Genomic DNA, 57671 nt, shown 5'->3' with positions numbered 1-57671 from the left:
GCCACCAGGTGCTCGGCCGCGCGCAGGGCCAGCTCGAGCCAGCCCTTCTCGTCGAAGATCAGTGCGCCGGTCACCAGCGAGGAGATCATCCACCCGTTCCAGGCGGCGACCACCAGCGTGTCGGAGCCCGGCCGGAAGCGCGTCGAGCGTTCCTCGAGCAGCAGCCGGCTGACCTCGTCGAGCTTGGCGAAGTCCGGCCTGCCGCGCAGCTGGAGCGTCGACAGCCCGTCCTCGAAGGTTCCTCCCCTGGTGACGTGGAAGACCTCGGCCGCCCACTCGCCCAGCTCGGCGCCGAGCACGTCGTCGAGCAGGTCGGGGTTCCACAGGTAGAAGATGCCCTCGTGGACCGCGCCGCGGATGTCGCACGAGTCGGCGTCGAGCCCGCTGATGAAGCCCCCGTGGTCGGTGACCATCTCCCGCTCGAGCCATTCGACGATGCCGTAGGCCGTGCGCTCGAACAGTGCCCTGAGCCCCGAGTCGTGGTCTGCCGTGCGGCGCCAGCCGCGCACGTAGGCGCCCAGCAGCAGGGCGTTGTCGTAGAGCATCTTCTCGAAGTGCGGGATCACCCAGCCCGGGTCGACGGCGTAGCGGTGGAACCCGCCACCCACCTGGTCGTGGATGCCGCCGCGCGCCATCGCCTCCAGCGTGCGCTGCGCCAGCTCCAGCGTGCGCGGGTCCCCCTTGACCAGGAGCGCGTCGATCAGGGTGGGCGCCGGGAACTTCGGCTGGGACCCGAACCCGCCGTGGATGAGGTCGAAGGAGGCCTCCACGTCGTCGACGGCCTTGCGGAGGTCCGGCGCGGCCTCCGGCGCCGGGATCTCGTGCCCCGTCAGCGACTCGACGATGTAGCGGGCAGACCCCAGCACCTTGTCGCGGCGGGAGTGCCAGGCGTCCGCCATCGCCTCGAGCACCTGGCGGAACGACGGCTGGCCGCCCTGGGCCTCGGGCGGGAAGTAGGTTCCGGTGAAGAAGGGCTCGCCCGCCGGGGTGAGGAAGGCCGTCATCGGCCAGCCGCCGGCGCCCCCGTTCATCGCCTGCGTGGCCACCATGTAGAGCGCGTCCACGTCCGGGTGCTGCTGGCGGTCCACCTTGATGGCCACGAAGTGGTCGTTGATGAGGCGCGCGATCTCCGGGTTCTCGAAGGACTCGTGGCTCATCACATGGCACCAGTGGCACGACGCGTACCCCACCGACAGGAGGATGGGCCGGTCCAGCTCGACGGCGGAGGCCAGCGCCTCGGGTGACCATTCCCACCAGTCGACGGCCTGGTGGGCGTGCTGGAGCAGGTAGTCGCTGGCGGACTGGGAGAGGCGGTTGACCATGCGCCCAGCCTAACGGCCGCCTGGCGGCCGGGCCGACGGGGTACCCGCCCCCGGTATGCACGGCTCCTTGGGCGGGTCGGTCACACTGGGAGCATGAGCGTCGAACCGGCCCAGAAGCCCAGTCTCTCCCGCGCCCTCGTCGTCGTCGGAGGCCTCCTGGCCGCGATGTGGGCCATCGAGGTGGTCGACGTGCTGACCCTCAACAGCCTGGACTACTGGGGCATCGAGCCGCGCCAGACGGGGGACCTTCCGAACATCCTGGTGGCGCCGTTCCTGCACTTCGGATGGGGGCACCTCATCGGCAACTCGCTCCCGTTCCTGGTCCTGGGCGTGCTCACCTACCTCGCGGGGGTGGTGCGGTGGGCGGTGACGAGCGTCACCACCGTGCTGAGTTCCGGGCTCGCCGCCTGGCTGCTGTCGCCCATCGGCACCATCACCGCCGGCGCGTCGGGCGTGATCTTCGGCTGGCTGGCCTACCTGCTGGTCCGCGGCATCTTCACCGGCAAGCCTGGGCAGATCGCCATCGCGGTGGTGGTGTTCCTGCTCTACGGCTCCGTCCTCTGGGGCGTGTTCCCGACGGCGCCCGGCGTCAGCTGGCAGGCGCACCTCGGCGGCGCCGTCGGCGGCGTGTTCGCCGCCTGGTACCTCCACAAGCGCTCGCGTCGCGCGGCTAGATGAAGAACTCCGGCACGGTGGGGATCTGCCGGAGGCCGGCGAACAGGTCGTTCTCGGGGATCATGGTGGGCACCTTGGAGATCACCAGCTGGTAGTCCTCCGTCGGCCACCCCGCCTGCTGGATGGCCAGCGGCACCGCGAACCACGGCCCGTCGGGGTCGATCTGGGTGGCGTGGGCGCGCAGCGCCTCGTCGCGGACGGGGAAGTACTTCGAGCACTCGATGAATGTGGTCAGCCGCCCGAACGAGTACGGGTCCTCGTCGCGCGCCGGCACCTGGTAGTCCAGGCCGTGCTCGTGCATGGCCAGCTCGAGCATCTCGTAGCGGCGCCGGTGGAAGCTCATGTGGTAGTACAGCTTGGCCGCCTGCCACGGCTCCCCGTGCTCCGGCCACGCCGCCGGATCCGCGGCTGCGCGGAAGGCCTCCACGGTGATGCGGTTGCACATGATGTGATCCGCGTGCGGGTAGCCGCCCCGCTCGTCGTAGGTGGTCACGACGTGGGGCCGGAACTCCCGGATCACCTTGACCAGGCGCCCCGCCGCGACCTCGGGGTCCACCAGCCCGAAGCATCCCTCGGGCAGCGGCGGCGGGGGGTCGCCCTCAGGGAAGCCCGAGTCGACGAACCCCAGCCACACCTGCCGGATGCCGAGGATCTCGCGGGCCCGCTCCATCTCGCGGCGCCGGATCCGGAAGATGTCGGCCTCCACCTCCGGGTCCCCGGCCAGCTTGGGGTTGAGGACGGAGCCCCGCTCGCCGCCGGTGCAGGTGGCCACCATCACCTCGACCCCCTCGTCGACGTACTTCGCCGTCGTGGCGGCGCCCTTGCTGGACTCGTCGTCCGGGTGCGCGTGGACGTGGAGCAACCGCAGTTGTGTGGGCTCAGGCGCGGGCATGCCCCGTATTCTGGCAGGCCGTCCCGGGGCCGACGGCGGGGGCAGGGCACAATGGACCCGTGACCAGCCAGGACGAAGCCCGCATCGCCGCCCGCTACCCGCGGCGCTCCCCCGCCGACTACCTGCTCGCCGGCATCGCGGGGCTCGCGGTGCTCGGGGCGATCGTCCTGGTCATCGTCACCGGCGTGGTGCGCGCCAACCCGCCCGTGGCCGCAATGGTCCGAGGGTTCGACGTGATCAGCCCCACCAAGGTCACCGCGGAGCTCGTGATCCAGCGCAAGGACCCGGCCACCCCAGTCGAGTGCGAGATCTACGCGCAGGCCACCTCGTACGAGAAGGTGGCCGAGCAGAGGGTGGACATCCCGGCGGGCACCGAGACCCTCACCGACGTCCTGGTCAACCTCACCACGGTGAAGGAGGCAACCAGCGTCAGCATCGAACAGTGCCGCACAGTGGGCTGATAGGGTTGCTGAATGTCTGAAACTTCTACCGACGTGATCTGGCTCACGCAGGAGGCCCACGACAAGCTCGAGGCCGAACTCAACGAGCTGAAGACCGTGGGGCGCCCCGAAGTGAGCGCCCGCATCGCCTCCGCCCGCGAAGAGGGCGACCTCAGCGAGAACGGCGGCTACCACGCCGCCCGCGAGGAGCAGGGCCAGATGGAGGGCCGCATCCGCCAACTGGAGGACCTCCTCCGCCGAGCCCAGGTGGGTGAGCCCGAGGGCGCCCACGACGAGGTGGCGCCCGGCAAGGTCATCACCGTCGCCTACGACGGCGACGAGTCGGACACGGAGACCTTCCTGCTGGGATCACGCGAGATCCTCGGCACGGACTCCTCCGTCGACCACGCAGTCTCGCCGCAGGCCCCCCTGGGCGCCGCGGTGCTGGGCAAGAAGCTCGGCGACGAGGTGCGCTACGAGGCCCCCAACGGCCGCGAGATCATGGTGGTCGTCACCAAGATCGAAGTCCTCTAGCCCAAAGACGACGATGGCCGCCGCCCGGTGTGGGGCGGCGGCCATCGTCGTCGTCGGGCTCAGGCGCCCAGCAGCCTCGCCGCCACCTCGGCGCTCAACTCCCCGCGCGCCACGCGGGCCAGGATCTGGTCCTGGGCCGAACCGGTCGGGGGCACCTCTTCGCCGTACTCCCCCGCCTGGTCGCTCTCGGGGGGCAGGTCGGGCTCGGGCTGGGCCTCGGCTTCGCCGCTGGGGGTCAGCCCAAGCTTGGCCAGCACGGCGTCGAGCCGCACGCGGGCCGTGGGGTAGGACACCTGGAGGTGCTTCTCGACCTCGCGAAGGTTACCGCGGGAGCCGAGGAACACCCGCAGCAGGCTGAGGTCCGCCTCGGTGAGGGCGCAGAAGTCGCACCCGGCGAACTCCCCCGCGATCTCCGTGCCGCACTGGAGGCAGCCCTTGCGGATGGTGATCAGCGACTCGCCGCAGACGGGGCAGTCCGCGGGCGCGTGGTACAGGTGACGTCCGGTCATCTCACTCCTCCGACTTGATGGTGGCCATGCCCATGACGACGGCGACGTCGAGCCGCGCGGAGCCGTTGCCGATGACGTACTCGTCCACGCCCTCACCGCCGCCGGGCCAGGTGATCCGCCCCAGCCGCGCCTCGCCCCGGATGGTCACGTTGGCACCCTTGGTGAGATGCACGGTGAGGGTGCCTGACTCCACCCGCAGCCGCGAGCGTCCCATGCTGATGGGCCCGCTGACGCTGATGCCGCCGGCCTGGCTGAGCAGGTCCTCAACCTCGTGCACGTCGTCGAGGCTGGAGCCGCCGGCCGTGACCCGGATCCGGCCCAACCGGGGGACGCCGATGGTGCGCAGGCCGCCGGTGGTGACCTCCGCGTCGACGATGAGCGAAGGGTTGACCCTGATCGTCAGCTCCTTCCCGAGGCCGATGTCGCGGAGGTCGTCCAGATTCCGTGGCGGCCGGATGAGCGAGAAGCCCTGGAAGCTGGGGCCGAACTCGCCGGTGGAGTTGACCTCCATGACGGTCCCGACGCGGCGCAGCACGTGGGGGCCGTCGATGGTCAGCGTCGAGACCGTGGGATCGCCCTCGATGCGCACGCGGCGCCCGACGGCGGTGACGGCGACGCGTGCCAGCCCGCCCGCCTTGGGTCCGCCGCTCGCTGCGGTGTCGTGCACGGGGCCTGGTTGGGCGCTCGCGGCGGCCTTGGCCGCCTCGATGCGGCGGCTCGCCTCTGCGGCGTCGATGCGGCCGGCGGCGAGATCGTCCAGGATCGGACCGATATCGGGGTTCGTCATGCGTCAATGGTAATCCTGCTTTCCATTCCGGAAAACCCCGCTTGCCATTCGCAGGGGTGGGAGCAGGTGTTTCCCTGGCCGTTCCGTGCGGCGGGCGCGTGTGTCAGAGTGTGGCCATGCCGAAGCCCCTGACAGAACTCATCGCGCCGGACTGGGCACAGGCCCTGGCCCCCGTCGAGGATCGGATCTCCGCCATGGGCGCCTTCCTCCGCGACGAGATCGCGGCCGGGCGCGGCTACCTTCCCGCCGGCCCACACATCCTGCGCGCCTTCAGCCGCCCCCTGGCCGACGTGCGGGTCCTGATCCTCGGCCAGGACCCATACCCAACGCCGGGCCACCCCGTCGGGCTGTCCTTCTCCGTGGCGCCGGACGTGCGGCCCCTCCCCGGGAGCCTCGTCAACATCTACCGCGAGCTCGCATCGGACCTTGGCATCCCTGCCGCCACGCACGGCGACCTCTCCTCCTGGTTCGACCAGGGAGTCCTCCTGCTGAACCGGGTGCTCACCGTGCGCCCGGGCGCGCCCGCCTCACACCGCGGCAAGGGCTGGGAGGAGGTGACGGGCCGCGCCGTCGAGGCGTTGGCGGAGCGCGGGGGCCCGTTGGTGGCCATCCTGTGGGGCAAGGACGCCCAGACCGCCCGGCCCCTCCTGGGGGGCGTGCCGGTCATCGCGAGCGCCCACCCGTCGCCGCTGTCCGCCCGCACGGGCTTCTACGGGTCGCGGCCGTTCAGCCAGGCCAACCGCCTGCTCGAGGAACAGGGCGGAACACCAGTCGACTGGCGCCTCCCCGATCCCGTCGCGGCGGGGTGAGGTTGCCCTCCCCGGTTAGCATCGAGTGCATGGAGATCGACGTCCTCGCCTGGCTCAACGCCCGCCTCGGCAAGCCTGAGATGGTGGATGAGTCCGCGGCCCTTCCCGGCCGAAGCACCCCCGTCCTCAGCCCCATGCCCACCCACGAGGTCCTCGGCCTCCCGCTCGACGAGGTGCCGGACGGCTGCCAGGTGGCCTACTTCGCGCTCGGCTGCTACTGGGGCGAGGAGCGCCTCTTCTGGGAGACCGACGGGGTGGTCAACACCGCCGTCGGGTTCATGGGCGGGTTCACCCCCAACCCCACCTACAAGGAGACCTGCACCGGCCGCACCGGCCACACCGAGACCGTCCAGGTGGTGTTCGATCCGGCCCGCGTCTCCTACGACGAGCTCCTGCGGCTGTTCTGGGAGAACCACGACCCCACGCAGCTCAACCGCCAGGGCAACGACGTGGGCACGCAGTACCGCTCCGCCGTGTTCCCCGTCGACGACGCGCAGCGGGAGGCCGCGGAGCGCACGCGCGCGGAATTCCAGGAGCGGCTCACGGCCGCCGGCTACGGGCAGGTCACCACAGAGATCACGCCCGGGCAGCGCTTCTTCTACGCCGAGCTGGAGCATCAGCAGTACCTCCACAAGAACCCGAACGGCTACTGCCCCAACCACGCCACCGGCGTGAGGTGCGGCCCGCGGGACTGACCGACGGCGTCTCCTACACTGGCGCAGTGAGAACGTGGCGGATCGGGATGGTGGCGCTTGTCGCCGTCGTCGCGGGCTGCACCGCACCCGCCCCAGGCCTCACGGGCAGCGCCACCGCGACGCCGGCCACGCCGTCGGCCAGTGCGAGCCCCAGCCCCGCTCCCTCCTTCACGAGCAGCCCCGTCCCTGACGCGGACCTCCCCCTGGACTTCGCGGTCTCGCAGCCTCTGGTCGACGGCGCGGCCCGGGCCGTGGTCGAGGAGCTGCACCGCGTCGCCGGCGGCCTGCCCGTCCTCAAGGTGGACGTGACCGCCGAGGCCGCCACCCTGAGCGCCCTGCTCCCCGACAGGTCGGTCGCCACGTACCAGTGGCGCGACGGCGTGATCGACCGGGTGGACTCGGACGTGCAGTACTTCGAGCAGGCCACCTTCGACCCGCACGACTTTCCCCTGGAGTCGGTGGGCCGCATGTTCGACGTGGCGGACCTGCGCGGGGTCAGGGGGGATCTAGTCCTCCAGATCGTCGACTACCGCGAGGGCCAGGTCCTGATGACCGTCACCTCGCGCCCCGAATCCGAGGCGGTCTTCTTCAGGCAGGACGGCTCGGCCGTCGCGGTGCTCGGCGTGACGGGCGTGGCGGACATCACCGAGGGGATCGCGGAGGTGATCGGCGGGTCGACGCAGGCCTACGCCGTCGGCTTCGCGCTGACCCGCGGGTACTGGGCCGACGTTCCCGACGCCGAGGAGGGCGTGGTGCTGAACCGGGCGCGCGTGGGGGCGGTTCCGGTGTTCGAGACGCGGCGCTCCGAGACGCCCACGCTGGCCACCTTCGACCCGGCCCTCATCGATCCGCCCTCGCTGGCCAAGGCTGTGGCCCAGTTCCAGGACTCCCCCGAGCAGCAGTGCGACGTGCTGATCGACATGAGCCTGCAGCGCTCCGCCCCCGTCGCGCGCGTCGACTGCGAGGGCGACGTCCACTTCGCGGACCTCGAGGGCCGCGACATGACCGCACTCGTGGGCTGAGTCCCTACTGGCCCAGGTCGTCGGTGGAGAACGTGTCGCACACGTTCGGGTCGCCGCTGTTGAAGCCCTTGGCCACCCACAGCTGGCGCATCTCGGAGGATCCGTGGGTCCAGCTCTCGGGGACCACGCGGCCGCCCTGCTGCTGCTGGATGTGGTCGTCGCCGACGGCGCGGGCCGCGTCGACGATGCGGTTGAGGTCGTCCTGGGTCACGGACTCGATCACCGAATCCGGATCCTTCAAGGTGTTGGCGAACCAGACACCGGCGTAGCAGTCCGCCTGCAGCTCCAGGCGCACCTGCCCCGAGGTGGGGCCGGTGTCGTTGCCCATCGAGCGGGCCCGCTGCATGGTGCCGGTGAGGTTGGAGATGTGGTGGCCGTACTCGTGCGCCACGATGTAGGCCTCCGCGGCGTAGCCGCCGGCGGCGCCGAGCTGGTTGAGCAGTACGCCCATGAACTCGGTGTCGATGTAGACGGTCTGGTCCCCGGGGCAGTAAAACGGGCCCATCTCGGAGGAGCCGGTGCCGCAGGCCGTGGCCACCTGGCCGCTGAACAGCTGCGTGGTGGCCGGGGTGTAGCCCTCGACCACCTCGCCCCAGTAGTTGTTGATGGCGGTCACGTAGGCGGGCCACCGGCAGTTGGGGTCGCGGTCGACGTCGGCACCGGTCTGGCAGTTGGGGTTCTGCTCAACCTGCTCCGGTTGCGCCTGCCCACCGCTCAGGATGTCGTCCGGGTTGATCCCGAGGTTGCCGCCGCCGAAGACGAGCATCAGCAGCATGATGATGAGGCCGCCGATGCCCCCGCCGACGGCGATGCCCCGGCCTCCACGACGGCCACCGCCCCCGCCGCCGTAACGGACGTTGGCGTTGTCGATTCGGGCGTTGTCCCGGAACTCCATGGCGCGCTCCCCTTCGTCGGTCCAGCCATACTAACCGCGCAGCCCAGGTCGCGGCGGCCGAACGGGCCCGCGGCCAGCGTCTAGACTTGTCCAATGCGCGTCGTGGGGGTCACCAGTCCTGTGGGGGCCCCGGTGATCAGCTACCACGTGGAGCACGGGCAGCACCCGAGGGTCACCATGTTCGACCACGGGTACGTGCCCATCCGGCCACTGGCCGCCACCATGCACGACGGCGAGATCATGTTCACCTGGCTGGTGCGCGAGGTGTGCGCCGCGGATCACCGGCCCCCTGAGCGTCATACGGTTTACGTGGCCCCCTCGCGGGAGACGCCCCGCCAGTACCAGCGGGTGGGCGCGTACGCGCTGGTCATGTCCGACCGCGGCATCCTGGGCACGATCAACTCCGCGGTGACGGCCGCGCCGGGCACCTGGGCGCTGCCTGGTGGCGGGGTCGATCCCGGCGAGTCGCCGTCGGACGCGGTGCTGCGCGAGATCTACGAGGAGACGGGCCAGGAGGTCGTCATCGACCGCGTCCTGACCCTGGAGTCCGAGCACTGGGTTGGGCGTTCCCTGGCGGGCCGGCTGGAGGACTTCCACGCCCTGCGCGTCATCTACGGCGCCACATGCACAACACCCAGCGACCCCGTCGTCCACGATGTGGGTGGATCGACCGAAGGGGCCGGCTGGGTGCCGACGCGCACGTGGCGCTCACTGCATTGGACGAACAGCTCGCGGACGCTGCTGTCGCAGTTCGCCCGCAAGCTGAGCCGCCCGGTCAGTTCCTGAAGTAGCTCATGATCCGCAGGATCTCGGTGTACAGCCACACCATGGTGACCGTGATGCCGAGGGCCGCGCGCCACGACTCCTGAGCCGGGGCCTGTGCGGCGATGCCGCGCTCGACCGAGTCGAAGTCCACGACGAGGCTGAGGACCGCCAGGATGACCGCGAGCACGGAGATGCCGATGGACAGGAGTCCGGCGCCGGAGCCGATGTCGCGCATGCCGAGGTCGATGCCGAACAGCGCCAGGACCAGGTTGAGCAGGAACACGCCCGCCAACGACGCCGTGGCGATGAAGACCACCTTGCGGAACTTCGCGGTGACCCGGATGTTGAAGAACTTGTACGCCGCCAGGGTGGCGCCGGCCGTCACGAACGTGGCGAGCACGGCGGAGACCACGATGCCGGGGTACATCATCTCGAACAGCAACGAGAAGGCGCCGACGAAGACACCCTCGATCACCGCGTAGAACAGCACGCCCCCGATGGGGAGCTTCGCGCGCCCCGCCACCATCAGCACCGTGACGAAGCCGACGAGCGCCGAGACGATGACCGCCGGGTACAGCAGCTCGAGGGGGAGGAACATGAAGGTGGCGATGGCGGTCACGAGGACCACGCCGAGCATGATGGCCGTCTTGGCGATCACGTCGTCAAGGGTCATCACGCCGCCGGTGCGGACCGGCTGCTGGTAGGGGGCCGTGGTGGGCGGCGGGTACTGGGAGTACTGCGCCTGCGGGTCATAGCCGTACGTGGGCTGCTGCGGGGCAGCGTTGCGGGTGAACGCATCGGGGCGACCGATGATCGGATTTGCCATGTCACTTGCTCTTTCTGGGTGCAACCCAAGGAGGAGGCTGTTGTCATCCATGGTAGCGAGCGCCGCAACCATCCCCGCGGTTCGCCCACTGGGGCACGCCGATCCGCCGCGCGTGCCACCATCGGAGCATGGGCACCCCGCACACCGCGACACTCACCTTCCTCGGCGCGGCCGGCACCGTCACCGGCTCGAAGTACCTGCTCAACCTGGACGGGCGGCGGATCCTCGTCGACGCCGGCCTCTACCAGGGCGAGAAGCAGTGGCGGCTGCAGAACTGGGCCGGGCTGCCGGTCGACCCGGCCACCATCAGCGACGTGCTTCTCACGCACGCGCACGCGGACCACTCGGCCTACCTCCCCGCGCTGGTCAAGCACGGCTTCCGGGGACCGATCTGGGGCACGGAGGCGACGATCCGGCTGGCGGAGATCGTCCTACGGGACTCCGGCAAGCTGCAGGAGCAGGCCACGAGGGACGCCGTCGCCGGGGGCTACTCGAAGCACGAGAACCCGAAGGCGCTCTACACCTCCGCCGACGTGGAGGCCACGCTGCCGCTGTTGCGCCGCGTCGGGTTCGACGAGGACCTGGACCTGGGCGGGGTGGTGGCCCGCTGGGTGAGGGCTGGGCACATCCTCGGCTCGGCCAGCGTGCACGTGAGCTTCGGGGACCGCAGCGTGCTGTTCTCCGGGGACCTCGGCCGCCACGACCACCCCATCCTCAAGGGGCGCGAGACGCCGCCCGCCGCCGACGTGGTGCTGTGCGAGTCCACCTACGGAGACCGGGAGCACCTCGAGCCGGAGCTGCCGCACGAGCCGTTCGCCGCCGCCATCCGCCGCACCATCGGGCGCGGGGGTCAGGTGGTGGTGCCCGCCTTCGCGATCGACCGCACCGAGACGGTCCTGCACGCCCTGGTGCAGCTGACCCGCGCCGGGCGCATCCCGCGGGTCCCCGTCGTCGTCGACGGCCCGATGTCGATCGCGGCGCTGGCGGTCTACGCCGACCAGTCCCTGGGTGAGCTGGACGAGGACATCACGCTGGCCGACTTCACCGATCTGGACCTCAGCGAGGCGCGGGAGGGTCGCGACTCGAAGAAGCTCAACCGCCGGACCGAGCCGATGATCATCATCAGCTCCTCCGGCATGGCCGAGGGCGGGCGGGTTCTCTACCACCTGCAGCGGCTGCTCCCGGATCCCCGCAACACGGTGGTGCTGACGGGCTTCCAGGCGGAGGGCACCCGGGGCCGGGCGCTGGAGGAGGGCGCCCACTCGGTGAAGATCAACGGGCACTACGTGCGGGTCAAGGCCGAGATCGTCCGGGACCACGAGTTCTCCGTGCACGGCGATGCCTCGGACCTGATCGACTGGCTCCGCGCCCTGGGACGGGAGCCGGAGACGGTGTTCGTCACCCACGGCGAGCCGGCCGCGGCCGCCACCTTCGCGCGCCGGATCGAGGACGAGCTGGGCTGGGTGGCGGTGGTGCCCCGCTTCGGCGAGGTGGTGAGCCTCCTGGCCGACGGCGTGGACCCCGAGGACCTGGACCTGACGGAGTGAGGTGCCCCCGGCGGGACTCGAACCCGCACTGAAGCGGGTTTAAGCCGCCTGCCTCTGCCAATTGGGCCACGAGGGCGCGACGACGAGTCTAGCCATCGCCCTCCGGGAGGCATGCTTCCCGCTGCCGCTAGGGTGGGAACCGTCCACCCATCGGAGGGAGTCGGCCTTGACTACGTTCTTGATCATCGGTGCCGTCGGTCTGGCGCTGGTGGCCGCCACCCTGCTCATCGGTGACGTGCTCGACGGCGTGCTGGGCCTCGACGCCCTCGACAACGATCTGTTCTCCCTCTCCAGCATCGCGGCCTTCGTCGGCGCGTTCGGGTTCGGCGGCGCCATCTCGCTCGCTCTGGTGCCCAACACCCTGCTGGCCGTCGTGGTCGGCGGCGCCATCGGCTCCACCGCGTCCTGGGGTGCGGTGCGGCTCACGCGCGCGCTGCGCTCCGGCGAGGACTCCTCGACCTTCCGGTCGCAGTCGATGATCGGCCACCCCGCGCGCGTCATCACCGCCATCCCGGAGACCGGCTTCGGCGAGGTGCAGCTGGCCGTCGGCGGCCACGTGCGGAAGCTCAGCGCCACCGCCGGCCGCCCCGTCGAGGCGGGCACCGAGGTGTGGATCTCGGCCATCGTCTCCCCCACCGCCGTCGAAGTCACCCCCACCGACGACTCCCCCACCGCCATCCCCTGACAGAAGGACCACCGTGCCACCACTCCTGATCCCCATCGTCGGGCTCGTCGCCCTCCTCCTCCTCGTCTTCCTCCTCATCGCCAGCCGCTACAAGGTGGCCAAGCCCAATGAGGCGTTCCTCATCACAGGCCGCAAGGGCAAGGAGGTGCGCAACCCCGAGACCGGCCTGGTGTCGACGGACCTCAGCGGCCAGAAGGTGGTCATGGGCGGGGGCGTCTTCGTCGTCCCCTTCATCCAGCGCCTGCACGTGCTGGACCTGTCGTCGCGGCGCATCATGGTGACCATCCGCAACGCCGTGTCCGGCCAGGGCATCAAGCTCAACGTCGACGGCGTCGCCATCGTCAAGGTGGGCGGCAACGAGGACTCCATCCGCGCCGCCGCGCAGCGGTTCCTGAGCCAGCAGGAGGAGATCGAGACCTTCACGCAGGAGACGCTCGCGGGCTCGCTGCGCTCCATCGTCGGCTCGCTGACCGTCGAACAGATCATCCGCGACCGCGCCGCCTTCGCGCAGCGCGTCACCGACGAGTCCGAGTCCTCCCTCACCGGCCAGGGCCTGGTGCTCGACACGTTCCAGATCCAGGACATCACCGACGACGGCACGTACCTGTCGGACCTCGGCCGGCCGGAGTCCGCGAAGCTGGGCCGGATGGCGGCGGTGGCCGAGGCGGAGGCGCGCCGGGAGGCCGAGCAGGCGCAGATCGCGGCGGAGCAGGAGATCGCGATCGCCAACCGGGCGCTCGTCCTCAAGCAGGCCGAGATCCAGGCCGAGACCGACGCGGCCCGCGCGCAGGCGGCCGCCGCCGGCCCGCTCGCTCAGGCGGATCGCGACCAGTCCATCCTGATGGAACAGGAGAAGGTGGCCACGGCCCAGGCCGCGCTCAAGGAGCGGCAGCTCGACTCCGAGGTCCGGCGCCCCGCGGACGCCGAGCGGTACCGCATCGAGACGGCGGCCGAGGCCCAGCGCAACGCGGCCATCTTCGAGGCGGAGGCCCGCAAGGCGGCCTCGATCGCCAACGCCGAGGCCGAGGCGGAGAAGGCCCGCCTCAGCGGCGTGGGCGAGAAGTCGCGCCGCTCGGCGCTCGCCGAGGCGGAGGCCATCGAGGGCGCCCGACGCGGCGAGGCAGAGAAGGCCCGTCGCGTGGCGGAGGCGGACGCCGTCCGCGCCGAGGGCGAGGCGCAGGCCGCCGCGGTGCTCGCCGTGGGCCAGGCGGAGGCCGAGGCCATGGACAAGCGCGCGGAGGCGTTCGCGCACTACAACGAGGCCGCGGTCCTGCAGATGCTGATCGAGGTGCTGCCGCAGATCGCGGAGAAGGTCGCGGCCCCGATGGGCAACATCGAGACGCTCACCGTGGTCTCCACCGAGGGTGCCTCCGCCGTGCCGAAGGCGGTGGCCAGCAACATGATGCAGACCCTGCAGCTGGTCAAGGACACCACGGGCTACGACCTCACCACTGTGCTGGATAGCTTCGTCCAGAAGGAGCAGAGCACACGCACCCTAGAGGGCTAGCCGACAGGTCAACCGGCTCTTCACAGAAGGCGGTGGATTGGGGTCTGAACCCGCCTGCGTCGAGTAGGCAGAGGGCGATGTCGTTGACAATGCTTCTGAAGCCTCTGGCGGTGCCTCGGAGGTGTTCGAGGAGGCCGTTGATCGCTTCGGTGGGGCCGTTGGATGTGCGGGGGTGGTCGAAGAACGCGAGGATGTCGTCGCGGCGTCGATGAAGGGTTTGGCCCAGGACGCGGAGTTCGTCGAGGCCGGCGGGGACTCCTGTCTTGATGGTGTCGATGAGTCGGGTCATGATCTTCTTCCCCTCGGCGGGGTCGGCGGCTTGGTAAGCGTCGATCACGTCCTGGTCGGCGAGCACTTTGGCGAGCCGGTGCTGTTGCTTCTCGGTGAGCAGCCCAGCGCGGGTCCGGGCGACCCGACGGATCCCGTAGAGCGAGTGCCCGAAGCGGCCCCGATGCCTCAGGGTCTCTTGTTGGACGTGTTGTCGGCAGCACCCCGCTCACGCTGCTGCACACCTGCGCGATGAGCCTGCACGCACGCCGGGATCGACACCGCGAGCATCGCGCTCTGGCTCGGGCACGCGAATATCACCACCCGAGCTACCTCCACGCCGACCTCGAACTCAAACGCCGGACCCTGGAACGCGTCACAGCGCGTTCCTCAAGAACCGCTGAACCCGCACGGTTATGTTGACCGACTCGGGCCCCAACCCGCGCTGGAGAAGGCTCCCCACGGCGCCGGTCAACATAAACCGGAGGTCGACATACCATCGCCAGATCGCTGCTCGAGACCGGCGGATTCAGACCTCGACTACACTCTGGATTGAGATGAGCCTATCATCGAGGCATGGTCAGGACACCCCCTGGACTCACCCCACGTCGAAGTGCGGTCGCAGGCATACTGGTCTCGGCTCTCCTAGCTTTCGCTCTCGCGGCAACTCCTTTGGGTGCGGACGCTACAGAAGCTCAACACACCTTCACGAACGCGACTCCCAGCTACGCGATCACCGATGGGAACGGAACGTTCAGCGCGCAAGGCAGGCCCTCAGCGCCCGCGGGCAACACCATGACATGGAGTCACCGAGTGTCGCCCTATTTGCAGAGCATCGCGACCAGCAATAAGAACTGCAGCGCGGGGCACATGCAACTTCCCTACCACGATAGTCACAACGTGCCCATCAGCTATCTTTGGCACTCATCCGTCCCTGGGAATCGGGTCAACACGAACTGCACACTCTGGGGTTCATGCACATTCCGTGTCGCGGTGAATGGTCGGCCCGGCACGGCAACATTGGGTTTCAACTTCCGCTATAAGTTCTACAACAATCAGATGCAGCGCGTTGGTGAAACAGATGGGAGCTCGGCTCGCAGCGACACCGGCTATTCCACGCTAGAAATCCAATGGGACAACTAGTCTCTGGCCATATTTCGAGTTGGGACGACGACCGAGGCACCGGTGAGATCACAGCGTCGGACGGGACGATCGCATGGGTGCATTTCAGTGAAACGGGATGCGCGTCATGGGATCTGCCTGTGGGCACCAGAGTGAATTTCGAACTGTGGCCCTGTGATCACGAGGCGGGCTATTCCTATCACGCCCGCAATGTGGCGGCCGTGGACCAGCCCTCGCCCATTCGATCCGAGTTCGACCCTGATGCATTCATGTCCACCCTGTCCATCGAGTGGGACCGCTAGTGGCCTGTCGTTGAGGCATGTTTACGTTTCCGGTTGATTCGGTCAAGAATCTGGTCGGGAGTCTTGGTCCACATGAATGGGTGTTTGCGTCGGTTCCATCCGGTGATGAAGGTGCGGATCTTGCCTGTGAGGTCGCGGACCGAGGTGAAGGTCCCGCGTCGGATGGCTTGGCGTTCGATGATGCCGAACCAGACCTCGACGAGGTTGAGCCACGAGCCGGAGGTCGGGGTGAAGTGGACCGTGATCCGGGGGTTGCCGGCGAGCCAGTCGCGGACCTCGGCCTTCTTGTAGGTGGCGTAGTTGTCCATGACGAGGTGCAGTTCCTGGTCGGGGTAGGCGCGGGCCACGTGTTTGAGGAAGCCGAGGAACTCCTGATGCCGGTGCCGGCCTTTACACAGGCCGGTGACTTTCCCGGTGGCGATCTCCAACGCTGCGACCAGGGTGGTGGTGCCGTGGCGGACGTAGTCATGGGTGCGTTGCTCGGCGTGGCCCGGCGCCATGGGCAGTGTCTTCTGGGTCCGGTTCAAGGCCTGGATCTGGAACTTCTCATCCACGCACAGCACGATCGCGTTGTCGGGGGGTGCGAGGTACAGGCCGACGACGTCGGTGATCTTGGCCACCAGCTCCGGGTCAGTGGAGAACTTGAAGGTCTCCGCCTTCCACGGGCGGACCCCGTATTCCTTCCACACCGCGGCGACGGTGGCGTGGTCGACTCCCAACCGTGGGGCCAGCAGCCGAGATGACCAGTGCGTGACCCCGAGACTGGCCGGGGGCGGGTCCAGGGTGGCGGCGAGGATCGCGACCCTGTCGACCTGCAGGGGTCGCCCCGGGCGGGGCTCGTCAGCCAGACCACGCAGACCGCGCTCGGCGTAGCGGTCTCGCCACAGGTTCACCGTCGGCCTCGACACTCCGACGGTGTCTGCGATCACCTGGTTCCCGACCCCGTCAGCGGCCAGCAATACGATCCTCGCCCGCTGCGCGGTCGAGGCCATCACCGTCGCCGCCCGGGTCAGCCGTTCCAACTCGACCCTGTCACCGTCACGCAATTCCAGTGCCGGGGCTGTCCTATTCGCCATGCACCAATTGTCCCACCCAACCGTAAAGTTATATCACCGACACACCACTAGCTTGGCTTATGTGCTAACCGCCCAGCAGGCCCAGCGCGATGCCGTCGAGGATGTCGGTCTCGCTGACCAGCACCGCACCGCCGGGCACCCGACGGGAGATCTCGTCGAGGATCAGGCCGCCGGCGCCCAGCACGGCCGCGCGCAGCGGATGCATGCAGGGCTCGGCCGCCGTCTCGGCCGCGTTCTGGCCCAGCCAGCGGCCCACCGTCGCCTCGATGTCGGCTCGGGCCAGCAATGTCTCGTGCACGGCCTGCCGGGAGTAGCTCTGCAACCCCAGGACCGAGGCCGCGACACTGGTCACCGTGCCCGCGACACCGATGGCCGACGCGAGCCCCGAGAAGTCCACTCCGGCGCCGTCGAGCAGGCCGCCCACGTAGGCGCGCGCGGCGGCCACCTCGTCGACGGTGGCCGGATCAGACGGCATCATGCGTTCCTTGACGCGCACGGCGCCGATGTCGAGGCTGATGGCAGACCGGATCGTCGGCCCCTCCTCGACGACGATCAGCTCCGTGGAGCCCCCGCCGATGTCGAACACCAACGCTGGAGTGTCGGCGTGGACCCCGCTCAGCACCCCCCGGGTCGAGAGCAGCGCCTCCTCGTCTCCGGAGATCACGTCCACCTCGACGCCCAGCCTCCCCCTCACCAGCGCCTCGAAGGCGTCCCGGTTGGACACGTCCCGGGCGGCCGAGGTGGCCACGAACCGCAGGTCCGTGGCGCCGTGGCGGGCGATGAGTCCGGCGTACTCCTCGAAGATCACGTCGGCGCGGGCGAGGGCGTCCGGATGGAACTCGCCCGTCGCGTCAACCCCCTGGCCGAGCCGGGCGAGCCGGACCTCGCGGGCCAGTTCGACGATGTCGCCCTGCTCGGCGCGCAGGATGAGGAGGCGGATGGAGTTGGTGCCGCAGTCGACGGCGGCGACGGTGGTCATGCGTCCTCCGGGAGGCAGGGGGTGGTCCAGAACTCGCCCAGCAGGGCGAGGGCCTCGTCGCCGAGGGGGTTGACGCCGGGCCCGGCGGCCAGCGCGTGTCCGACGAGCACATGCAGGCACTTCACGCGGGCGGGCATGCCCCCGGCGGAGATGCCGTCGATCTCCTCGACGTGGCCGAGCTCGGCGCGGTCTGCGAGGTAGGCCTCGTGGGCCGCGCGGTAGCGGGCCGCCAGGTCCTCGTCGACGGCGAGGCGCTCGCTCATCTCGGCCATCAGGCCCGACGCCTCGAGCGTCGAGCAGCCCGCCACTGCGCGTTGGCAGGTGAGGTAGTAGGTGGTGGGGAACGGGGTGCCGGTGGGGAGGCGCGGGTGGGTCTTGACCACGCCCGGCCTGCCGCACGGGCAGCGCCAGGCCACCTCAGCGACGCCTCGCGGCTCGCGCCCGAGCTGCGCCTCGATCACCGCCAGGTCCGCGGCGCTCACCCCGCGCTCAGAGGCCTCTTGGGTGGTGGGTTCTGTCACGACTGCCTCCTTCCGACGCCCGAGCCTAGCCTGTCGCACCTCCCCCAGCCCCTGGCGGCCACCCTCGTTGAGCCGGAAACTGCCCTCGACGACTCGCGTTGAGCCGGAAACTGCCCTCGACGCGCAGAAACACTCAATTCCGGCCATTTCGGGGTTTGAGATCGATTTCCGGCTCAAGTGGTCCCCACGAGAGGCGTGTCAGGCTCAAGTGGTCCCCACGAGAGCCGTGTCAGGCTCAAGCGGTCCCCACGAGAGCCGTGTCAGGCTCAACGCACTCCCCCCGGCGGGGCGAGGCGGAGGGTCGGGAGGGTGCTATCCCTCGGGCTCTGGTTCGGGGGCGACGGTGCGGTCGGGATCCGCGGCCGGAGCCGGCTCCTCGACGGGCGCATCGGCAGCCGCGACGGACCCCCACATCCTCTCCCACCACAGCCCGGATTCGGTGTTGTCGCCGGTGTCGATGGTGGCGCCGTCGAGAGGCTGCCCGTCGGCGCCGATGACCCGGTATCCCACCTCGCCGGGCATCACCCAGCCGAGCCGGACCCGGGCGACGGAGCGCACGTACTGGGGATCCTCCCACCGGTTGAGCTTGTCCTCCAGGTCCGCGATCTGCTCCTGCTTCGCCGCGATGTCCACCTTGACCGCCGCGATCTCCTGGGACTGCGCGAAGTACACGCGCAGCGAGTGGGCCAGGACCAGGGCGAGTCCGGCGATGACCACGCCGAGGACGGCCAGCCGCCACGTCGCGGAGAGGGCCCGCTGGGCCCGCGGGACGATACCCGGGCCGGGGTCCATGGCGGCCTGCACCTCGGGCTGGGCCAGCGGCTCGACGCGCGGGCGCTGGCCACGCTCCCCCGGACGCGCAGTGGTCCGGGTGCGCGGGGTTCCGCGACCCGGACCACTGGTGGTCGGCTTGTTCCGAGGAGTCTGAGGCACTGATCCAGTGTGCCGGATCAGGCCCTCAACTCAGCCCTTGAAACGCGGGAAGGCCGAACGGCCGGCGTAGACAGCCGCCTCGTCCAGGTCGTCCTCGATGCGAAGCAGCTGGTTGTACTTGGCCACGCGGTCCGTGCGCGCGGGGGCGCCGGACTTGATCTGGCCGCAGCCGAGTGCGACGGCGAGGTCCGCGATGGTGACGTCCTCGGTCTCGCCCGAGCGGTGCGACATCATGGTGCGGTAGCCGTTGCGGTGAGCCAGGTCGACGGCGTCGATGGTCTCCGACAGCGAGCCGATCTGGTTGACCTTCACCAGGAGCGCGTTGGCGGTGGCGGTGTCGATGCCGCGCTGCAGGCGGGTCACGTTGGTGACGAACAGGTCGTCGCCGACGATCTGCACCTTGTCGCCGAGGCGGTCCGACATGGCCTTCCAGCCGTCCCAGTCCTCCTCGTTCAGCGGGTCCTCGATGGAGACCAGCGGGTAGGCGTCGACGAGCTCGGCGTAGTAGTCGATCATCTCGTCGGCCGTCTTGGTGGCGCCCTCGAACGCGTAGCCGCCGTCCTTGTAGAACTCGGACGCCGCGACGTCGAGCGCAAGGGCCACGTCTGCGCCGGGCTCGTAGCCGGCCTTCTTGATGGCCTCGAGGATGAGGTCCAGCGCGGCGCGGTTGGACTCGAGGTTGGGGGCGAAGCCGCCCTCGTCGCCGAGGCCGGTGTTGAGGCCCTTCTCCTTGAGGACGGACTTGAGGGCGTGGTACACGCCCGCGCCCATCTCGACGGCCTGGGCGAAGCTCTCGGCGCCGATGGGGGCGATCATGAACTCCTGGATGTCGACGTTGGAGTCGGCGTGCGACCCACCGTTGAGGATGTTCATCATCGGGACGGGCAGGATGTGGGCGTTGGGGCCGCCGACGTACTTGTACAGCGGCAGGCCGGCCTCTTCGGCAGCGGCGTGCGCCACGGCGAGCGAGACGCCGAGGATGGCGTTGGCGCCGAGCTTGGCCTTGTTGTCGGTGCCGTCGAGCTCGAGCATGGCCATGTCGACCAGGCGCTGCTCGGAGGCGTCGATGCCGAGGATCTCCTCGCCGATCGCCTCGGTGACGTTCTGGACGGCCGTCAGGACGCCCTTGCCGCCGAAGCGGCCCTTGTCACCGTCGCGGAGCTCAACGGCCTCAAAGGCGCCTGTGGAGGCACCCGACGGGACGGCGGCGCGGCCGCTCGCACCCGAATCAAGCTCGACCTCGACCTCGATGGTCGGGTTGCCTCGGGAATCGAGGATCTCGCGGGCCTGGATGAATTCGATGGATGCCATGTGCTCCCTTTCAAAGAGTGGTTCTCTTTCGTCGCCCAGCCTAGCTTCCACAGGGGGTAAGGCAGCGGCGGGACGGCTTAACTCTCCGCGCTGCGGACGCGGTCCTCGAGTTCGCGCAGCGCCTGCCTGGCCGCCGCGTCGGCGTCGATGCCGTGCGCCTGCGCGCGGGCGACGAGCGCGATGATGGCGCGCCCCACGCCCTCCTCGTCGAGCGGTTCGTCCGCGAGCTCCACCGCGACGCCGTGCGACCGGCTGCGGGAGATCACCTTGTGGGCGCGGCCGAGCACGCTGAGCGACTCGGCGATGCCCTCCAGCGCGGAGGATCGGCCCTTCTCGGCGCGCTTGCGTTCCTCCCACGACTGCCACATGTCTGCCGGGACGTCCTCGTCGCCGAACACGTGCGGGTGGCGGCGGACCAGCTTGTCGGCGATGCCGCGGGCCACGTCGTCGAGGGTGAACCGGCCCTCGTCCTCGGCGATCCGGGCGTGGAAGTAGACCTGGAGCAGCAGGTCACCCAGCTCCTCCTGCAGCTCGACGTCGTCTCCGGTCTCGACGGCGTCCACCACCTCGCACGCCTCCTCGATGAGGTGGTTGAGCAGGGAGCGGTGGGTCTGCTCGGCGTCCCACGGGCACTTGACCCGCAGCTCCGCCATCACCCGGCGCAGCCGCTCCAGCTCAGAGGTCATCTGGTGGGAGGCGCTCAGGACGGGAGGACCGACATCGAGCCCGTGCCGGTGACGCCCTCGCCCGCCGGATCCCACTGGCCGTAGCGCGGGTTGAGGTCCACCTCGACCGCCTCGAACATCTCCTGGAGCTTCGCGATGTCCGCGTCCTCGCCGAGCTTGGAGACCAGGATCTGCAGCTTGGACCCGGCGGCCGCGATCCTCGCGCACTCGGGGTCGTTCAGGGCGGGGCTCTCGCCCGCGGTCTCCCGCAGGACGGCGAGCGCCTCCTCGTCGGTCACGGTCTGGTCCAGGTCTGCCGCGATCTCGACGGCGACGGCGCCGAGGATCTCCGACATCACCAGCGTGCGGCGGTCCACCTGGTCCGGGCCGATCCCGGCGGCCTCGCAGCCGGCGACGACGCGGTCCACCTGGGCCTCCGTGACGCGCGTGTCGCCCACCTGCACGGCGGTGCTCGGCATGGGGCTGCAGCCGGCGAACAGGGCCGCGGCGGCGACCAGCGGGACAACGCGCTTGAGCAACATGTGGGACCTCTCGAGAACCTGCCTGTGGTGCCGCGCGGGCACCGCGGTCAGCCTAGCGCATGCCACTGAGAGCCCCCGCGGGGGCAGCCGGGCGGGTCCGGCTCAGCCGAACAGCTGGGTCAGCAGCGTGGTGGCCCAGCCCAGGTGGTCGCCGTCGGGCTTGGGCACCAGCATCTGGTCCTGGGCCGGCTTGAGCGACGCCCCCGGGTAGAGGCGCTGGAGCCGCACCTGCCGCGACTCCGGGAGGTGCACCGGCGAGAACCGCACCACCTTGCCCTGCGGGACGATCTCCTGGATGCCGTGTGCCCGGGCCAGCATGCGGAGGCGGGCCACGCCGAGAAGCGCCTCGACGGGGGCCGGCGGCTCGCCGTAGCGGTCCGCCATCTCGGCGCGCACGGCCTCCAGGTCCACCTCCGTGCGGATCTCGGCGATCTCCTTGTACATCTCCAGCCTCAGCCGCTCCGAGGAGATGTAGTCCTCCGGCAGGTGCGCGTCGATGGGCAGCTCCACCCGCATCTGCGGCTCGGCCTCGGTGTCGTCGCCGCGGTAGCTGGCCACGGCCTCGCCCACCATGCGCAGGTACATGTCGAACCCGACGCCCTCGATGTGGCCGGACTGGTCCTCGCCCAGCAGGTTGCCGGCGCCGCGCAGTTCGAGGTCGCGCATGGCGATGGCCATGCCGGCGCCCAGGTCCGTGTTGGCCGCCATGGTGGCCAGCCGCTCGTGCGAGGTCTCCGTCAGCGTCTTGTCCGGCGGGTAGAGGAAGTAGGCGTAGCCGCGCTCCCGGGACCGGCCGACGCGGCCGCGCAGCTGGTGCAGCTGGGACAGGCCGAGCGTGTCGGCCCGGTCGATGATGAGGGTGTTGGCGGTCTGGATGTTGAGGCCGGCCTCGATGATGGTGGTGGAGACCAGTACGTCCGCCCGCCGCTCCCAGAAGTCCAGCATCACCTGCTCCAGCCGCGACTCGCTCATCTGGCCGTGCGCGGTGACCACGCGGGCCTCCGGCACGAGCTCGCGCAGGTGGGCCGCGGTCTTCTCGATGGTGCCCACGCGGTTGTGCACGAAGAACACCTGGCCCTCGCGGGCGAGCTCGCGGCGGATGGCCGCCTTCACCTGCGCGTCGTCGTGCGGGCCGGCGAAGGTCAGCACGGGGTGGCGCTCCTCGGGCGGCGTGGCGATGACGCTCATCTCGCGGATGCCGGTGATCGCGATCTCGAGCGTGCGCGGGATGGGAGTGGCGGACATCGACAGCACGTCGACGTTGACCCGCATGGCCTTGAGCCGCTCCTTGTGCTCGACGCCGAATCGCTGCTCCTCGTCGATGATCACCAGGCCGAGGTCCTTGAACTGGACCTCCTTGCCGAACAGGCGATGGGTGCCGATCACCACGTCGACGCGGCCCGTGGCCAGGCCGTCGATCACCTTCTTCGCCTCGGCGTCCGACTGGAAGCGGGAGAGCTGCGCCAGGTGGACGGGGAAGCCCGCGAACCGCGACGCGAACGTCTGGTAGTGCTGCGTCACCAGCAGCGTGGTGGGCACGAGGACGGCCACCTGCTTGCCGTCCTGCACCGCCTTGAACGCGGCCCTCACCGCGATCTCGGTCTTGCCGTAGCCCACGTCGCCGCAGATGAGCCGGTCCATGGGGACGAGCTTCTCCATGTCCGCCTTGACCTCGGTGATGGCGGAGAGCTGGTCCGGGGTCTCGACGAAGCTGAACGCGTCCTCGAGCTCGCGCTGCCACACGTTGTCCGGGGCGAAGGCGTGGCCCTTGGTGGCCTGCCGGGCCGCGTAGAGCTTGATCAGCTCCGCTGAGATCTCGCGGACGGCGCTGCGCGCCTTCGCCTTGCGCTTGGTCCAGTCCGCGCCCCCCATCTTGTCCAGGGTGGGCGACTCGGAGCCGACGTAGCGGCTGAGCTGGTCCAGCTGGTCCATCGGCACGTAGAGCCGGTCTCCCGGATGCCCGCGCTTGCTGGCGGCGTACTCGACCACGAGGTAGTCCCGCACGGCCCCCTGCACGGTGCGCTGCACCAGCTCGACGAAGCGGCCCACGCCGTGCTGCTCGTGGACGACGGGGTCCCCCGCTTTGAGCTCGAGGGGCTGGATGGTGGCCTTGCGACGGACCGGGAGCTTGCGCTCGGCCTTGTCCGTGACGCTCTGCCCGGTCAGCTCGGCGGCGGTGATGACCTCGATCCTCGCCTCGTCGGCCCGCCAGCCCTGCCTGAGCGTCGACAGCACGACGGACACGCGCCCCGGCGCCGGCGGCTGCGCGAGGTCGTCGACGGCGGCGGCGATGCCCGCCTCACCGAGCACCTCGATCATCCGGGCCGCCAGGCCGCGACCCTCGACGCAGAGGATCACGCCCCACCCGTCGGCCAGCTTCGCCGCGATGTGCCGGGTGGCCACCTCGGTGTCGCCGCGGAAGGACTCGGTGGTGGTGACCTTGACGGTGCGGGAGTGGACCGAGGCGGCGTCGTAGGCGTGCGGCTCGTCGTCTGCCGCGAACGGGGACATGGACCACCAGCGGTGCCCGATGCCCAGCGCATGGTGCCGGACGTCGGCGAGGTTCCAGTAGGCGGAGGCCCCCAGGTCCACCGGCGACTTCCCGCCCCCCGCGGCGGCGGCCCAACTGGCCTCCAGGAACTCCTGGCTGGTCTGCACCAGCTCCGCGGCGCGCGCGCGGATGAGCTCGGGCGAGCTCGCCAGCACCAGTGAGTCCTTCGGCAGCACGTCGACGAGGAGCTCCAGCCCGTCCACCAGCACCGGGGTGAGCGCCTCCATGCCCTCCACGGCCTGGCCCTCCGCGATGCGGCCCAGCATGTCGCCGAGCTCGGGGTGCTCGGCGGCCAGGCGCCTGGCGCGGGCCCGCACCCCCGTCGTGAGGAGGAGCTCGCGGCACGGGGGCGCCACGACGGTGTCCACCTTCTCACCGGTCGAGCGCTGGTCAGCGACGGTGAAGTACCGGATCTCGTCGATCTCGTCGCCGAAGAAGTCGATGCGCACCGGGTGCTCGGCCGTGGGCGGGAAGACGTCGACGATCCCGCCGCGCACCGCGAACTCGCCGCGACGCTCCACCAGGTCCACCCGGTTGTAGGCGGCGCCGCTGAGGTCCGCCAGCAGCGTGGACAGCGGGTACTCCTCCCCCACCGCGAGCCGCACGGGCGCCATGTCCGCCAGCCCCTTCACCTGCGGCTGCAGGACCGAGCGGATGGGCGCGACGACCACCTGCGGCGGCGGCTGCTCGCCCTTGCCGGAGAGCCGGCGGAGCACCGCGAGCCTGCGGCCGACCGTGTCCGCCCGGGGCGAGAGCCGCTCGTGGGGAAGGGTCTCCCAGGCGGGGTAGTAGGCCACGGCCTCCTCGCCGAGGAGGCCGGCGAGCTCGGCGGTCACCTGCTCGGCCTCGCGGTACGTGGAGGTGATGAGCAGGACGGTGCGCCCCGACTCCTCCGCGATGGCCGCGGTCAGGAGCGGGAAGAACGGCGGGACGGCGGTGACGTCGAGCGTGGTGACGCCTGAGCGGCGCGCGTCCGCGAGTGTCGCGGCGAGGGCATGGTCCTGTTCGAGGGCGCGCAGCAATCCGGGAAACTTCACTGGATCATCCTTCCACGAGCTCCAAGGACGCCCCGCGCGGCGGGAGCTCAGGAGTTGAAGCGGTTCTGGGTGGCCACGAGGCCCTCCCGCACCAGCAGCTCGACGGCGTCCGCCGCCACCGCGGCGTCGACGCGCATGCCCTCGAGGTCTGCGGGCTTCATCTTCGCCAGCACCCAGGCGGCGGCGTCCTGCCTGCCCGGCGGGCGTCCGATGCCGACGCGGACGCGGTGGAAGTCGCCCGTGCCCAGGTGCGCCCGGATGGACTTCAGCCCGTTGTGCCCGTTGTCCCCGCCGCCGGTCTTGACCCTCAGCCGGCCGGCGTCCAGGTCCAGCTCGTCGTGGATCGCGATGACGTGGGACGGCTTGATCTTGTGGAACGCGGCCAACGACCTCACCGCGGAGCCCGAGTCGTTCATGTACGTGGTTGGCTTCGCGAGCACCAGCCGGATCGGCTCCGGGCCCGGCAGCGTCACGGTGGCCACCTCGGCCCGGTGCCGCGAGTTAAGGGAGAACGACGAGCCGTAGCGGTCCGCGAGGTCCGCTACGGCCCAGAACCCGACGTTGTGCCGGGTGAACTCGTAGGCCGGGCCCGGGTTCCCGAGCCCGACCACGAGGAAGGTGGAATCGGTCACTCGGCCGCGGCGGCGCCCTCGGCCTCAGCCTCGGCGGAGCCCTCACCGAGGTCCTGGACCGGGGCCTGCGTGACGCTGACCACCACGACGTCGCCCTCAACTGCGGCCTCGACACCCTCGGGGAGGGTGATGTCGGCGACGCTCAGGTGCGAGCCGATGGCCAGGTCGTCGATGGAGACGTGGAGCTCGTTGGGGATGTCGGTGGCCGGGGCCAGGACGGTCAGGCTGTTGAGCTCGTGGTTGACCAGCGCGCCGCGGACGGCCTCACCGGAGAACACGATCGGCACGTCGACGGTGACCTTCTCGCCGGCCTTCACCAGCACCAGGTCGATGTGCTCGATGGAGTGCAGGATGGCGTGGCGCTGGACCTGCTTCGGCAGCGCGAGGAACGGCTTCTGGCCCTCGACGGTGATCTGGAGCAGCACGTTGGCCTGACGCAGCGCGAGGAAGGTCTCGCGGGCGGGCAGGGCCAGGTGGACGGGATCGGTGCCGTGGCCGTAGAGCACGGCGGGGGTGGAGCCGGCGCGACGGAGGCGGCGCGAGGCGCCCTTGCCGAACTCGGTGCGGGTGGTGGCGGTCAGGTTGACGTCTGCCATGGAAGAACTCCTCAAGCTTGGATATCTGCGCGTGCGGGCGCCCAGCGAGGATTGGCTAGTCGATCACGGACCCCTGGGGGTCCCTCGCCAGGCAGCCCGGCAAGCTTACCCCAGCCGTCGGGGCCGGGCGAATCGGCCTCAGAGCACGAACTGGGTGGGGCGCGGCGCGTCGAAGCTCCTGTCGCCGCGGTACATCTCGACCGACTCGCGCAGCGCCTTGAGGAAGTAGGGCGGGAAGTCCATGCCCTTCTCGTTCGCCCAGAGCAACTTCGCCTCGAGCCGCCCGATCTCGCGGGCGTAGATCTCGATCTCAGCGTCGATGCCCAGCTCGGCCATGACCCCGCCGAACTCCTTCTGGTAGTACTTCACGTAGTCCACCCCCACCATGGTGAACGACTTCGACCTCAGCAGCCTGGTCACCTGCACCTGCCAGGGCTTGAGCTCCCCGTCCTGGACCATCTTCTCGGCGCTCATCCGGTAGAAGGCGAAGTGGCCGGGCTCCTGCTGCTTGATGGGGTGGATGATCGTGTTGACGATCGCCGACTCCCCCATCCGGGTGAGCTCCTTGATCAGCGACGAGTAGGCCAGCACCGCCTGCCGCTCCGTCGACGCCCCGGTCAGGTAGTACAGCATCCGCGAGATGTCGTGGACCGGCTCCCAGTGCGCCAGCGCCCCGAGCAGCTTCATCCGCAGCGGAATGGTCATGAACGGTGGCTGCGGCTCCATGCCCAGGTCCCCCTGGAGCTGGTCCAGCAGGTAGCCGTGGGCCATCTCCTGGTCGTACCAGACGTCCTGGTAGAAGATCCGGTCCACCTCGCTGACGTTGGGCAGGAGGGTGAGCAGCTCCAGGACGTTGCGGTCCACCTCGAGCTCCACGCGGGCGAGGTAGTCGATGACGTGGGCGAAACGCGCCCGCACCGCCTCGGGGTTGCGCACGGTCCGGTCCACAGATCCCAGCCCGATCGGCGGGTGCTTGTCCCCCAGCTGGAGCACGAAGCTCCTCAGCGAGGCTTCGGTGATCGTCGCGGCCATGGCACTCCTCCCAGGGACTGGCTCCAGCATGGCGGATCACCCCATGCCCGGGCCACCTCGTCCACCCTCCGGGCCCGTCGTCAGCGGGCGACGCCCGCGGTGGAGGAGCGCTCGATCAGCTCGGGCCTGATCACATGCCGGGTGATGGGGCGGGTGGGGTCGGCCAGCTCGTCGAGGAGGATCCGGGCCCCGGAGGCGCCCATCTCGTCGCCGTGCTGCGCGACGGTGGTGAGCGTGACCGGCCCGCCCCAGGCGTTGATGTTGGCGTCGCAGCCCATCACCATCACGTCTGCGGGGACGCGGATCCCTCTGTTGGCCAGCACCTGGACGATGGCCATCCCGGTGAGGTCCGCGACGCAGATGACCCCGTCGGGGCGCTGGTCCGCCGGTGTCGCGGCGAGCGCCAGCCCGGCGGCGATCCCGCCCTGGACCTGCAGGTCGTCGACGAACAGCTCGGTCAGCTCGACGCCCGGGGCCTCCGCCACGGCCCGGCCCACGCCCCGGCGCCGCTCATCGGCGGGCTGGAGCGACTCGCGCACGTTCACGAACGCGAGCCGACGGCAGCCGCGGGCGATCAGGTGGGTGGCCGCCAGGTAGCCCACGTGTTCGTTGTCCACCAGGACGCAGGACCAGGTGGCGCCGGGGGTGTCGTGGTTGAGCACCACCACGCGGCGGCCGTGCGAGGCTAACCGCCCGATGTCCGCCCAGGGGTCGAACTGCGGGGCCAGCAGCACGCCCGCCACCCGGGTCTCGTCGAAGTAGTCGAGGTGCTCGCGCTGCTGCGCCTCGTCGGTGTCGGAGTCGGTGATCACCAGCTGGTGGCCCCGACGACGCACCTCGGACTGCGCGCCGCGCGCGATGTCGACGAAGAGGCTGTTGCTCAGGTCGAACACGTTGAGCCCGATGGTGTGCGACGTGGCCCCGACGAGGGCGCGGGCGTTGAGGTTGCGCACGAAGCCCAGGCGGTCGATGGCGGCCTGGACCCGCTCGACGGTCTCGGGCCGGCACCCCTGAGGACGGTTGAGCACATTGGACACCGTGCCGAGAGAGACGCCGGCCTCGCGGGCCACGTCGTTCATGCTCGGGAGCCTGCCCGGCCCCTTCCCTGTCATGGCAGAACCCTAGACCCTGAGGCCCCCCGATGAAACGCTTCACGACTTTTGGGAATCTGCTTGACGCGGGTGGACGGCGGGGTCCACCATGGACATGAAACGTTTCATGGCGAAACGTCCGTCTCTCACCGTCGAGGATCACAACCATGAGTAGAACCACGCGGCTCCGAATCGAGAACCGCCCCATCTCCGCCGCCGTCCTCGGGCTCGGCGACCCGGCCCCGCGCCTGTCCTGGCAGGTCGTCGACGCGCCGGACGGCTGGGTCCAGTCCGCCTACGCCGTCGAGATCGACCGTGACGGCGCCGTCGTCACCCACGAGGAGGAGTCGGCGGACCAGCTGTTCGTGCCCTGGCCGCAGGCGCCGCTGGCGTCGCGGGAGCGCGCCGTCGTGCGCGTCCGGGCGCGCGGTGCGGACGGGCAGTGGGCCGCGTGGAGCGAGCCGGTGGCCGTCGAGGCCGGCCTGCTGGCCCCCGAGGACTGGCAGGCGCGCTTCGTCTCCCCGGTCACGCTGGGCGGCATCCTCACCCCGGCCCCCCTGCTGACCACGGCCTGGCAGCTCCCCGCGGGCATCGTCAGCGCGCGGCTGCACGTCACCGCCCACGGCCTGTACGAGATGAGCCTCAACGGCACCCGCGTCGGCGACGAGTATCTCGCCCCGGGATGGACCACCTACGGCCATCGCCTGCGCTACCAGACCCACGACGTCACGGACCTCCTGCGCGAGGGCGCCAACGACGTGAGCGCCCTGCTGGGCAACGGGTGGTACCGCGGCCGCCTCACGTGGGGCAACCGCCGCGCCCTCTACGGCGACCGCCTGGCCCTGCTCGCCCAGCTCGAGGTCCTCACCGAGGACGGCACCCGCCACGTGTTGGGCACCGACGCCACCTGGCGCGCGCACACCTGGCGCGTCCTCGCCGACGACATCTACGACGGCTGCACCACCGACCTGCGCATCACCGGGCCGCAGGGCGACGACGCCGTCGAGGTGGTCGACGCCGACCTCAGCCTCCTGGTCTCCCCCGACGGCCCGCCGGTGCGCATCACGCAGACCGTGCCGTCGAAGACGATGTGGCGCTCCCCCTCGGGCGCGCTGTTGATCGACTTCGGCCAGAACGTGGTGGGCTGGGTGCGCCTGACCGTGCGCGCCGAGTCCGGCCGCGAGGTCGTCGTGACCCAGGCCGAGGTGCTCGAGCACGACGAGCTCGGCATCCGCCCGCTCCGCACCGCCAAGGCCACCGACACCTACTACCTGGCCGGTACGGGCGACGAGGTCCTCGAGCCCACCTTCACGTTCCACGGCTTCCGCTTCGCCCGCGTCGACGGCGTGGCTGAGTCCGAGATCGTCTCGGTCGAGGCGGTGGTCATCCACAGCGACATGGAGCGCACCGGCTGGTTCGAGTCCTCCCACGAGCAGCTCAACCAGCTCCACGAGAACGTGGTGTGGGGCATGCGCGGCAACTTCCTCGACGTGCCCACCGACTGCCCGCAGCGCGACGAGCGCCTCGGCTGGACAGGCGACATCCAGGTGTTCACGCCCACGGCCGAGTTCCTCTACGACGCCACCGGATTCCTGCGCTCCTGGCTGCGCGACCTGGAGGCCGACCAATTCGACGACGGCGGCGTCCCCATCGTGGTGCCGAACGTGCTCGGAAACATGGTGGCGACGGCCTGGGGCGACGCGGCGGCCATCGTGCCCACCGTCCTGCACGAGCGCACCTCCGACGAGGCGGTCCTTGCCCGGCAGCTCCCCAGCATGCGACGGTGGGTGGAGTTCCTCGACAAGGCCGCCGGCGACGACGGCGTGTGGTCCGGCGGCTTCCAGTTCGGCGACTGGCTGGACCCCACCGCGCCGCCGCACGAGCCCGCCAAGGCCAAGGCGGACCCCGACGTGGTGGCCACCGGCCACGTCTACCGCAGCGCCGACTTCACGGCGAAGGCCGCCGCCGTCGTCGGCGACGCCGACACCGAGGCGTACGCCCGCTCCGTGGCTGACAGGGCCCTGGCAGGGTTCCGCCGGGAGTTCGTCACCCCCGGAGGCCGCATCCTCAGCGACGCGCAGACCGTCTACGCCATGGCCCTGGTGTTCGGCCTCCTCGACGGCGACGACCAGCGCGCCGCCGCGGCCTCCCGGTTGGCCGACCTGGTGCGGATCTCGGGCTTCCGGATCTCCACGGGCTTCGTCGGCACTCCCCTGGTGACCGACGCGCTGGCCGACAACGGCCACGTGGAGACCGCCTACCGTCTGCTGCTGCAGACCGGGTGCCCCTCGTGGCTCTACCCGGTGACCATGGGCGCCACGACGATCTGGGAGCGCTGGGACTCGATGCTGCCCGACGGCACCATCAACCCGGGCGAGATGACGTCGTTCAACCACTACGCGCTGGGCGCGGTGGCCGACTGGCTGCACCGCACCGTCGCCGGCCTCGCGCCCGTCGAGCCGGGGTACCGGCGGATCAGGATCGCGCCCAGGCCGGGCGGCGGGCTGACCCACGCCCGGGCCCGCCACCTGTCGCCCTTCGGGGAGATCTCGGTGGGGTGGCGCCGCGAGGGCGACGAGGTGGTGGTCTCGGCCACGATTCCCGCCGGCGTGACCGCGGAGGTGGACCTGCCTGGGACCGCCGTCGAGGTGGGCTCCGGGACGCACGAGTGGCGCGTGTCGCTGCCCGAGCCGGTCTACGGCCCGCCCGCCACGGTGCGCGAGCTCATGGACGATCCCGCCCGGTGGGACCGCTTCGTGGAGGGCACCATCGCGGCGCCGCTGAGGGGCATGGTGCACTTCACCGACGAGGCCTCGGTGGCCGACCGCATGGCGGCCCATCTCGACGACTCCGTCGAGGTGCTAGTGGACGCCTTCACCCTGGGCGGTAGCGACGGCGGCCGGGACGAGATCCTGGCCGTGGTGCGCGAGAGCCTCACCTGACGAACCGCAGTTGGCTACGGCCGACGCTCCCCGGCGTCGGCCGTGACCAAACTGATACCTACAAAAGCTTGACAGGCCCAGGGCCGACATTTTAACCTTTCAACATGCAGATGAAACGTTTCATCTGATTGAGTCCAACGGAGGGCACTACATGAATCTCAAGAAGACCGGAATCGCCAGCATGGCGATCGTCGCGGCCGCCGCGCTGGCCGCCTGCAGCCCCGGATCGCTCGGCTCCACAGACGACCCCACCACCTCGGGAAGCGGCGCCCCCGCCGCTGAGGCCGTCGAGATCACCCTGCTCGTCGACAACTCCGAGACCTCGCTCAACACGGCGCAGGCCATCGCCGACGGCTTCAACGCCGCGCAGGCCGAGGTGGTCGTCGAGGTCGAGACCCGCCCGCAGGGCACGGACGGCGACAACGTCGTCAAGACCCGGCTCGCCACCGACGAGATGAGCGACGTCTTCTGGTACAACTCCGGATCACTGCTCCAGGCGCTCGACCCCAACACCACTCTGGTGGACCTGTCGGGCGAGGCCCTCATGGACCGGGTGGACGACGCCTTCAAGCCCGCGGTCAGCAGCGGCGACGCCATGTTCGGCGTGCCCGTCGGCCAGGCCATGGGAGGCGGCATCCTCTACAACAAGGCCGTCTACGCCGACCTCGGCCTCGAGGTGCCCACCACGTGGGACGAGTTCATGGCCAACAACGAGAAGATCAAGGCCGCCGGCATCGACCCGGTCATCCAGAGCTACGGCGACACCTGGACCTCCCAGCTGTTCATCCTGGCCGACTTCCACAACGTGACGGCCGTCCAGCCCGACTGGGCCGAGAAGTACACCGCCAACCAGGCCAAGTACGTCGACGAGCCTGCCATCAAGGGCTTCCAGCGCCTCGAGGAGGTCTACAAGGCCGGGTACATGAACGAGGACTTCGCCACCGCGAAGCTGGACCAGGCACTCAACCAGCTCGTCACCGGGTCCGGCGCGCACTACCCGATGCTGTCCTTCGTCATCAACACCTACGTGGGCCTGTCCGACGACGCGGCCGAGAACATCGGCTTCTTCGCCCAGCCCGGTGACGACGCGGCAGACAACGGCCTCACCGCCTGGACCCCCGCCGGTCTCTACATCCCCAAGACCACCGAGGGCGACAAGCTCGAGGCCGCCAAGAAGTTCGTCGACTGGGTGGCCACGCCCGAGGCCTGCGATGCGCAGACCGCAGCAGTGACGCCCACCGGCCCGTACCTGGTCAAGGGCTGCGAGCTGCCGACGGACCTCCCGGCCGCCGTGGGCGACCTGCAGGTCTACTTCGACGAGGGCAAGGCCAGCCCGGCGCTCGAGTTCCTGTCCCCCGTGAAGGGCCCGAACCTCGAGAAGATCACCGTCGAGGTGGGCTCCGGCATCCGCTCGGCCGCCGACGGCGCCGCCCTGTACGACCAGGACGTGGAGAAGCAGGCCCAGCAGCTGGGCCTCGAAGGCTGGTGATCCACCCCGGCGCGTGAGCCGGATCGCACCCGCGGAGGGTGGGGGTTGTTCGCTCCTCCCCCACCCTCCTCCCCCGTTTCACACACACTGAAACCAGCGGCGCCGACGCCGCCCACGACGACGTGACATTCAGCCAGCCAAGGAGCCTTCCGTGTCCGCCACCTCTACCTCCGCGCGCCCGGCCACCGAGCCGCGCCAAGGCGCCAAGCCGCGCATCTCGCCCGTGCACATCGACAAGAGCTACCCGCTGTGGTTCTTCCTGCCGGGCGGCATCGTCTTCATCGCCCTCTTCATCGTGCCTACGGCCCTGTCCTTCTACTTTGCGTTCACCCGCTGGACGCTCTTCAAGGCCACCTTCGTCGGGTTCGACAACTTCGTCACCTTCTTCAGCGAGCCAGGCCTGGTCGGCGCCCTGGTCAACACCCTCATCTACGCGTTCGTGACCTCCGGCTCCAAGGTGGTGCTGGGCATGCTGCTCGCCGTCGTGCTGGTGCAGCACATCTGGGCGCGCGGATACCTGCGATCGGTGACCTTCTTCCCCGTGCTGGTCTCCGCCGTGGGCGTGGGCCTGACCTTCCAGGTGCTGCTCAACCCCACCTCGGGCGTGGTCAACGCCGCCCTGGGCGTGGTGGGCATCGAGGGGCCGCGCTGGCTCGTCGACCCGAACATCGCGCTGCTCACCGTGGCCGCCATCGACGTGTGGAAGGGCATCGGCCTGGCCACCCTCATCTACATCGCCGGGCTCGTGGCCATCCCGCAGGAGTACTACGAGGCGGCCAAGGTGGACGGCGCCAGCGCCTGGGACATCTTCCGCAACATCATGCTGCCGCTGTCCTTCCCGGCCACCTCGACGGTGATCATCCTCTCCCTCATCGGCGGGCTGCGGTCCTTCGACCTCATCTGGACCACCACCCAGGGCGGACCCGGCTTCGCCTCGGACGTCATCGCCTCGGTGATCTACAAGCAGTACCAGGCCGGCTTCTACGGCCTCTCCACCGCTGGCAACGTGATCCTCTTCATCGTCGTGACCGCGATCATCTACCCGCTCTCGCGGTGGCTCAACTCCAAGGAGGTGGCCCAGTGACCAAGATGAGGCCAATCGGCTACATCATCGGCATCATCGGGATCGCCCTCACGAGCGTGATCTTCCTGCTGCCCTTCGCGTTCATCCTGCTCACCGCCATGAAGCCGCAGCAGGAGGCAAACCTGCTGCAGTTCTCCTGGCCGGAGCAGATCGTGCTGTGGGAGAACATCGTCACGGTCGTCCAGACCCGGGACTTCATGCTCATCATCGCCTTCATCAACTCCACCATCCTCACGGTGGCCAGCGTCACGCTGATGGTGATCTTCGGCGCGATGATCGCCTACGTGCTCCAGCGCCGCAAGAGCTGGCTCAACCCGTGGATCAACGGGCTGGTCCTCGCCGGCCTCATCATCCCGCCGGCCGTTGTGCCCACCATCTGGGTGATGCAGACCCTCGGCATCTTCAAGACCCTGCCCGGCCTGATCCTCATCGAGGTGGCGTTCGGCCTGTCCTTCACCGTGCTCATGATGCGGGCGTTCATCGCCGGCATCCCCAAGGAGATCGACGAGGCCGCCATCGTCGACGGCGCCGGCCCCATGCGGCTGTTCTTCCAGGTGATCCTTCCGCTGCTGCGCGGCGTCATCGTCACCGTCGTGGTGGTGCAGTCGGTGTTCGTGTTCAACGACTTCCAGAACCCGCTGTACTTCCTTCCGGGGGATCAGAACGCGACGGTGCAGCTGACGCTGTTCAACTTCCAGAGCCAGTTCAACACCTCGTACAACCTGCTGTTCACCAACATCCTGCTCATCACCATCCCGCCGCTGATCATGTACATCTTCTTCCAGCGCCAGATCGTGGCCGGCATGACGTCGGGGGCGGTGAAGGGATGACCAGCGCGGCGGGGTCGCCGTCGCGGCAACCTCGTCGCGCACGGCCCCACGGGCTCCGGCGCGTACAGTATGCGCAGCCCCCGGAGACCGATCGGAGTCAGGTGAACCCCCTTCCGCGCCTCAGCATGCGTGACGTCGCCGACAAGGCGCGGGTGTCGATAGGCACGGTCTCCAACGTGGTCAACAACCCGGAGCGGGTGCTGCCCGCCACGAGGGAGCGGGTAGAGGAGGCCATCCGCACGCTCGGCTGGGCACCCAACCAGCAGGCGCAGGCCCTGCGCGCGGGCAAGAGCCGCGTGATCGGCCTCGCCGTCATGGACGTCGCCAACCCGTTCTTCGCCGACGTCCTCCGCGGCGCCCAGGGCCGGCTGGAGGAGGCGGGCTACGCGGCCACCATCGGCGACTCGGACAACCGCCCGGAGCGCGAGGCCTCCGCTCTGCGCTCCTTCCGCGACCAGCGGGTGCGTGGCGTGATCCTCGGGCCCATCGGCGCCACGCCGCCGGAGGTCGAGTCCCTCCTCCAGACGCGGATCCCCACCGTCCTGGTGGACCGCGCGCACGGCGGGACGGGCTGCACCGTCGGCGTCGACGACGAGGCGGGCGGCCGGATCGCCGCCGAGCACCTCATCGCCCAGGGCCACACCGCGCTCGCCTTCGTCGGCGGCCCGTCGACGCTGGCCCAGGTGCGGGACCGCCGCGAGGGCGCCGAGGGCGCTGCCGCCGACGCGGGGGTGAGCCTCCTGGCGGTCTCCGTCGACGCGCTCGACTTCGCCTCGGGGAGGGCGGCAGCCGAGCAGCTGGCCCTGCTGCCCCCCGCCGAGCGCCCCACGGGCATCTTCTGCGCCAACGACATGATCGCCATCGGGCTGCTCCAGGGCCTCGTCGCGGCCAGGATCCGGGTCCCGCAGGACGTGGCCATCGTCGGCTACGACGACATCGACTTCGCCGCCGCGGCCGCCGTGCCCCTGTCGTCGGTGGCGCAGCCCCGTCGCGAGCTCGGCGCGACGGCGGCCGAGCTGCTCCTCGAGGAGATCGACGACCACGAGTCCGGGCGCGAGCACGAGCACCGCACCGTCACCTACACCCCCACCCTCGTCCCCCGCGCGTCCAGCATCTCCTCATGAGCACCACACGCGGATCGCGGGGGCGGCATTGACCTCTCACACTCATAGTTGTATCGTTTCAATAGCTCATACTGAAACGATTTAATCGCGCAAGGAGGCGCCTCATGATCAGCACCATCAGCAAGCAACTCGAGGACCAGGTGATCGAGGTCCCGTCCTGGGCCTACGGCAACTCCGGCACCCGCTTCCGCGTCTTCGGCACCCCGGGCACCCCCCGCACCATCCAGGAGAAGCTGGCCGACGCGGCCCAGGTGAACCTCTACACCGGCCTCTCGCCGAAGGTCGCCCTGCACTACCCCTGGGACAAGGTCGACGACTGGGCCGCGCTCAAGTCCTACGCTGCGGACCTCGGCGTCGAGTTGGGCACTGTCAACTCCAACACCTTCCAGGACGAGGCCTACAAGTTCGGCAGCCTCGCGCACAACGATCCGAAGGTCCGGCAGATGGCGATCGACCATCACCTCGAGTGCCTCGAGATCATGACCGAGATCGGTTCGCAGGACCTCAAGATCTGGCTCGCCGACGGCACCAACTACCCCGGCCAGGGCGACATCCGCCGTCGTCAGGACTGGCTGGCGGACTCGCTGGCCAAGATCTACAGCCAGCTCGGGGCCGACCAGCGGCTCGTGCTGGAGTACAAGTTCTTCGAGCCGGCGTTCTACCACATGGACGTCCCGGACTGGGGCACCTCGTACGCGCACGTCAACGCGCTGGGCGACCGGGCGCTCGTCTGCCTGGACACCGGCCACCACGCGCCTGGCACCAACATCGAGTTCATCGTCGCCCAGCTGCTGCGCCTCGGGAAGCTCGGCTCGTTCGACTTCAACTCGCGCTTCTACGCCGACGACGACCTCGTGGTGGGCGCTGCCGATCCGTTCCAGCTGTTCCGCATCCTGTGGGAGGTCCGCCGCGGCGGCGGCTTCGACCCGGCCACCGGCGTCGCCTTCATGCTCGACCAGTGCCACAACATCGAGGACAAGATCCCCGGCCAGATCCGCTCCGTGCTCAACGTCCAGGAGATGACGGCCCGCGCGCTGCTCGTCGACGCCGACGCGCTGCAGGCGGCCCAGGACCGCAACGACGTCCTGGGCGCGCACGCCATCCTCATGGACGCGTTCTACACCGACGTGCGGCCGATGCTTGCCGAGTGGCGTGAGGGTCGCGGCCTTGCCGCCGACCCGATGGCGGCCTTCGCGGCCTCCGGCTACCTGGCGAAGATCGCCGAGGAGCGCGTCGGCGGGGCCCAGGCCGGCTGGGGCGCCTGATGCCGAAGCAGTCCGTCATCGCTGTGGACCTGGGGGCCACCAGCGGCCGGGTGGTGCTGGCCACGTTCGTCGACGGGCGCGTCTCGCTCGACGAGGTGCACCGGTTCTCCACCGCCGCCCGGCAGACCGACGACGGGCTCCGGCTCGACGCCGTGGCCCTGTTCGCCGAGATCCAGGCGGGCATCGGCCGCGCCATGGAGGCCGCCCCGCACGGGGTGGCCGCGCTCGGCATCGACTGCTGGGCGGTCGACTACGGCCTCCTCGGCGATGACGGACTGCTCGAACTCCCCTTCAATTACCGCGACCCCCGCACCGAGCGGGGGCGCGCCCTGGTCCGCGAGCGGATCTCCGAGGCGGAGCTGTACTCGCGCGTCGGCCTGCAGGACGTGCCGTTCAACACGGTCAACCAGTTGGCCGACGACCTCGCCTCCGGCCGCCTGGAGCGCGCCACCCGCTTCCTCATGCTGCCCGACCTGCTGGGCTACTGGCTGACCGGCCGGGAGGTGGCCGAGCGCACCAACGCCTCCACCACCGCCCTGCTCGATCCGCGCACCGGCCAGTGGGACTGGAAGCTGATCGACCGCCTCGGACTCCCGGCACGGATCTTCGCCGACGTGGTGGAGCCGGGCACGGTCGTCGGCGAGATCGTCGCCGGGCCCGCCGCCGGCGTGCCGCTGGTGGCCGTCGGCTCGCACGACACCGCCTCGGCGGTCGTCGGAGCGCCCCTCGAGGCCGACGATGTGTTCATCTCCTCGGGCACCTGGTCCCTGGTGGGCATGGAGCTCGACGCCCCGATCCTCACTGAGGAGTCTCGGCGGGCGAACCTCACCAACGAGGGCGGCGTGGATTCCACGGTGCGCTACCTCAAGAACGTCATGGGGCTGTGGATCCTGTCCGAGGCCGTGCGCCACTGGGCCGCTCAGGGCCGCGAGCTGTCCGTGCCGGACCTGGTCGAGGCGGCCCGCGCGGTGACCGACGCCCCCCACTTCGACGCCACCCACCCCAGCCTGCTGCCCCCCGGCGACATGGTCGGCCGCGTCAAGGCCCTGGCCGGCGGCGACGAGCGGCTCGAGGACCCGGCGGTGTTCACCCGTGCCCTCATCGAGTCGCTGGCCGACGCCTACGCCGACGTGGTCGACGAGCTCGCCGCGATCACCGGCCGCACCCCCCGTCGCCTCGTCATCGTCGGCGGCGGCTCCCAGAACCGCCTGCTCTGCCAGCGCGCCGCGGACCGCACCGGGCTCCCCGTCTCGGCCGGCCCGGTCGAGGCGACGGCGCTCGGCAACTGCCTCATCCAGGCCCGCGCCGTCGGCATCCTCGGCGGCACCCTCACCGACCTCAGAAAGACCGTGATGGCCTCCACCACCGTGACCCAGTTCCTCCCCCGCCCCGAGAAGGAGCTCGCCGAGATCACCGCGCTCTCCAACGAGTTCGGCGCCAACCCCAGCTTCGTGCGGGCCGGCGGCGGCAACTCGTCGGCGAAGGCCGACGGCGTGCTGTGGATCAAGCCCAGCGGCGTCTCGCTGGCCTCCATCACCGCCGAGGACCTGGTGCCGCTGGACCTGCAGGTGCTGCTCGACTCGCTGGACGCGCCGGACCCCGACCCCAGCCTGGGTGATCCGGTCAACCACATCGCGGGGCTCGCCCGCCGCGACGCCGGCCCCCGCCGTCCGTCGGTGGAGATCCTGTTCCACGCGCTCATCCCGGACACCTACGTGTTCCACACCCACCCGCTGCTCATCAACGCCATCACGTGCAACGCCGACGGCGAGCGCCTCACCGCCGAGCTGTTCGGCAACGACGTGCTCTGGGTGGCCTACGTGGATCCCGGCCTGCCGCTGGCCCGCGAGATCGCGGCCCGCCGCGACGAGTTCTCGGCCCGCACCGGCCAGCCCGCGCCCAAGGCGACGTTCCTCATGAACCACGGCCTCATCGTCGCCGGGGACAACTCCGACGACGTGCGCGCCGAGAGCTACCGGATCCTGGCCCGCATCGAGGAGGCGGTCGCGGCCGCCTCCGCCGACCAGCCGTCGACTGCCGCCGGCGCAGACCTCGGAGCCGTGGCCGAGGCGTTCCGCTCCGCGCTGGGCGCCGTCGCGGTGGCCACCGACGACGGCGACATCGCGCGCGCCTTCCCCGCCACCGAGGCGGGGGCGCGGTTCCTCGTCGAGGGCCCGCTCATCCCGGATCAGATCGTCTACGCCGGCTCGTTCCCCCTCGCGGTGGGCGGCGCCGACGAGGTCCCGGCCGCGCTGGCCGCGTTCCGCGAGGCCCGCGGCGTGGACCCGGTGATCGTGGTGGTGCCGGGCTCTGGTGTTGCGGCGGCCGGCGACTCGGAGAAGTCGGCCACCACCGCCCTGCAGGTCTACGTCGACGCCCTCACCGTCGGCCGCGCCGCCAGCGCCCTGGGCCGGGTCCGCGCCCTCAACGAGGCGGAGCGCCGCTTCATCGAGACCTGGGAGGCCGAGGCGTACCGCCAGCAGGTCGCCAAGGCCTGACCGTCCCGGACGCGGCGTGAGAGCGGCCGACGCGACGCGTCGCCTGCCCTAGACTCCGCGCATGATGGGACGCCGGACGGTCGCGCTGCTGGGGCCGGCGTTCGTCGCTGCGATGGCCTACGTCGATCCCGGCAACGTCGCGGCCAACCTCACCGCGGGCGCCACGTTCGGCTACCTGCTGGTGTGGTCGCTGGTGCTCGCCTGCCTGATGGCAATGGTGGTGCAGTACCTCTCCGCGAAGCTCGGCGTGGTCACCGGGGCCAGCCTCAGCGCCCAGGTCCGCGACTCTCTGGCCAGGCGGCGCTTCGGCGGGCTGTGGCGCGTGCTCTACGCCGTCCAGGCGCTGGCCGTGGCCATCGCCACGGACGTGGCCGAGGTGGTGGGCGGCGCCATCGCCCTCAACCTGCTGTTCGGCCTGCCGCTGCCCGCCGGCGCGGTCATCGTCGGCCTCGTGGCCGTCGTCATGCTGCAGTGGCTCCGCTCACGCGGCGAGGTGTTCTTCGAGGTGCTGCTCATCGGCGTGCTGGCCATCATCGCCCTGGGGTTCCTCACCAGCCTGCTGTGGCTGCCGCCGGACCCGGCGCAGGTCGTCGGGGGGCTGGTGCCCCGGTTCGCCGGGGCCGAGTCGCTCCAGCTGGCCGCCGCGATGCTCGGCGCCACGGTGATGCCGCACGCCGTCTACCTGCACTCCGAGCTCGCCCGCGCCCGGCACCACGGCTCCGACGAGACAGCTCCCCGGCTGCTGCGCGTCCAGCGCGTGGACGTGGTGATCGCGCTGACCGTCGCGGGCGTGGTGAACGTCTCGATGCTGCTGTTCGCGGCCGCAGCCCTGCAGGGCGCCACCGTGGACTCGATCGAGGCGGCGCACGGCGAGATCGCGACCCTCGTGGGCCCCGTCGCCGCGACGGTGTTCGCCGTCGGGCTCCTCTTCTCCGGCGTGGGCTCGGCCATCGTGGGCACCGACGCGGGCGCGGGCATGGTCCGCGACCTCGTCTCCCCGCGCATCACGCCCACGCTGCGGCGGCTGATCACGCTGGTGCCCGCCGTCGCCATCCTGCTGATGGGCCTGCCGCCGACGGAGGCGTTGGTGCAGTCGCAGCTGGTGCTGAGCTTCGGCATCGGCTTCGCCGTGGTTCCGCTGGTGGCCTTCACCGCCAGCCGGAGGACCATGGGCGAGCACCGCAACCCGGTGTGGCTGACGGCGATCGCCTGGGCCGTGGTGGCGGCGGTGCTCGCCCTCAACGTCGCGGTGATCGCGACGGCGTGAGCCTTTAGGCCACGCCCCCGAACAGCGAGGTGACCGAGCCGTCGAGGAAGACGGCGTTGATGGCCTTGGCGATGAGCGGGGCGATCGACAGGACCTTGAGGTTGTTGATCGGCTGCTCGGTGTGGATGGGCAGGGTGTTGGTGACGATGATCTCGGCGAAGTTCGCGCCGTTGAGCCGCTCGGCGGCCGGGCCGGAGAAGATCGGGTGCGTGGCCGCCGCGATCACCTTGGAGGCGCCGCGCTCGTGCAGCGCCTGGGCGGCCTGGGCGATGGTGCCGGCGGTGTCGATCATGTCGTCCACGAGGAGGCAGACCTTGCCCTGCACGTCGCCCACAACCTCGTGCACGGCCACCGTGTTGGCCTTGTCGTGGTCTCGGCGCTTGTGCACGATGGCCAGCGGCGTGCCGAGCACGTCGGTCCACATGTCGGCCAGCCGCACGCGGCCCGCGTCCGGCGAGACCACGCACATCTGGGACACGTCGTAGTTGCTCTTGACGTAGTCGGACAGCACCGGCAGGCCCCACAGGTGGTCGACGGGGCCGTCGAAGAAGCCCTGGATCTGGGCGGCGTGCAGGTCCACGGACATGATCCGGTTGGCGCCCGCGGCCTTGTAGAGGTCCGCCACGAGGCGCGCGGAGATGGGCTCGCGGCCGAGGTGCTTCTTGTCCTGCCGCGCGTAGGGGTAGAACGGGGCCACCACCGTTATCCGCTTGGCCGAGGCGCGCTTGAGCGCGTCGACCATGATGAGCTGCTCCATCAGCCACTCGTTGACGGGGGCGGTGTGGGACTGGATGACGAACGCGTCGCAGCCGCGCACCGACTCCTCGAACCGCACGTAGATCTCGGAGTTGGCGTAGGTGAGCGCGCGCGTGGGCACGATCGGCTCGTCCATGAGGGTGGCCACCTCCTGCGCCAGCTCGGGGAACGCGCGCCCGCTGAAGAGCATCAGGTGCTTGTTGTTCTTGGCGATCTGGGACACAGGGATCAGGCCTTCTTCTTCTCTCGGGACTCCAGCACAGCGGGGTGGACGCTGCCGTCGTGGGCGGCCGCGGCGACGGCGCCCTTCGAGCCCGGGCGGCGCTGGTCCATCCACCCGTCGATGTTGCGCTGCCGGCCGCGGGCCAGGGCCAACGCCCCGGCGGGCACGTCGTCGGTGATCGTGGAGCCGGCGCCCACCAGGGAGCCGGCGGCGATGTCGACCGGCGCGACGAGCACCGAGTTGGAGCCGACGAAGGCGTTGCGGCCCACGTGCGTCGTGGACTTGTACACACCGTCGTAGTTGGCGAAGATCGTGCCGGCCCCGATGTTGACGCCCTCGTCGATGATGGCGTCGCCCGCGTAGGTGAGGTGCGGCACCTTGGCGCCGTCCCCGATCACCGCGTTCTTGGTCTCGACGAAGGTGCCGATCTTCCCGCCCTTACCCAGCTCCGTGCCCGGCCTGAGGTAGGCGAAGGGGCCGACGGTGGCGTTCTCGCCGATCACGGCGAACGAGCCGTGCGTGCGGATCACCTCGGCCCCCGGCCCCACCTCAACGTCCATGAGCGTGGTGTCCGGGCCGATGATGGCGCCCTCCCCCACCGTCGTGGCGCCCTGGAGGATGACGCCGGGCATGAGCACCACGTCGCGGGCGAGGTCCACGTCCACGTCGATCCAGGTGCTGGACGGGTCCACCATGGTGACCCCCGCCATCATCCAGGCGTCGCGGATGCGGCGGTTCATCTCGAGGTTGATGCGGGCCAGCTGGACGCGGTCGTTGACGCCCTCGGTCTGCCACACGTCGTCGATGAGGTGCGCGCCGACGCGCTGCGCGCGCGAGTGGGCGTAGGTGAGCACGTCTGTGAGGTACTGCTCGCCCTGCGCGTTGTCCGTGGTCAGGGAGGCCAGGCCCTCGCGGAGGGTGGCGGCGTCGAAGACGTAGATGCCCGAGTTGATCTCGTCGATGGCCCGCTGCTCGTCGGTGGCGTCCTTGTGCTCGACGATGCCGGTGACGGTGTCTCCGTCGCGCAGCACGCGCCCGTAGCCGGTGGGGTCCTCGACGCGGGCGGTGAGCACGGTCACCGAGTGGTGATGGGCCCGGTGCACGGCCACGAGCTGGCGCAGCGTGTCGCCGGTGAGCATGGGCACGTCGGCGTAGGTGACCACCACGTCGCCCTCGAGCTCACCGAGGTCCGCCAGCCCGCAGGCGACGGCGTGGCCGGTGCCCAGCTGGTCGTCCTGCACCGCCGTGGTGACGGACTCGGACAGCTTCTCGAGGTGGTCCGTGACCTGGTCACGCAGGTGACCCACCACCACCACCAGGTGCGCGGGGTTGAGCGCGGCGGCGGCCGAGACGGCGAAGCTGAGCATGGGCTTGCCCGCCACCTCGTGGAGGAGCTTGGACTTGGCCGACTTCATGCGGGTGCCGCCGCCCGCGGCGAGGACGACTACGGCCGCGACGGGCGCGAGGTCGCTGTCAGTGGTGGACACGGGTGTTTCTCCTTCGGTCGCCGACCGCGAGCTCCGCCGGGGGCTCACCCGGTCAAAATACCAGCCCCGCGCCCGGCGCCGCGCGGACCGTGTCCGGGACAGGCTTGAAACCGTTATCAGAGATGTGCTTGACTGTCCGCGACCGCGCGACAAGGGAGTGACGTGACCGAACTGACCTGGGGACACCCGGCGCTGACGCTGACCCTCTCGACCGCCCCGGACCTCCCCGTCTCGCTCACGTCGGCCACCGCCGACGGCGTGCGTCTCGCGTCGCCCGAGCCCGTGGGACTCGTCCAGATCCTCACCGCGGCCGCCGGTCACGCGCTGGCCAGCACCCGGGTGGGCATGACCGCCCTCGGCGAGCGCCTCCGCTACGTCGGGCACGAGGCGACCACCGACGGGTCCTGGCATCGCCTCAGCCTCACCGTCGAGACGTCCGGCCTCCGAGCCGACGTGAGGCTCGCCTCCCCCGACGGGGTGGCGGCGTTCTCCTCCGAGGTCACCGTCACCAACACCGGTCAGGTCCCCGTGTGCCTGAGATCGGTGGCCTCCTGGGCGGCGCCGCTCGGCGTCGGCGACCCCACCGGCTGGGCGTTCCACAGCGCGGCCAGCGACTGGCTGGCCGAGTCCCGGTGGGGCTCCAGGCCCTTCCGCCCGGACCTGTTCCCGGGCATCGCCGCCCACCTCACCGGCGTGCGCCCGAGGGGTGCCGCGACCCTCACCTCGCACGGCACCTGGTCCAGCGGCGAGCACGCCCCCGTCGCCGCCGCCACCTCGGCCACCGAGGGCGCGGCCTGGCTGTGGCAGGTGGAGCACAACGGGCCGTGGCGCATCGAGGTGGGCGAGGAGTACGAAGACTTCTCCGTCGCCCTGTCCGGCCCCACAGACCTCGACCACGCGTGGTCGCTGGACCTCCGTCCCGGCGGGTCCTTCACCTCCGTGAAGGCCGGCGTCGCGCTCGGCGCCACGCTCGACGACGCCGCCGCGGCCATGACCCGCTACCGGCGGGCCGCCCGGCGGGCGCACCCGGACAACGAGCGGCTGCCGGTGTGCTTCAACGACTACATGAACACCCTCAACGGGGACCCGACGACGGCGAAGCTGCTGCCCCTCGTCGACGCGGCCGCCGAGGCGGGCGCCGAGGTGTTCTGCGTCGACGCCGGCTGGTACGACGACTCCGGCCACTGGTGGGACAGCGTCGGAGAGTGGCTGCCGTCGGCCACCCGCTTCCCCGGCGGGCTGGGCGAGGTGATCGACCGCATCCACGAGCGCGGGATGACGCCGGGCCTCTGGCTGGAGCCCGAGGTGATCGGCGTGCGCAGCGCCATGGCCGCCCGCCTCCCGGACGAGGCGTTCCTGCAGCGCCACGGGCAGCGCCTCGTCGAGCAGGACCGCCACCACCTCGACCTGCGCCACCCGGCCGCGCGGGCGCACCTCGACGGCGTCGTCGACCGCCTGGTGCGCGACTTCGGGGTGGGCTTCTTCAAGCTGGACTACAACATCAACCCCGGCAGCGGGACCGACCACGCTGCGCCCAGCCCCGGGCACGGGCTGCTCGAGCACTCCCGCGCGGTCCTCGCGTGGCTCGACGGCGTCCTCGACCGCCATCCGGGGCTGATCCTGGAGAACTGCGGCTCGGGCGGGATGCGGGCGGACTTCGCCATGCTCAGCCGCCTGCAGCTGCAGTCCACCTCGGACCAGCAGGACTTCCGGCTCTACCCGCCGATCGCCGCGTCGGCGCCGCTGCAGATGCTCCCCGAGCAGGCCGCCAGCTGGGCCTATCCCCAGCCGGGCATGGACCCCGAGGAGATCGCCTTCTGCCTGGTCACCGGGCTGGTGGGGCGCATCTACCTGTCCGGCTACCTCAACCGGATGGCCCCGTCGGAGCTGGGCCTGGTCCGCGAGGCGGTGGCCGCCGCGAAGCGGCTCCGGGCCGACCTCCCCCACGCGGTCCCGTGCTGGCCGCTCGGCCTGCCCGGGTGGACCGACCCGTGGGTGGCGCTGGGGCTCCGCACCGGCGACGACGTACTGGTCGCCCTGTGGAAGCGGGCCGAGGCCGACCCCGCAGCGCTCCCGTTCCCCGGGCTCGCCGGGCGCGCCATGACCGTGGTGCTGGAGTTCCCCGGCGAGGCGGACGGCTGGGACCTGAGCTGGGACGCCGGCACCGGGACGCTCCTTGCGGACACCGCGATGACCACCACCGCCCGACTGGTCCGCCTCACGCCCGCCGACGGTCGTGGCTGACCCGACGGCGCCCCCCGCCACCATCAAGGACGTGGCCGCCGCTGCCGGGGTCTCGGTGCCCACGGTGTCGCGGTTCCTGACCGGGGCGGCGCGCGTGAGCGACGACAAGCGCCAGCGCATCGCCGCCGCGATCGCGGAGCTCCGCTTCACCCCCAATCCCGCCGCCCGGGTGCTGGGCGGACGGGCGCCCGGCGTGGTCGCGGTGCTGGCCGGCAACACGTCGCGCTACGGCTACGCGGAGACCATCCGCGGCATCGAGGAGGCCGCCCGCGCCGGCGGGCACCTGGTCACCATCACCGCCCTCGACGGCACCGGCGAGGCGGACCTGGACGCCGCCCTGGCCTTGGCGCTGTCGCAGCCGGTGGCCGGGGTGATCGTGCTGGCCTTCGACCCCGCGGGTGTCGCGGCCCTGCACCGCCTCCCGTCGGGCGTCCCGGCCGTCGCGCTCTCGGGCGGCCGCTTCGACGGGCGGCCGCAGATCGTGATCGACGAGGACCAGGGCGCCTTCGCGCTCACCACCCACCTCCTCTCGCTGGGCCACCCGACGGTGCATCACGTCAGCGTCCCGGCGCCGGGCGGCGAGGGGGGCCGCACCCTCGGCTGGCGGCGTGCGCTCGTCGCGGCGGGGAGGCCGGTGCCGCCGATCATCGAGGCCGGCTGGGACCCGGCAGAGGCGCGCCCCCTCGGCGCCGCGCTCGCCGGCCGCGACGATGTCACGGCCGTGTTCTGCGGCAACGACGAGGTGGCCATGGGCGTCATCGCCGGCCTCCGCGACGAGGGCCTCGCGGTCCCCCGCGACCTCAGCGTGGCCGGCTTCGACGACCATCCGCTGGCGGCACTCTGGGACCCGGCGCTCACCACCGTCGCGCAGGACTTCGCCGAACTCGGCCGCCGGGGCTGGCAGCTCCTCCGCGACCCCGCGTCGGGCCCGCGCCTGCTCACCCTCACCCCAGACCTCATCCTGCGTGCCAGCACCGCCGCCCCACCGGAAGGCCCACCCCGTGACCACTGACCGCGACCTCCTCGTCGACTTCGCCTCCCCCGTCGGCCCCTTCCGCGGCGGCGCCTCCGGCACGCTGTACGGGCTCGGCGACGACGGCGTGCCCACCCCCGCGCTGCTCAACGGCGCCCACCTCACCAACACGAGCCAGAAGGCGCCCTTCGGGACGCAGCACCCCAGCGGCGACGCCCTGGCGGTCGAGGACGGGTTCTTCGCCAAGCACGGCCGCGACATGTACATCTACATCCAGGACCACTACCCGGACTGGCCCTACCACGGCGGCCGGCGCCCCGGGGACGTCGACGGCCGGTGGAGCTTCCTCGACGTCGTCGAGCGGATCAGCGACGCCGTCGCCACCAGCTCCGCCCGCCCCCGCGACTACGTGCTCATCCCGTTCAACGAACCCGACGGCGGCAACTGGTACCCGGAGTGGCCCGAGCACCGGGAGCAGTTCCTGGCCGACTGGCTCGCCGTCGTCGGCGTCATCAGGGACGTGTGGGCCCGGCACGGCCTCGGCGAGCCGCGGATCGGCGGCCCCGGCGACATGCAGTGGCAGCCGGAGCGCACGGCGGACTTCCTCGAGTTCGCCGTCGTGCACGGCTGCCTGCCCCAGGTGTTCATCTGGCACGAGCTCGGCATCGAGAACCTCGGCACGTACCGCTCTCACCTGCGGGAGTACCGGGCCATGGAGGCCGAGCGCGGCATCGCGCCCATCGAGGTCAACATCACCGAGTACGGCATGCTCCGCGACATGGCGGTCCCCGGCCAGCTGATCCAGTGGCTGGCCATGTTCGAGGACACCAAGGTGGACGCCCAGATGGCGTACTGGAACTACGCGGGCAACCTGTCCGACAACACCGCCCGCGCGCACGGCGCCAACGGCGGATGGTGGACGCTCAAGTGGTACGGCGACCTGGAGGGGTCGACGACCGTCACGGTCACGCCGCCCCAGCCGGACGTGCCGGACACGCTGCAGGCGATCGCCGCCGTCGACGCCGCCAACGCACGGGCAACGGTGCTGTGCGGAGGAGGCGACGGTGAGTTCGTCCTGACCATGACGGGCCTGGATCCGGCGCTGTTCGGCCCGCTGGTGGATGTCGAGGTGCGCGAGGCCACGCTCACGGGGATCGACGGGCTGCACCCCGCGCCGCGCGTGGTGTCTGCACTCCGCGGGGAACCGGTGGGCGACGGCGCCTTGAGCCTTCCCCTGACCTGCGACCGGTTCTCCGCCTACCAGCTGCTCATCACGCCGGCCTCCGCGGCGCCGCCGACCGGCCCGGCGCCCTGGTGCGCCACGGTGGAGGCCGAGGACACGGCCCTGGACCACGCCGAGGTCACCCGTTACGACGCGAAGGCGGCGGAGGGCTGGCAGTTCCTCGCCTCGGGCGGGGCGGACGTGTCGAGGTTCCGCGAGCCGGGCTCGTCGGCCACCTGGGCCGTCGACGTACCCCGGGACGGGACCTACCGCTTCCAGGCCATCGCCGCCGCGGCGGGTGAACCAGCCCGGCACGCGCTGTTCGTCGACGGAGGGTTCGCGGCCTTCCTCGACCACCCGGCCGGCCTGGCGCTCAACGAGCGCTCCCGCGGCAGGTACCGGGGCAGCGCCGAGGCGCTGATCAGGCTCCCCGCGGGGCGGCGGGAGCTGTCGCTGCGGACGAGCGTCGACGGCGTCACCCTCCTGCCCGGGGCCGAGGTGACGCTGGACCGGTTCGTGCTCATGGACGCCTCCGACGGCGACCCCACGCTGCACCCCGCCGCGACCTTCAGGCTGTCCGGCGGCGCCCGGCTCGACTGGGCGGCGGCTGGCGCGGCCACGTTGGCCGAGGGGGGCCGGGCCGACGTGTATGTCGCGGCCTGGGAGACGGGCTACCACGACGTGACGGTGGCGTTGGCCGACGGGGCGGCGGCCGTCGGGCTGCGGGTCAACGGCCAGGATGCGGGGACTGTGGGGGTCGCGGCGGGCGCGGACCGTGCCGCGGCGAGGGTGTTCCTGGTGCAGGGCGTCAACGAGCTCGAGCTCTTCGGCGCAGGGAGGACGGTGAGGGTGGCGTCGCTGCTCGTCACGCGCGCTCACGAGGGAGACGCCGCCGCGATCCGGCTGCCCTGGCACGACGGGGCTGCCATCCCCCGGACGGAGGCCCTGGCGACGACGGGCGAGTTCGTCGTGGTGGTGACGTATGCCAACGCCGAGCTGCGGGGCGAGCACGACTACAACCCGCAGGTGGTGGACCGCCTCGTCGAGGTGTGGGAGGGCGAGGGCCGCGTGGGCCGTGCCCGCTGCCGCTACACCTACTCCTGGGCCAACTTCTTCGAGCGTGCGCTCCCCGTCACCCTCGCGACGGGGGACGAGCCGCTGCGCCTGCTGAGCTCCGCCGGGGAGCCCCCGCTGATCCGCGAGGTGGTCGTCGCCGCGACGGCGCTCCGCCGCTGATCCGTCGCCGGGCAGGTGGTTGCCCGGCTTTTGGGTGGTGAGAGAACCAGCTCATCGGCGTCCGGCGCGGCGCTGCGGCATGCACTCTCGGGCCGCCCTCCATGCCTTGACACCTGCCGTTTGCGCGGATCACCGTTGATATCAAGGGGGCATGACAGGGGACGACGGTCAGGCTCCCCGAGCCACCGACCAGAGGGGCCTCGATGATGAAGCGCGCGCTGGCGGCTGCATCGGCCGCCCTTGTCGTCCTGGCCTCCGCCTCGACGGCCGTGGCCGCACCGCCGTGGGAGGGCCCGATGGCGCTGGCGGACGGCCTCACCACTCCCCTGCACCTCGCCGCCGGTCCCTTTGGATCGGTCACCGTGTCCGAGGGTGTCACCAGCAGGCTCACCACCGTCGCGCAGGTCGAGGTCAGGACCGTTTACGAGGCCGTCGGGTCTGACGTAGGCGGAGTCGCCTACGACGGCAGCACCCTCGTGTTCGTGGAGAGCCGCAGCGTCGGGCCGAACGCTTCTACGCCGGTCAGTTCATTGAAGTCCATCGATCCGGACGGCGTCGTCCGGACGATCACCGATGAGCTCGCCCGCTACGCCGTCGACGACGACCCTGCCGACACCGTGGAATACGGCCTGACCAGCACGGATGCCTCGGACAACCTCCTCTGCGTGGCCGAACTGGAGGCGCTGGGGGTGCCCGCGCGCTACAGGGGCGGAGACGTTGAGCCCCACTCGCACGTCGTGTCCGTGGCCGTCGCGCGCGCCACGGCCTACGTGGCCGACGCGGGGGCGGGCGCGGTGCTGACGGTGGACCTCCGCTCCGGCGAGATCCGCTCGATCACGGTCCTTCCCTCGATGGAGGTCCTCTTCTCCGAGGAGTCCGCGCGGGCCTCGGGGATGCCGTCCTGCGCGGGCCTGCGCTACGACTTCGAGGGGGTGCCCACGGACGTCGAGGTGGGTCCGGACGGCCGGCTGTTCGTGTCGGCCGTGCCGGGAGGCGCAGCGGAGAGGATCGCTCCCCCGTTGGGCGCGGTGTACCGGGTGGACACGGCGACGGGTGTCTCCGAGCTGTACGCCGACGACCTCATCACGCCCACCGGCATCGCGCTCGACGACGCCGGCGGCCTGTACATCGCCTCCCTGTTCGGCCCTGGGATCCTCAAGGTCGCGCACGGGGGCGGGGAGGCGGGCCTCTACCTGCCCGCCTACCGTGCCGCCGACGTCGAGGTGAGCCGCTCCCGGCTGTTCGCGACCATCCGCGTGCTGGGCAACGGCAGGGTGATCACCGAGCGGCTGTAACCAGCGACTGGTGTCGCGGGGGAGACTGGGTCCCATGCCGAACGCCGTCGCCAAGCCCGCTCCCGCCCCCACACCCGCCTGGTACACGGTTCTGTGGGGCGCGACGGGCATCGCGGCCGTCGTCGCCGTCCTCGGGTTCTGGATCGCCGGGGAGGTGCTCGAGTCGGTGACCGAGCGCGACGGGGTCGCGATGTGGGACAGACCGGTCCTCGACTGGATGATCGCCGCGCGGAACCCCACCGCCGACGCGGTGATCGCCTGGTACTCCAACACTGGCGGCCCGCTCTGGCAGCCGATCATCACCGCGCTCGTGGTCGCGTACCTCTGCTGGCGCTACCGCTCGGCGCGCCCGCTCCTCCTCACGGTCATCGCCGCGGGAGGCGCCTTGGCCATGACGGTGCTGGGCAAGCGGGCGGTGGGGCGGGTCCGCCCGCCGTTCGAGCAGTCCATCCCGCCGCACGAACTGTCCGCCAGCTTCCCCAGTGGTCACAGCCTCAATGCCGTCGTTATCGCCGGCATCCTCTGCTACCTCATCCTCATCCACCTCGACGGACGACGGCCGGTGGCCCGGGCGGGCTGGGTCGTGTTCTTCGTGGCCTACGCGGTCACGATGGGCCTGAGCCGCGTCTACCTGGGGCACCACTGGCTGACCGACGTCCTCGCGGCATGGGTGCTGGGCCTCGCGTGGCTGGCGATGGTCATCGGGGTGCATCGGCTGTGGCACGCCATGCGTCCCCAGTCCGACAAGGGAGCCCTCCCGCAGTCGGGGGAACCCGTCCAGTAGCATCCCCTCAGGCCGCGCCCGCGGCGCACAGCACCCCGAGGAGGCGTCGTGGCATCGTCGGCCCACACGCCACGCCGCCCCAACCTGGAGCAGGTCGCGGCTGCCGCCGGGGTATCCAGGGCCACGGTGTCGCGCGTCGTCAACGGCGTGTCGACGGTCGATCCCGAGCTGCGGGAGCGCGTGGAGCGGGCGATCGCGGAGATGCGCTATGTACCCAACCAGGCGGCCCGGACCCTGGCGACCAGCCGGACCGATGCGGTCGCCCTGGTCGCCGCCGAGCCGGATCCACGCGTCTTCGGTGACCCGTTCTTCTCCGCCATCGTGCGCGGCGTGAGCCAGGAGCTGCTGGAGGCCGACGTCCAGCTGACCCTGCTGATGGCCCAGTCCTACCCGGACCTCGACCGCATCGAGCGCTACCTGCGGAGCGCCCCGCTCGACGGGGTGCTGCTCATCTCCGAGCACGCCACCTACAACCCCATCCCCCGCGCGATGCACGACGCCGGGCTGCCCCTCGTGATCGGCGGGCGGCCGATCGAGGACGGGCTGGGCGTCGCCTACGTCGACAACGACAACGTGGGCGGCGGCCGGATCGCCGCGGAGCGTCTGCTGGAGCGGGGATGCCGGAGGATCGCCACGGTGGCGGGGCCGGCCGACATGTCCGCCGGCATCGATCGCCTCCGGGGCTTCACGGACGCGCTCGGAGAGCGGTTCGATGCCGGCCTTATCGAGCGAGGTGACTTCACCCAGTCCAGTGGGGAGCTGGCAACGGAGCGCCTGCTCAGCCGCGCGCCGGACATCGACGGAATCTTCGCGGCTTCGGACCTCATGGCTCTGGGCGCACTGCGTGCGCTGCGCCGGGCAGGCCGGCGGGTTCCCGACGACGTGGCGGTGGTGGGCTTCGACGACATTCCGCTGGCGGCCGCCGCCGAACCGCCGCTGACCACGGTGCGCCAGGACACCGTGATGCAGGGTCGCGTGATGGCGCGGATGCTCCTCTCCCGGGTCCGCCCAGACCGATTGCCCCCGCCGGACGAGGTCCCCGACGTCCGCGCCGCGGACCGGGTGGTGCTCCCCGTCAGCCTCGTCGAGCGCGATTCCGCCTGACCCCTTGCCTCCGGACGCTTTCTGTGGTTCGCTGAGAGAGCGCTCTCTGGGAGCGCTCTCTCACGGGCGAGGGTGCCCGTGGAGACCCCTCACGAAAGGCCACCGCATGTCCGGACCGGGGTCCCGATACCTCACGAGAGCAGGCGGCGCCGCGCTGGCGTCCGCACTGCTTCTCCCCTTCCTCACCGCAACCTCCGCAGTCGGCGCCGAGCTTCCCGTCGTCGACGACTTCGAAGACGCACTGGTCACCGGCGCCGCCACCGCCGGGGGCGTACCGCTGGGCTTCTTCACCGCGACCGACCCGAACAGCACGACAACCTTCGAGCGCACCACCGCACCACCCGCGCCGGTGCCGGAAGCGGCCGACGGCAACCACGTGCTCAAGGGCGACTTCACCGTCGACTCGTTCGGCGTGATCATCCACGGGTTCGAGGACGAGACCTCGACCCAGTGGGCGTCACAGGACTGGAGCGCGTTCGAGGGCCTGCAGTTCAAGCTCTACGGCCAGAACACCGGCACCAACCTCTTCATCGACGTGATCGACAACACCGCCCCCGGGACCACCACCGACACCGCCGAGCGGTTCAGCGCGGCCTTCGTCGACAACTTCAAGGGCTGGGCGACCATCCAGCTGCCGTTCGAAGACATGGCTCGCAAGGAGATCGGCAACGGCGCCCCCAACGACGGCTTCGGCCTGACGGAGGTCCACGGCTGGGCGTTCGGGACGCTCGCCACCGAGGGCACACAGTCCTACTACCTCGACGACTTCGATCTCTACGGCGTGGCGCCGGAGCGGCCGCTCACCGTCGGCTTCTCGGTCGCCGACACCAAGGTGGTCGAGGGAGAGACGGCAACGGTTGAACTGAAGCTGAGCAAGCCCTCGGCCGAGCCGGTCACCGTCGACTGGGCAACCACCACCGGCACGGCGACTCCCGAGCGCGACTACGTACCCGGCTCCGGCACGGTCACCTTCGCGCCCAACCAGACCCGCGCGACGCTCGAGGTGGACACCATCGACGACGACGCCTACCAGGGCGAGCGCGGTGTCGTCGTCGAGCTGAGCAACCCCCAGGGCGCCGGGATGGGGCGGCCGCCGCTGACCCGCGTCCTCGTGCTCGACGACGAGAGCTACGACCCCAGCCTCATCGACGGCTTCGAGGCCGGCGCGTACTTCTGGGACGCAGGGAAGCGCGCCACCGTCGGGACCCGCGAGATCGCGGCCGGCGACCCGCTGGAGGTCCCCGGCCAGGACGCCTACGAGAACGTGCTTGAGGCCTCGCTGCCCACCTCGGGCAACACCGCCGTGCGGCGCGAGTTCCCCGCGGCTCAGGACTGGAGCAGCTCTGCCGGGCTCGAGTTCCTCTACCACGGCACGGGCTCCGGCAAGAAGGTGACCGTCGGCATCGAGAACAACGCCACGCGGAGCGGCGACGCGAACCCCGCGAACTGGACGTCGGCCTGGGCCGACGAGTTCAACACCCCCGCCGGCACCGCGCCGAACCCCGAGGTCTGGACCCACGAGATCGGCGACGGCACCATCATCGGCAAGCCCGGCTGGGGCAACGACGAGCTGCAGTACTACACCGACAGCACCGACAACGTCGCCACCGACGGCCAGGGCAACCTGGTCATCACCACGCGTGCGACCGACCCCGAAACGGCGCAGCAGTGCTACTACGGCCCCTGCCTCTACACCTCCGCCCGCCTGGTCACCCAGAACAAGGCCGAGTTCCAGTACGGCCGGATCGAAGCGCGCGCGCAGGTTCCCCGGGGTTCGGGGCTCTGGCCCGCGATCTGGGCGCTGGGCAGCGACATCAACCGCAACCCGTGGCCCGCGTCCGGTGAGATCGACATCATGGAGAACGTCGGCCGCAACCCCAACACCGTGTTCGGCACCATCCACGGCCCGGGTTACTCGGGTGGCCAGTCCTTCGGCGGGACCTACGACTTCGACGTCCCCGTCGCGGACAACTACCACACCTTCGCCGTCGAGTGGGCGCCCGGGGAGATCACCTGGACCGTCGACGGGATCGAGTTCCACGACGCCGCACCCGCGGACGTGGACCCGAACCAGTGGGTCTTCGAGCACCCGTTCTTCCTCATCATGAACACCGCTGTCGGCGGAAACTTCGGCGGCGCCGTCAGCCCGGACACCGTGTTCCCGCAGACCCTGAAGATCGACTACGTGCGCGTCTACCAGCAGGTGACCCGTCCCGTGACCTTCACGTCGATGTTCCGCGACGATGTCGCGGGATGGCAGAAGATCACTCTGCCGTTCAGCTCCTTCACCAACAACCGGGGCGCGACGCCTGACCTCACCGACGTCAGGGCAGTGACCCTCTCCGCGCAGACCAAGCGCGGCGAGTCCGTGCTGATCGACGACCTGCGGTTGGCCTGCGCCCCGACCATGGAGGTCACCACAGACGCCGACAGCGGGGCGGGGTCCCTGCGCTCCGCGCTGGGCACGGTGTGCGCCGGCGGGACGATCACCTTCTCCCCGGACCTGGCGGGCGCCACCATCCTCAGCAATGCTGAGCTCACCCTCGGGAAGAACGTCACCATCGACGCGTCAGCGGCGCCCGGCGTGGCAGTCAGCGGTCAGGGCACGAACCGCGCGCTCGTCGTCAACGCCGGCGTGACAGCCAGCGTCACCGGGCTCACGTTCCGCGACGGCTACGGCTACGAGCTGGCGGGCGCGGTCCTCAACAACGGCAACCTGACGCTCGAGAACGTCGTGGTCGCCGACAGCGACGTCAACACCGGCGGCATCGAGTTCTGGAAGGGCGGCGCCGGCATCTACAACGGGGAGAACTCCACGCTGGTGCTGCGCGACAGCACCGTGCGGGACAACTCGGTGACCGGCGGCGCCGGCGGCGGCGTCTACGGGTTCTTCGGCTCGAGCGTCACCATCGAGCGCTCGACGATCAGCGGCAACAGCGCCAACGACGTCGGCGGTGGCATCCGCTCGCTCGGCAACACGACGATCGTCAACAGCACCATCAGCGTGAACACCTCCACCGGATGGCACGGCGGCGGCGTGTTCCACACCGACGGCGCGCTGGTGATGGAGTACTCCACCGTCGCGGCGAACACCGCGCCGGACGGCACCGCGGGCGGCCTGTTCCTCGGCTCGTTCGGGGCACCGGACGGCAGGGCCTCCCTCACTGGCTCGGTCGTGTCCGGAAACTCCGGCGACGAGTGCATCGTCTTCTACGGCGGGCCGTTCACCATGGAGTCAGGCGGCCACAACGTGCTGAGCGACACCTCCTGCGGCGCGCCTGCGGGGACCGATCTGGTCGGCGAAGACGCCCTCCTCGGGGCGCTGGCCGACAACGGCGGGCCCACCCTCACGCACGCGCTCCTGGCGGGAAGCCCCGCCATCGACGCGGGCGACGGCGCCTCGTCACCGGCCACGGACCAGCGCGGCGTCACCCGGCCGCAGGGCGACGGCCCCGATGCCGGCGCCTTCGAGGTGGAGGTGGCGTGATCTGACCCGGCGGGCTTATTGCCAGGCCGGCCCGCGCGGAGCACTCCTCCACGCGGGCCGGTCCGCTGTCAGTCCCAGCCGGGATCGGCTGGGCCGTCGCCGTGGTCGGGGATGGGCAGGCGCGCCCCGCCCTGGCGCGCGGACTCGAACGCGATCACGCCGGGAAGCGTGAACCGGGCCGCCCGCCAGGCGTTGACCGGGGGCTGGGTGTCCGTGGTCACGGCGCGGACGAAGTCGTCGGCGAGGTAGTGGTGGCTTCCCTCGTGTCCGTTGTGGGCGCCGTCGAACTCCCGCGGGAGCCGCGCGCGGTCCTGGACCTTGGCGCTGCCCGAGGCGAAGCTCTGCATGAGCGCCGGGTCCACGTCGCCGAAGCCCTCCGGCAGCTCGCCGGGGCCGGTGGCCAGCAGGTCACTTACGTCGAGCGTGGCGCCCTTGGCGTAGTCCTCACCCTCGGTCTTGACGCTGAGGGTGGCGCCGTCGCCCGACTGCTCGAAGACCTCCTCGGTGCCGTAGAACCGGAAGCGCGACTCATGGCCCTTCCAGTAGCCCACCCGGCGGAACTCGTTGGTGCGCATCGCGCCGCCGTCGGCAAGCTCGAAGAGCGCGGTCATGTTGGAGAAGTCGTTGTCCCAGCGGGAGACCGACCTGTCGAAGATGCCGTCGGACCCGGTGTCGACGATGCCGAGGCAGGACACGGAGGTGGCGTAGGTGGGCAGCGCCCCGAGCACCCCACCGATGGCGTGGGTGGGGTAGAGCATGGGCGGGAAGCTGGCCGTGGGCTTCCAGTCCTCCCCGCCGCTGAACTGGTACGCGGCGGAGAAGCCGTTGTCCATGTCGTGGACGTAGTCGCCCTCGGAGTAGAAGACGCGTCCGAACGCCCCGTCGGCAACCCGCTTGCGCGCGTAGATCACCGCGGGGTTGTAGTAGCTGGTCTCGCCCATCATGTAGATCAGCCCGGTCTCCTCGACCTTGGCGACGATGGCGGCGATCTCCTCGGCGCTGATGGCCATCGGCACCGCCGAGTAGACGTTCTTGCCGGCGCCGAGCGCCTTGAGGGCGAGCTCGCCGTGGCTCCAGCGCTGGGTCATGATGGCCACGGAGTCGACGTCCGAGGCCAGGAGCGCGTCGACGTCGGCGAAGCTCCCGGCCAGGCCGTACTGCTCGACGTGCTGGGCCGCCCTCTCCGGGACGAGGTCCGTCACGTAGACCTCCTCCACGGCCGGGTGGAGCTGCCAGAGGCTGATGAAACTGCGGGCGAACTGGCCGGTTCCGATGACACCGATCTTCATGGTGATCAGTCCTTTCGACTGAGGGTGTGGAGCTGAGGGGCGTGGGCCGCTTCGACGCGGCGGACACCAAGTTACCCGGGTAACCTGCCAGAATGCAAGTGGCCTAGGATGAGGCTGCGGGGAGCCCGGAGGTCATGTCCATCCGGTCCGCCGCGAGATCAGTGAAGGAGGTTCGGCCGGTGCCATCGGAGCCCACGTCGCCCCGGGACCGGCCTCGCGCCGTGACCCGCACCGACGTCGCGCGCCAGGCCGGCGTCAGCACCGCCGTGGTCAGCTTCGTGGTCAACGGCGGCCCCAAGACCGTCTCCGAGGCAACGAAGCAGCGCGTGCTGGACGCCGTCGAACTCCTGGGCTACCGACCGAACCGCACCGCCAGGGCCCTGTCGCTGGGAAGCACCACCACCCTGGGCCTCGTGGTCGGCGACACGACCAACCCGTTCTTCGCCGAGTACACCCGCGAGCTGCAGCAGGCGGCGGCAGACCAGGGCTACGCTCTGCTGATGAC

The 57671-nt window shown here is 70.7% G+C and carries 48 protein-coding genes and 1 tRNA gene (2 of these 49 cut by a window edge); 26 read left to right on the top strand and 23 right to left on the bottom strand.

The genetic code is table 11. From position 1 onward, the window contains the following. Nucleotides 1-1322: the 5' portion of a thioredoxin domain-containing protein gene (locus ACZK5D_RS04000; RefSeq protein WP_458996244.1), read on the bottom strand. Its footprint begins 688 nt before the window's first position; only the first 1322 of its 2010 coding nucleotides appear in the window; its start codon is at nucleotides 1320-1322; its stop codon lies beyond the left edge, outside the window. Between the two features lie 93 nt (nucleotides 1323-1415). Between ACZK5D_RS04000 and ACZK5D_RS03995 the strand changes: the two genes are divergently transcribed. Then, a complete protein-coding gene (locus ACZK5D_RS03995; RefSeq protein WP_458996243.1) occupies nucleotides 1416-2000 on the top strand; it encodes a rhomboid family intramembrane serine protease in 585 nt (194 codons plus the stop codon). Here the strand turns inward: ACZK5D_RS03995 and mca are convergent. After that, nucleotides 1993-2889, bottom strand: a complete 897-nt coding sequence (gene mca / locus ACZK5D_RS03990; protein ID WP_458996242.1) for a mycothiol conjugate amidase Mca — start codon at nucleotides 2887-2889, stop codon at nucleotides 1993-1995. The two genes, ACZK5D_RS03995 and mca, sit on opposite strands and share 8 nt — an antisense overlap. 59 nt (nucleotides 2890-2948) lie before the next feature. On the opposite strand from mca, the gene ACZK5D_RS03985 reads away from it, so the two are divergent. Both ACZK5D_RS03985 and greA read left to right on the top strand, forming a co-directional pair. Next, on the top strand, nucleotides 2949-3350 hold the full coding sequence (locus ACZK5D_RS03985; RefSeq protein ID WP_458996241.1) for a DUF4307 domain-containing protein: 402 nt from the start codon (nucleotides 2949-2951) through the stop codon (nucleotides 3348-3350). 12 nt (nucleotides 3351-3362) lie between these two features. Beyond that, nucleotides 3363-3863 (top strand): transcription elongation factor GreA, encoded by a 501-nt coding sequence (greA, locus tag ACZK5D_RS03980; RefSeq protein ID WP_458996240.1) that lies wholly within the window; start codon nucleotides 3363-3365, stop codon nucleotides 3861-3863. A 59-nt stretch (nucleotides 3864-3922) separates the two neighbouring features. Here greA and ACZK5D_RS03975 read toward each other — a convergent pair whose 3' ends face one another. After that, nucleotides 3923-4372: a DUF2089 domain-containing protein gene (locus tag ACZK5D_RS03975; RefSeq protein WP_458996239.1), complete on the bottom strand. Its 450-nt coding sequence runs from the start codon at nucleotides 4370-4372 to the stop codon at nucleotides 3923-3925. 1 nt (nucleotide 4373) lies between these two features. Next, nucleotides 4374-5159 carry a hypothetical protein gene (locus ACZK5D_RS03970; protein ID WP_458996238.1) on the bottom strand — a complete coding sequence of 262 codons (786 nt, stop codon included), beginning with the start codon at nucleotides 5157-5159 and terminating at the stop codon, nucleotides 4374-4376. A 116-nt stretch (nucleotides 5160-5275) separates the two neighbouring features. On the opposite strand from ACZK5D_RS03970, the gene ACZK5D_RS03965 reads away from it, so the two are divergent. The 3 genes from ACZK5D_RS03965 to ACZK5D_RS03955 are packed head-to-tail and all read left to right on the top strand — an operon-like array spanning nucleotide 5276 to nucleotide 7685. Beyond that, entirely contained in the window at nucleotides 5276-5968 is a 693-nt protein-coding gene (locus ACZK5D_RS03965; RefSeq protein WP_463664348.1) for a uracil-DNA glycosylase, read from the top strand. A 29-nt stretch (nucleotides 5969-5997) separates the two neighbouring features. Then, nucleotides 5998-6663: a peptide-methionine (S)-S-oxide reductase MsrA gene (gene msrA, locus ACZK5D_RS03960; RefSeq protein ID WP_458996236.1), complete on the top strand. Its 666-nt coding sequence runs from the start codon at nucleotides 5998-6000 to the stop codon at nucleotides 6661-6663. A gap of 26 nt (nucleotides 6664-6689) precedes the next feature. Beyond that, nucleotides 6690-7685 carry a hypothetical protein gene (locus ACZK5D_RS03955; protein WP_463664347.1) on the top strand — a complete coding sequence of 332 codons (996 nt, stop codon included), beginning with the start codon at nucleotides 6690-6692 and terminating at the stop codon, nucleotides 7683-7685. Between the two features lie 4 nt (nucleotides 7686-7689). Here the strand turns inward: ACZK5D_RS03955 and ypfJ are convergent, their stop codons facing one another. Further along, entirely contained in the window at nucleotides 7690-8580 is an 891-nt protein-coding gene (gene ypfJ / locus ACZK5D_RS03950) for a KPN_02809 family neutral zinc metallopeptidase (protein ID WP_458996234.1), read from the bottom strand. A gap of 93 nt (nucleotides 8581-8673) precedes the next feature. Here ypfJ and ACZK5D_RS03945 point away from each other — a divergent pair, with 93 nt between their 5' ends. Beyond that, nucleotides 8674-9366 carry an NUDIX hydrolase gene (locus ACZK5D_RS03945; RefSeq protein WP_458996233.1) on the top strand — a complete coding sequence of 231 codons (693 nt, stop codon included), beginning with the start codon at nucleotides 8674-8676 and terminating at the stop codon, nucleotides 9364-9366. Here the strand turns inward: ACZK5D_RS03945 and ACZK5D_RS03940 are convergent. After that, entirely contained in the window at nucleotides 9356-10171 is an 816-nt protein-coding gene (locus tag ACZK5D_RS03940) for a Bax inhibitor-1/YccA family protein (RefSeq protein WP_458996232.1), read from the bottom strand. The two genes, ACZK5D_RS03945 and ACZK5D_RS03940, sit on opposite strands and share 11 nt — an antisense overlap. Before the next feature lie 128 nt (nucleotides 10172-10299). On the opposite strand from ACZK5D_RS03940, the gene ACZK5D_RS03935 reads away from it, so the two are divergent. Further along, entirely contained in the window at nucleotides 10300-11718 is a 1419-nt protein-coding gene (locus tag ACZK5D_RS03935) for an MBL fold metallo-hydrolase RNA specificity domain-containing protein (RefSeq protein WP_463664346.1), read from the top strand. Between the two features lie 2 nt (nucleotides 11719-11720). Here the strand turns inward: ACZK5D_RS03935 and ACZK5D_RS03930 are convergent. After that, nucleotides 11721-11794, bottom strand: a tRNA-Leu gene (locus tag ACZK5D_RS03930). Nucleotides 11795-11884: 90 nt separating this feature from the next. On the opposite strand from ACZK5D_RS03930, the gene ACZK5D_RS03925 reads away from it, so the two are divergent. Beyond that, on the top strand, nucleotides 11885-12403 hold the full coding sequence (locus tag ACZK5D_RS03925) for an NfeD C-terminal domain-containing protein (protein ID WP_463664345.1): 519 nt from the start codon (nucleotides 11885-11887) through the stop codon (nucleotides 12401-12403). Nucleotides 12404-12416: 13 nt separating this feature from the next. Beyond that, a complete protein-coding gene (locus tag ACZK5D_RS03920) occupies nucleotides 12417-13910 on the top strand; it encodes a flotillin family protein (protein ID WP_463664344.1) in 1494 nt (497 codons plus the stop codon). Here ACZK5D_RS03920 and ACZK5D_RS03915 read toward each other — a convergent pair. From ACZK5D_RS03915 to ACZK5D_RS03855, 13 genes are all read right to left on the bottom strand, one after another. After that, nucleotides 13849-14370, bottom strand: a complete 522-nt coding sequence (locus ACZK5D_RS03915; RefSeq protein ID WP_463664534.1) for a transposase — start codon at nucleotides 14368-14370, stop codon at nucleotides 13849-13851. The two genes, ACZK5D_RS03920 and ACZK5D_RS03915, sit on opposite strands and share 62 nt — an antisense overlap. 1227 nt (nucleotides 14371-15597) lie before the next feature. Further along, the gene (locus ACZK5D_RS03910) at nucleotides 15598-16677 is read right to left on the bottom strand and encodes an IS630 family transposase (RefSeq protein ID WP_463664343.1); all 1080 of its coding nucleotides are present in this window, start codon (nucleotides 16675-16677) and stop codon (nucleotides 15598-15600) included. 64 nt (nucleotides 16678-16741) lie between these two features. Next, on the bottom strand, nucleotides 16742-17656 hold the full coding sequence (locus ACZK5D_RS03905) for a Ppx/GppA phosphatase family protein (RefSeq protein WP_463664342.1): 915 nt from the start codon (nucleotides 17654-17656) through the stop codon (nucleotides 16742-16744). Next, nucleotides 17653-18138 carry a DUF501 domain-containing protein gene (locus tag ACZK5D_RS03900; protein ID WP_463664533.1) on the bottom strand — a complete coding sequence of 162 codons (486 nt, stop codon included), beginning with the start codon at nucleotides 18136-18138 and terminating at the stop codon, nucleotides 17653-17655. Before ACZK5D_RS03900 ends, ACZK5D_RS03905 begins: the two co-directional genes overlap by 4 nt. Before the next feature lie 351 nt (nucleotides 18139-18489). Beyond that, complete coding sequence (locus tag ACZK5D_RS03895; RefSeq protein ID WP_463664341.1) at nucleotides 18490-19110, bottom strand: FtsB family cell division protein; 621 nt, start codon at nucleotides 19108-19110, stop codon at nucleotides 18490-18492. A gap of 30 nt (nucleotides 19111-19140) precedes the next feature. Further along, entirely contained in the window at nucleotides 19141-20421 is a 1281-nt protein-coding gene (gene eno, locus ACZK5D_RS03890; protein WP_458996226.1) for a phosphopyruvate hydratase, read from the bottom strand. Nucleotides 20422-20498: 77 nt separating this feature from the next. Beyond that, entirely contained in the window at nucleotides 20499-21107 is a 609-nt protein-coding gene (locus tag ACZK5D_RS03885) for a nucleoside triphosphate pyrophosphohydrolase (RefSeq protein ID WP_458996225.1), read from the bottom strand. A gap of 14 nt (nucleotides 21108-21121) precedes the next feature. After that, complete coding sequence (locus ACZK5D_RS03880; RefSeq protein WP_458996224.1) at nucleotides 21122-21628, bottom strand: hypothetical protein; 507 nt, start codon at nucleotides 21626-21628, stop codon at nucleotides 21122-21124. Nucleotides 21629-21730: 102 nt separating this feature from the next. Beyond that, nucleotides 21731-25216, bottom strand: coding sequence for a transcription-repair coupling factor (gene mfd, locus ACZK5D_RS03875; RefSeq protein ID WP_458996223.1), 3486 nt, complete (start codon nucleotides 25214-25216; stop codon nucleotides 21731-21733). Between the two features lie 47 nt (nucleotides 25217-25263). Then, a complete protein-coding gene (gene pth / locus ACZK5D_RS03870; RefSeq protein WP_458996222.1) occupies nucleotides 25264-25848 on the bottom strand; it encodes an aminoacyl-tRNA hydrolase in 585 nt (194 codons plus the stop codon). Further along, nucleotides 25845-26444, bottom strand: a complete 600-nt coding sequence (locus tag ACZK5D_RS03865; RefSeq protein ID WP_458996221.1) for a 50S ribosomal protein L25/general stress protein Ctc — start codon at nucleotides 26442-26444, stop codon at nucleotides 25845-25847. Before ACZK5D_RS03865 ends, pth begins: the two co-directional genes overlap by 4 nt. A gap of 138 nt (nucleotides 26445-26582) precedes the next feature. Continuing rightward, nucleotides 26583-27476: a GTP-binding protein LepA gene (locus tag ACZK5D_RS03860; RefSeq protein ID WP_458996220.1), complete on the bottom strand. Its 894-nt coding sequence runs from the start codon at nucleotides 27474-27476 to the stop codon at nucleotides 26583-26585. Between the two features lie 80 nt (nucleotides 27477-27556). After that, nucleotides 27557-28555 carry a LacI family DNA-binding transcriptional regulator gene (locus ACZK5D_RS03855; RefSeq protein WP_458996219.1) on the bottom strand — a complete coding sequence of 333 codons (999 nt, stop codon included), beginning with the start codon at nucleotides 28553-28555 and terminating at the stop codon, nucleotides 27557-27559. A 179-nt stretch (nucleotides 28556-28734) separates the two neighbouring features. Here ACZK5D_RS03855 and ACZK5D_RS03850 point away from each other — a divergent pair, with 179 nt between their 5' ends. The 8 genes from ACZK5D_RS03850 (at nucleotide 28735) to ACZK5D_RS03815 (ending at nucleotide 41066) form a co-directional block, all read left to right on the top strand. Next, the gene (locus tag ACZK5D_RS03850) at nucleotides 28735-31509 is read left to right on the top strand and encodes a family 78 glycoside hydrolase catalytic domain (protein ID WP_463664340.1); all 2775 of its coding nucleotides are present in this window, start codon (nucleotides 28735-28737) and stop codon (nucleotides 31507-31509) included. A 151-nt stretch (nucleotides 31510-31660) separates the two neighbouring features. Continuing rightward, nucleotides 31661-32998: an ABC transporter substrate-binding protein gene (locus ACZK5D_RS03845; protein ID WP_458996217.1), complete on the top strand. Its 1338-nt coding sequence runs from the start codon at nucleotides 31661-31663 to the stop codon at nucleotides 32996-32998. A 151-nt stretch (nucleotides 32999-33149) separates the two neighbouring features. Continuing rightward, nucleotides 33150-34082 (top strand): carbohydrate ABC transporter permease, encoded by a 933-nt coding sequence (locus ACZK5D_RS03840; protein WP_458996216.1) that lies wholly within the window; start codon nucleotides 33150-33152, stop codon nucleotides 34080-34082. Between the two features lie 5 nt (nucleotides 34083-34087). Then, nucleotides 34088-34912 (top strand): carbohydrate ABC transporter permease, encoded by an 825-nt coding sequence (locus tag ACZK5D_RS03835; protein WP_458996492.1) that lies wholly within the window; start codon nucleotides 34088-34090, stop codon nucleotides 34910-34912. Nucleotides 34913-35013: 101 nt separating this feature from the next. Beyond that, complete coding sequence (locus ACZK5D_RS03830; RefSeq protein WP_463664339.1) at nucleotides 35014-36036, top strand: LacI family DNA-binding transcriptional regulator; 1023 nt, start codon at nucleotides 35014-35016, stop codon at nucleotides 36034-36036. A 104-nt stretch (nucleotides 36037-36140) separates the two neighbouring features. Continuing rightward, nucleotides 36141-37301: an L-rhamnose isomerase gene (gene rhaI / locus ACZK5D_RS03825; protein WP_458996214.1), complete on the top strand. Its 1161-nt coding sequence runs from the start codon at nucleotides 36141-36143 to the stop codon at nucleotides 37299-37301. Further along, a complete protein-coding gene (locus ACZK5D_RS03820) occupies nucleotides 37301-39799 on the top strand; it encodes an FGGY-family carbohydrate kinase (RefSeq protein WP_458996213.1) in 2499 nt (832 codons plus the stop codon). Before rhaI ends, ACZK5D_RS03820 begins: the two co-directional genes overlap by 1 nt. A gap of 61 nt (nucleotides 39800-39860) precedes the next feature. Further along, nucleotides 39861-41066, top strand: a complete 1206-nt coding sequence (locus tag ACZK5D_RS03815; RefSeq protein ID WP_527252168.1) for an Nramp family divalent metal transporter — start codon at nucleotides 39861-39863, stop codon at nucleotides 41064-41066. A gap of 4 nt (nucleotides 41067-41070) precedes the next feature. Here ACZK5D_RS03815 and ACZK5D_RS03810 read toward each other — a convergent pair whose 3' ends face one another. Together ACZK5D_RS03810 and glmU are read right to left on the bottom strand one after the other, a co-directional pair. Next, entirely contained in the window at nucleotides 41071-42045 is a 975-nt protein-coding gene (locus ACZK5D_RS03810) for a ribose-phosphate diphosphokinase (protein ID WP_458996212.1), read from the bottom strand. Nucleotides 42046-42050: 5 nt separating this feature from the next. Beyond that, nucleotides 42051-43532: a bifunctional UDP-N-acetylglucosamine diphosphorylase/glucosamine-1-phosphate N-acetyltransferase GlmU gene (gene glmU / locus ACZK5D_RS03805; protein ID WP_458996211.1), complete on the bottom strand. Its 1482-nt coding sequence runs from the start codon at nucleotides 43530-43532 to the stop codon at nucleotides 42051-42053. 162 nt (nucleotides 43533-43694) lie between these two features. Between glmU and ACZK5D_RS03800 the strand changes: the two genes are divergently transcribed. The 7 genes from ACZK5D_RS03800 (at nucleotide 43695) to ACZK5D_RS03770 (ending at nucleotide 55877) form a co-directional block, all read left to right on the top strand. Continuing rightward, nucleotides 43695-45776 (top strand): glycoside hydrolase family 36 protein, encoded by a 2082-nt coding sequence (locus tag ACZK5D_RS03800; protein WP_463664338.1) that lies wholly within the window; start codon nucleotides 43695-43697, stop codon nucleotides 45774-45776. Beyond that, complete coding sequence (locus tag ACZK5D_RS03795) at nucleotides 45769-46788, top strand: LacI family DNA-binding transcriptional regulator (RefSeq protein WP_463664337.1); 1020 nt, start codon at nucleotides 45769-45771, stop codon at nucleotides 46786-46788. Before ACZK5D_RS03800 ends, ACZK5D_RS03795 begins: the two co-directional genes overlap by 8 nt. Further along, complete coding sequence (locus tag ACZK5D_RS03790) at nucleotides 46778-49207, top strand: hypothetical protein (protein WP_463664336.1); 2430 nt, start codon at nucleotides 46778-46780, stop codon at nucleotides 49205-49207. Before ACZK5D_RS03795 ends, ACZK5D_RS03790 begins: the two co-directional genes overlap by 11 nt. A gap of 203 nt (nucleotides 49208-49410) precedes the next feature. Further along, on the top strand, nucleotides 49411-50502 hold the full coding sequence (locus tag ACZK5D_RS03785) for a ScyD/ScyE family protein (RefSeq protein ID WP_463664335.1): 1092 nt from the start codon (nucleotides 49411-49413) through the stop codon (nucleotides 50500-50502). A gap of 34 nt (nucleotides 50503-50536) precedes the next feature. Further along, the gene (locus ACZK5D_RS03780; RefSeq protein WP_463664334.1) at nucleotides 50537-51286 is read left to right on the top strand and encodes a phosphatase PAP2 family protein; all 750 of its coding nucleotides are present in this window, start codon (nucleotides 50537-50539) and stop codon (nucleotides 51284-51286) included. Nucleotides 51287-51334: 48 nt separating this feature from the next. Then, the gene (locus ACZK5D_RS03775; protein WP_463664333.1) at nucleotides 51335-52390 is read left to right on the top strand and encodes a LacI family DNA-binding transcriptional regulator; all 1056 of its coding nucleotides are present in this window, start codon (nucleotides 51335-51337) and stop codon (nucleotides 52388-52390) included. A 106-nt stretch (nucleotides 52391-52496) separates the two neighbouring features. Next, entirely contained in the window at nucleotides 52497-55877 is a 3381-nt protein-coding gene (locus tag ACZK5D_RS03770) for a choice-of-anchor Q domain-containing protein (protein ID WP_463664332.1), read from the top strand. A 68-nt stretch (nucleotides 55878-55945) separates the two neighbouring features. Here ACZK5D_RS03770 and ACZK5D_RS03765 read toward each other — a convergent pair whose 3' ends face one another. Continuing rightward, nucleotides 55946-57166 (bottom strand): Gfo/Idh/MocA family protein, encoded by a 1221-nt coding sequence (locus ACZK5D_RS03765; protein ID WP_463664331.1) that lies wholly within the window; start codon nucleotides 57164-57166, stop codon nucleotides 55946-55948. 221 nt (nucleotides 57167-57387) lie between these two features. Here ACZK5D_RS03765 and ACZK5D_RS03760 point away from each other — a divergent pair, with 221 nt between their 5' ends. Next, nucleotides 57388-57671, top strand: the 5' end (the start) of a protein-coding gene (locus ACZK5D_RS03760; RefSeq protein WP_463664330.1) for a LacI family DNA-binding transcriptional regulator. Its footprint extends 742 nt past the window's final position; 284 of the gene's 1026 nt are visible here — the first part of the coding sequence; its start codon is at nucleotides 57388-57390; its stop codon lies beyond the right edge, outside the window.

This window comes from Tessaracoccus yangjingae (genome assembly GCF_055326235.1).
The sequence above is the reverse complement of the archived record's forward strand: the minus strand, read 5'-3'. Positions and strand labels throughout refer to the sequence as shown.

Excerpts from the sequence above, each read along its gene's own strand:
- mca (WP_458996242.1), bottom strand. The coding sequence starts at position 2,889 with ATGCCCGCGCCTGAGCCCACACAACTGCGGTTGCTCCACGTCCACGCG.
- ACZK5D_RS03770 (WP_463664332.1), top strand. The coding sequence starts at position 52,497 with ATGTCCGGACCGGGGTCCCGATACCTCACGAGAGCAGGCGGCGCCGCG.
- ACZK5D_RS03965 (WP_463664348.1), top strand. The coding sequence starts at position 5,276 with ATGCCGAAGCCCCTGACAGAACTCATCGCGCCGGACTGGGCACAGGCC.
- ACZK5D_RS03820 (WP_458996213.1), top strand. The coding sequence starts at position 37,301 with ATGCCGAAGCAGTCCGTCATCGCTGTGGACCTGGGGGCCACCAGCGGC.
- ACZK5D_RS03865 (WP_458996221.1), bottom strand. The coding sequence starts at position 26,444 with ATGGCAGACGTCAACCTGACCGCCACCACCCGCACCGAGTTCGGCAAG.
- ypfJ (WP_458996234.1), bottom strand. The coding sequence starts at position 8,580 with ATGGAGTTCCGGGACAACGCCCGAATCGACAACGCCAACGTCCGTTAC.
- ACZK5D_RS03860 (WP_458996220.1), bottom strand. The coding sequence starts at position 27,476 with ATGGCCGCGACGATCACCGAAGCCTCGCTGAGGAGCTTCGTGCTCCAG.
- ACZK5D_RS03880 (WP_458996224.1), bottom strand. The coding sequence starts at position 21,628 with ATGTTGCTCAAGCGCGTTGTCCCGCTGGTCGCCGCCGCGGCCCTGTTC.
- ACZK5D_RS03815 (WP_527252168.1), top strand. The coding sequence starts at position 39,861 with ATGATGGGACGCCGGACGGTCGCGCTGCTGGGGCCGGCGTTCGTCGCT.
- greA (WP_458996240.1), top strand. The coding sequence starts at position 3,363 with ATGTCTGAAACTTCTACCGACGTGATCTGGCTCACGCAGGAGGCCCAC.
- ACZK5D_RS03910 (WP_463664343.1), bottom strand. The coding sequence starts at position 16,677 with ATGGCGAATAGGACAGCCCCGGCACTGGAATTGCGTGACGGTGACAGG.
- ACZK5D_RS03935 (WP_463664346.1), top strand. The coding sequence starts at position 10,300 with ATGGGCACCCCGCACACCGCGACACTCACCTTCCTCGGCGCGGCCGGC.
- ACZK5D_RS03945 (WP_458996233.1), top strand. The coding sequence starts at position 8,674 with ATGCGCGTCGTGGGGGTCACCAGTCCTGTGGGGGCCCCGGTGATCAGC.
- ACZK5D_RS03785 (WP_463664335.1), top strand. The coding sequence starts at position 49,411 with ATGATGAAGCGCGCGCTGGCGGCTGCATCGGCCGCCCTTGTCGTCCTG.
- ACZK5D_RS03855 (WP_458996219.1), bottom strand. The coding sequence starts at position 28,555 with ATGAACGACGTGGCCCGCGAGGCCGGCGTCTCTCTCGGCACGGTGTCC.
- ACZK5D_RS03780 (WP_463664334.1), top strand. The coding sequence starts at position 50,537 with ATGCCGAACGCCGTCGCCAAGCCCGCTCCCGCCCCCACACCCGCCTGG.
- ACZK5D_RS03975 (WP_458996239.1), bottom strand. The coding sequence starts at position 4,372 with ATGACCGGACGTCACCTGTACCACGCGCCCGCGGACTGCCCCGTCTGC.
- ACZK5D_RS03940 (WP_458996232.1), bottom strand. The coding sequence starts at position 10,171 with ATGGCAAATCCGATCATCGGTCGCCCCGATGCGTTCACCCGCAACGCT.
- eno (WP_458996226.1), bottom strand. The coding sequence starts at position 20,421 with ATGGCATCCATCGAATTCATCCAGGCCCGCGAGATCCTCGATTCCCGA.
- msrA (WP_458996236.1), top strand. The coding sequence starts at position 5,998 with ATGGAGATCGACGTCCTCGCCTGGCTCAACGCCCGCCTCGGCAAGCCT.
- ACZK5D_RS03850 (WP_463664340.1), top strand. The coding sequence starts at position 28,735 with ATGAGTAGAACCACGCGGCTCCGAATCGAGAACCGCCCCATCTCCGCC.
- ACZK5D_RS03885 (WP_458996225.1), bottom strand. The coding sequence starts at position 21,107 with ATGACCTCTGAGCTGGAGCGGCTGCGCCGGGTGATGGCGGAGCTGCGG.
- ACZK5D_RS03845 (WP_458996217.1), top strand. The coding sequence starts at position 31,661 with ATGAATCTCAAGAAGACCGGAATCGCCAGCATGGCGATCGTCGCGGCC.
- ACZK5D_RS03905 (WP_463664342.1), bottom strand. The coding sequence starts at position 17,656 with ATGACCACCGTCGCCGCCGTCGACTGCGGCACCAACTCCATCCGCCTC.
- ACZK5D_RS03835 (WP_458996492.1), top strand. The coding sequence starts at position 34,088 with ATGAGGCCAATCGGCTACATCATCGGCATCATCGGGATCGCCCTCACG.
- ACZK5D_RS03765 (WP_463664331.1), bottom strand. The coding sequence starts at position 57,166 with ATGAAGATCGGTGTCATCGGAACCGGCCAGTTCGCCCGCAGTTTCATC.
- ACZK5D_RS03970 (WP_458996238.1), bottom strand. The coding sequence starts at position 5,159 with ATGACGAACCCCGATATCGGTCCGATCCTGGACGATCTCGCCGCCGGC.
- rhaI (WP_458996214.1), top strand. The coding sequence starts at position 36,141 with ATGATCAGCACCATCAGCAAGCAACTCGAGGACCAGGTGATCGAGGTC.
- ACZK5D_RS03995 (WP_458996243.1), top strand. The coding sequence starts at position 1,416 with ATGAGCGTCGAACCGGCCCAGAAGCCCAGTCTCTCCCGCGCCCTCGTC.